At 45.4% G+C, this 57,671-nt stretch carries 41 protein-coding genes (1 of these 41 running past the window's edge); 23 read left to right on the top strand and 18 right to left on the bottom strand.

Annotated elements, in window-relative coordinates:
• Positions 1-254: 254 nt before the first annotated feature.
• Positions 255-596, bottom strand: a complete 342-nt coding sequence (gene erpA / locus MSG35_RS15655; RefSeq protein ID WP_004734539.1) for an iron-sulfur cluster insertion protein ErpA — start codon at positions 594-596, stop codon at positions 255-257.
• Between the two features lie 296 nt (positions 597-892).
• On the opposite strand from erpA, the gene hemL reads away from it, so the two are divergent.
• From hemL to MSG35_RS15725, 14 genes are all read left to right on the top strand, one after another.
• On the top strand, positions 893-2,188 hold the full coding sequence (hemL, locus tag MSG35_RS15660; protein WP_060982636.1) for a glutamate-1-semialdehyde 2,1-aminomutase: 1,296 nt from the start codon (positions 893-895) through the stop codon (positions 2,186-2,188).
• Positions 2,189-2,531: 343 nt separating this feature from the next.
• Positions 2,532-3,617: an AI-2E family transporter gene (locus tag MSG35_RS15665; protein WP_248384497.1), complete on the top strand. Its 1,086-nt coding sequence runs from the start codon at positions 2,532-2,534 to the stop codon at positions 3,615-3,617.
• A gap of 110 nt (positions 3,618-3,727) precedes the next feature.
• Complete coding sequence (gene rsmC / locus MSG35_RS15670; protein ID WP_248384498.1) at positions 3,728-4,750, top strand: 16S rRNA (guanine(1207)-N(2))-methyltransferase RsmC; 1,023 nt, start codon at positions 3,728-3,730, stop codon at positions 4,748-4,750.
• Between the two features lie 216 nt (positions 4,751-4,966).
• Positions 4,967-8,356, top strand: coding sequence for a response regulator (locus MSG35_RS15675; protein WP_248384499.1), 3,390 nt, complete (start codon positions 4,967-4,969; stop codon positions 8,354-8,356).
• A 700-nt stretch (positions 8,357-9,056) separates the two neighbouring features.
• Complete coding sequence (locus tag MSG35_RS15680) at positions 9,057-10,739, top strand: ABC transporter substrate-binding protein (RefSeq protein WP_017056650.1); 1,683 nt, start codon at positions 9,057-9,059, stop codon at positions 10,737-10,739.
• A gap of 169 nt (positions 10,740-10,908) precedes the next feature.
• Positions 10,909-11,895, top strand: coding sequence for an ABC transporter permease (locus MSG35_RS15685; protein ID WP_017633262.1), 987 nt, complete (start codon positions 10,909-10,911; stop codon positions 11,893-11,895).
• Between the two features lie 2 nt (positions 11,896-11,897).
• Entirely contained in the window at positions 11,898-12,923 is a 1,026-nt protein-coding gene (locus MSG35_RS15690; RefSeq protein WP_017056648.1) for an ABC transporter permease, read from the top strand.
• A 2-nt stretch (positions 12,924-12,925) separates the two neighbouring features.
• Positions 12,926-13,909 carry an ABC transporter ATP-binding protein gene (locus MSG35_RS15695; protein WP_048605693.1) on the top strand — a complete coding sequence of 328 codons (984 nt, stop codon included), beginning with the start codon at positions 12,926-12,928 and terminating at the stop codon, positions 13,907-13,909.
• An 87-nt stretch (positions 13,910-13,996) separates the two neighbouring features.
• On the top strand, positions 13,997-14,992 hold the full coding sequence (locus tag MSG35_RS15700) for an ABC transporter ATP-binding protein (protein WP_248384500.1): 996 nt from the start codon (positions 13,997-13,999) through the stop codon (positions 14,990-14,992).
• Between the two features lie 98 nt (positions 14,993-15,090).
• Positions 15,091-16,812, top strand: coding sequence for a glycoside hydrolase family 9 protein (locus MSG35_RS15705; RefSeq protein WP_248384501.1), 1,722 nt, complete (start codon positions 15,091-15,093; stop codon positions 16,810-16,812).
• 2 nt (positions 16,813-16,814) lie between these two features.
• Positions 16,815-17,699, top strand: a complete 885-nt coding sequence (locus MSG35_RS15710) for an N-acetylglucosamine kinase (protein WP_248384502.1) — start codon at positions 16,815-16,817, stop codon at positions 17,697-17,699.
• 12 nt (positions 17,700-17,711) lie between these two features.
• Positions 17,712-19,673, top strand: a complete 1,962-nt coding sequence (locus tag MSG35_RS15715) for a family 20 glycosylhydrolase (RefSeq protein ID WP_248384503.1) — start codon at positions 17,712-17,714, stop codon at positions 19,671-19,673.
• 127 nt (positions 19,674-19,800) lie between these two features.
• Positions 19,801-22,206, top strand: a complete 2,406-nt coding sequence (locus tag MSG35_RS15720) for a N,N'-diacetylchitobiose phosphorylase (RefSeq protein WP_248384504.1) — start codon at positions 19,801-19,803, stop codon at positions 22,204-22,206.
• Positions 22,207-22,280: 74 nt separating this feature from the next.
• Positions 22,281-23,693 (top strand): phosphoglucomutase/phosphomannomutase family protein, encoded by a 1,413-nt coding sequence (locus MSG35_RS15725; RefSeq protein ID WP_061038648.1) that lies wholly within the window; start codon positions 22,281-22,283, stop codon positions 23,691-23,693.
• A 150-nt stretch (positions 23,694-23,843) separates the two neighbouring features.
• Here MSG35_RS15725 and MSG35_RS15730 read toward each other — a convergent pair whose 3' ends face one another.
• The 10 genes from MSG35_RS15730 to hrpB form a co-directional block, all read right to left on the bottom strand.
• The gene (locus MSG35_RS15730) at positions 23,844-24,872 is read right to left on the bottom strand and encodes an ABC transporter ATP-binding protein (protein ID WP_017059417.1); all 1,029 of its coding nucleotides are present in this window, start codon (positions 24,870-24,872) and stop codon (positions 23,844-23,846) included.
• Positions 24,872-26,497, bottom strand: a complete 1,626-nt coding sequence (locus MSG35_RS15735) for an iron ABC transporter permease (protein ID WP_248384505.1) — start codon at positions 26,495-26,497, stop codon at positions 24,872-24,874. Before MSG35_RS15735 ends, MSG35_RS15730 begins: the two co-directional genes overlap by 1 nt.
• Before the next feature lie 244 nt (positions 26,498-26,741).
• Positions 26,742-27,755, bottom strand: a complete 1,014-nt coding sequence (locus tag MSG35_RS15740) for a Fe(3+) ABC transporter substrate-binding protein (protein ID WP_016790767.1) — start codon at positions 27,753-27,755, stop codon at positions 26,742-26,744.
• Positions 27,756-28,050: 295 nt separating this feature from the next.
• Entirely contained in the window at positions 28,051-29,280 is a 1,230-nt protein-coding gene (locus tag MSG35_RS15745) for an ammonium transporter (protein WP_048605711.1), read from the bottom strand.
• A 27-nt stretch (positions 29,281-29,307) separates the two neighbouring features.
• Positions 29,308-29,646, bottom strand: a complete 339-nt coding sequence (glnK, locus tag MSG35_RS15750) for a P-II family nitrogen regulator (RefSeq protein ID WP_004738200.1) — start codon at positions 29,644-29,646, stop codon at positions 29,308-29,310.
• Between the two features lie 505 nt (positions 29,647-30,151).
• The gene (locus tag MSG35_RS15755; RefSeq protein ID WP_248384506.1) at positions 30,152-30,520 is read right to left on the bottom strand and encodes a YacL family protein; all 369 of its coding nucleotides are present in this window, start codon (positions 30,518-30,520) and stop codon (positions 30,152-30,154) included.
• A 175-nt stretch (positions 30,521-30,695) separates the two neighbouring features.
• Entirely contained in the window at positions 30,696-33,284 is a 2,589-nt protein-coding gene (gene acnB / locus MSG35_RS15760; RefSeq protein ID WP_248384507.1) for a bifunctional aconitate hydratase 2/2-methylisocitrate dehydratase, read from the bottom strand.
• A 272-nt stretch (positions 33,285-33,556) separates the two neighbouring features.
• Positions 33,557-35,890: a patatin-like phospholipase family protein gene (locus MSG35_RS15765; protein ID WP_248384508.1), complete on the bottom strand. Its 2,334-nt coding sequence runs from the start codon at positions 35,888-35,890 to the stop codon at positions 33,557-33,559.
• A gap of 38 nt (positions 35,891-35,928) precedes the next feature.
• Positions 35,929-38,328, bottom strand: coding sequence for a penicillin-binding protein 1B (gene mrcB / locus MSG35_RS15770; RefSeq protein WP_248384509.1), 2,400 nt, complete (start codon positions 38,326-38,328; stop codon positions 35,929-35,931).
• Positions 38,325-40,823: an ATP-dependent helicase HrpB gene (gene hrpB / locus MSG35_RS15775; RefSeq protein WP_282449914.1), complete on the bottom strand. Its 2,499-nt coding sequence runs from the start codon at positions 40,821-40,823 to the stop codon at positions 38,325-38,327. The genes mrcB and hrpB overlap by 4 nt, the downstream gene beginning before the upstream one ends.
• Positions 40,824-40,857: 34 nt before the next feature.
• Here hrpB and sfsA point away from each other — a divergent pair, with 34 nt between their 5' ends.
• The 7 genes from sfsA to panC all read left to right on the top strand — a co-directional run bounded on the left by sfsA (position 40,858) and on the right by panC (position 46,997).
• On the top strand, positions 40,858-41,583 hold the full coding sequence (sfsA, locus tag MSG35_RS15780; protein ID WP_248384510.1) for a DNA/RNA nuclease SfsA: 726 nt from the start codon (positions 40,858-40,860) through the stop codon (positions 41,581-41,583).
• A 135-nt stretch (positions 41,584-41,718) separates the two neighbouring features.
• Positions 41,719-42,165 carry an RNA polymerase-binding protein DksA gene (gene dksA, locus MSG35_RS15785; RefSeq protein WP_004738189.1) on the top strand — a complete coding sequence of 149 codons (447 nt, stop codon included), beginning with the start codon at positions 41,719-41,721 and terminating at the stop codon, positions 42,163-42,165.
• A gap of 219 nt (positions 42,166-42,384) precedes the next feature.
• Positions 42,385-43,260 carry a tRNA glutamyl-Q(34) synthetase GluQRS gene (gene gluQRS, locus MSG35_RS15790; RefSeq protein WP_081230829.1) on the top strand — a complete coding sequence of 292 codons (876 nt, stop codon included), beginning with the start codon at positions 42,385-42,387 and terminating at the stop codon, positions 43,258-43,260.
• Positions 43,261-43,443: 183 nt separating this feature from the next.
• Complete coding sequence (gene pcnB, locus MSG35_RS15795; protein WP_017059432.1) at positions 43,444-44,799, top strand: polynucleotide adenylyltransferase PcnB; 1,356 nt, start codon at positions 43,444-43,446, stop codon at positions 44,797-44,799.
• Entirely contained in the window at positions 44,796-45,281 is a 486-nt protein-coding gene (folK, locus tag MSG35_RS15800; RefSeq protein ID WP_004735459.1) for a 2-amino-4-hydroxy-6-hydroxymethyldihydropteridine diphosphokinase, read from the top strand. Before pcnB ends, folK begins: the two co-directional genes overlap by 4 nt.
• 22 nt (positions 45,282-45,303) lie before the next feature.
• Entirely contained in the window at positions 45,304-46,098 is a 795-nt protein-coding gene (gene panB, locus MSG35_RS15805) for a 3-methyl-2-oxobutanoate hydroxymethyltransferase (RefSeq protein WP_017059433.1), read from the top strand.
• An 8-nt stretch (positions 46,099-46,106) separates the two neighbouring features.
• On the top strand, positions 46,107-46,997 hold the full coding sequence (panC, locus tag MSG35_RS15810) for a pantoate--beta-alanine ligase (protein ID WP_248384511.1): 891 nt from the start codon (positions 46,107-46,109) through the stop codon (positions 46,995-46,997).
• Between the two features lie 124 nt (positions 46,998-47,121).
• On the opposite strand, the gene MSG35_RS15815 is transcribed toward panC, so the two are convergent.
• The 3 genes from MSG35_RS15815 to MSG35_RS15825 all read right to left on the bottom strand — a co-directional run bounded on the left by MSG35_RS15815 (position 47,122) and on the right by MSG35_RS15825 (position 50,780).
• Entirely contained in the window at positions 47,122-47,892 is a 771-nt protein-coding gene (locus MSG35_RS15815) for an ABC transporter permease (protein WP_010435987.1), read from the bottom strand.
• Position 47,893: 1 nt separating this feature from the next.
• Positions 47,894-48,811, bottom strand: coding sequence for an ABC transporter ATP-binding protein (locus MSG35_RS15820; RefSeq protein WP_248384512.1), 918 nt, complete (start codon positions 48,809-48,811; stop codon positions 47,894-47,896).
• Between the two features lie 337 nt (positions 48,812-49,148).
• Entirely contained in the window at positions 49,149-50,780 is a 1,632-nt protein-coding gene (locus tag MSG35_RS15825; RefSeq protein WP_170960822.1) for a SulP family inorganic anion transporter, read from the bottom strand.
• Positions 50,781-51,066: 286 nt separating this feature from the next.
• Between MSG35_RS15825 and can the strand changes: the two genes are divergently transcribed.
• Complete coding sequence (gene can / locus MSG35_RS15830) at positions 51,067-51,735, top strand: carbonate dehydratase (RefSeq protein ID WP_017059437.1); 669 nt, start codon at positions 51,067-51,069, stop codon at positions 51,733-51,735.
• Positions 51,736-51,809: 74 nt separating this feature from the next.
• Here can and hpt read toward each other — a convergent pair whose 3' ends face one another.
• On the bottom strand, positions 51,810-52,340 hold the full coding sequence (gene hpt / locus MSG35_RS15835) for a hypoxanthine phosphoribosyltransferase (protein ID WP_017059438.1): 531 nt from the start codon (positions 52,338-52,340) through the stop codon (positions 51,810-51,812).
• Between the two features lie 337 nt (positions 52,341-52,677).
• Between hpt and MSG35_RS15840 the strand changes: the two genes are divergently transcribed.
• The gene (locus MSG35_RS15840) at positions 52,678-53,283 is read left to right on the top strand and encodes a LuxR/HapR/OpaR family quorum-sensing transcriptional regulator (protein WP_019824386.1); all 606 of its coding nucleotides are present in this window, start codon (positions 52,678-52,680) and stop codon (positions 53,281-53,283) included.
• Positions 53,284-53,596: 313 nt separating this feature from the next.
• Here MSG35_RS15840 and lpdA read toward each other — a convergent pair whose 3' ends face one another.
• The 3 genes from lpdA to aceE form a co-directional block, all read right to left on the bottom strand.
• A complete protein-coding gene (gene lpdA / locus MSG35_RS15845; RefSeq protein ID WP_017059440.1) occupies positions 53,597-55,027 on the bottom strand; it encodes a dihydrolipoyl dehydrogenase in 1,431 nt (476 codons plus the stop codon).
• A 242-nt stretch (positions 55,028-55,269) separates the two neighbouring features.
• Positions 55,270-57,165: a pyruvate dehydrogenase complex dihydrolipoyllysine-residue acetyltransferase gene (gene aceF, locus MSG35_RS15850; protein ID WP_050645377.1), complete on the bottom strand. Its 1,896-nt coding sequence runs from the start codon at positions 57,163-57,165 to the stop codon at positions 55,270-55,272.
• 26 nt (positions 57,166-57,191) lie between these two features.
• Positions 57,192-57,671, bottom strand: the 3' end of a protein-coding gene (gene aceE / locus MSG35_RS15855; protein ID WP_248384513.1) for a pyruvate dehydrogenase (acetyl-transferring), homodimeric type. It continues 2,184 nt past the right edge of the window; 480 of the gene's 2,664 nt are visible here — the last part of the coding sequence; its start codon lies beyond the right edge, outside the window — the gene reads right to left on this strand; the stop codon is at positions 57,192-57,194.

A 57,671-nucleotide genomic window follows, 5' to 3' on the forward strand; every position in this document is an offset into this window, starting at 1 on the left:
GATGTAATTCAGGCGCGCTAGTTAGCTTAATACCGTGATGTGCAACTTCCTTATGCACAAAGGTAACCTTAACAGACCAATCCTCAACGAAGTTGGACGCTATCGACAGTTTAAAAAATATGCCGTGTACTAAAAATGAGAGGAATACCTTGAAAAGTAATAAGTTACTAAGTAAAAACAAAAACGCCGAACATAAGTTCGGCGTTTGAAATGTTTCTAATACAGCTTTGAGCTCAAGCTATTTTCAACTCATGCTATACGCTGAATGATGCACCACAACCACATGTTGTTGTCGCGTTCGGGTTGTTCACAAAGAAACGAGCGCCTTCTAGGCCTTCTGTGTAATCAACCATGCCGCCCATTAAGTACTGTAGGCTCATTGGGTCAACAACCAGCGTTACACCGCTGTTTACAATCGTAGTGTCGCCATCATTTACTTTTTCATCAAATGTGAAGCCGTATTGGAAACCGCTACAACCACCACCTGTAATGTATACACGCAGTTTTAGTTCTGGGTTTTCTTCTTCAGCAATTAGCGTTTGTACGCGGGTAGCTGCTGCATCAGAAAAAGACAATGGGATATTTACTTCGCTCACGACAACCTCTCTTACCTGTGTCAAAAACAACATGATACAAATCTAATTCGAGACCAGTGTTGTTGAGTATTTTCTTATATTCCAGTGATTATCTAATACCTGACTGAAACGTTCAAGTATTCACCACAGGATCGGTCCTTTTACTGCTGTAAACTCGCCAATATCTAACAATTAAAACGTGTAACCACACAAAACAACCAGATTCGGGTGATTATCTGGGCGAAAGCATTCCTAGTTGGATTAGGGATAGGTACAATGCGTGCCAATTGGTCCGACAGTCAAAAGAGGATATATCAATGACCAAATCAGCAGAGCTGTACGAAAAAGCACAGCAAACCATTCCTGGTGGCGTAAACTCTCCAGTTCGTGCATTCAATGGCGTAGGTGGTTCTCCAATCTTCGTTGAACGCGCTGATGGCCCACTTATTTTTGATGCTGATGGTAAAGCGTATATCGATTACGTTGGCTCTTGGGGTCCAATGATCCTTGGTCACAACCACGCTGTTATTCGTGATGCTGTGATTGCAGCAGCTCAACGCGGCCTTAGCTTCGGTGCTCCAACCGAAACTGAAATCAAAATGGCTGAACTGGTATCTGAGATGGTTCCATCAATGGAACAGCTACGTATGGTGAGCTCAGGTACAGAAGCAACAATGAGCGCGATTCGTCTAGCTCGTGGCTTCACTGGTCGTGACAAAATTCTTAAGTTTGAAGGCTGCTACCACGGCCACGCAGACAGCCTACTTGTAAAAGCAGGTTCTGGTGCTTTGACTCTAGGTCAACCAAGCTCTCCAGGCGTACCAGCTGATTTTGCTAAGCACACGCTGACAGCAACCTTCAACAACCTAGACTCTGTACGTGAGCTATTCGCAGCGAACAAAGGCGAGATCTCGTGCATCATCGTTGAGCCAGTTGCGGGCAACATGAACTGTATCCCTCCTGTAGAAGGCTTCCACGAAGGTCTACGTGAAATCTGTGACCAAGAAGGTGCATTGCTAATCTTTGATGAAGTAATGACAGGTTTCCGCGTTGCTGAAGGTTGTGCTCAGGCTTACTACAATATCAAGCCTGACCTAACGTGTCTTGGTAAAGTGATCGGCGGCGGCATGCCTGTGGGTGCTTTCGGTGGTCGTAAAGAAGTGATGCAATACATCGCACCAACTGGCCCAGTTTACCAAGCAGGTACGCTTTCAGGTAACCCTGTTGCAATGGCTGCTGGCTACGCATGTTTGAACCTTCTACGTGAAGAAGGCAACGAAAAGCGTCTAGCTTCAAAAACTAAGCAACTGGCAAATGGCTTCAAGCAACTTGCTGACAAGCACGGTATCCCGATGCTAGTACACCAAGTGGGTGGTATGTTTGGTTTCTTCTTCACCGACCAAGAAACTGTGACGTGCTACGAAGATGTAACTAAGTGTGATGTAGAACGCTTCAAGCGCTTCTTCCACCTAATGCTGGATCACGGTGTTTACCTTGCTCCTTCAGCATTCGAAGCAAGCTTTACTTCTCTTGCTCATGGTTCAAAAGAGCTGGATGCGACACTAGAAGCCGCTGACCGTTCTCTTGCTATCATTGCTGCTGAAAGCAAATAATCGAAAGCACTTTATAAGTCGCTAACCGATTGAATTTAGGGCTGCATTAACGCAGCCCTTTTTAATACATCGACTAAATTAAACTCGAGTATTTCCGCTTAGATTACCCGTCAATCTGTTCGAAAATTTGACGAAAAGCGTCTAACGTTCCCAGAAAAGGAAAACCAACAACATCAGCGTACCAAGGAACATTCTGAACCAAGGGATCTCTTTTTTTGTTTGCTGTTGTTCGTCTTGGCATTTCTGATCTTTATCACAGCATCCCATAATCAAAACTCCTCATTGCTAACTCTCTGTTTTGCAGCCATTATAAACTCAGAACGCAAATATAGAGACCATTACCGTGTCAGAAAAAATCAAAATCAATTCCAGCCACTGGGTGATCATCATTGCCCTGCTTGCGGCGGCTTATGCTTGTTACCTGCTTATAGAACCATACGTTAACTCGATTGTGATGGCCTTTATCATTTCACTTTTAATGTTCCCGATCCATGAGTGGCTTGAAAAGAAGATACCGAATAAAGAAAACATCGTCTCCCTGCTTTCTTGTGTCATCTTAACCTTTATTATCGTTATCCCTTTATTAGCGGTGTTTGCAGCTATTGTGCAGCAAGGTTCTTTGTTCTCTCAGAACACCTACCAATGGGTAACACACGGCGGCATTCAAACTCTGTTCGAACACCCTTTGGTCGTGAAAGCCCTATCGTTTGTGAACAACTATCTGCCTTTTGACAATATTGAACCTCAAGCGATCGCACAGAAGGTCGGTGAATTCGCAACAAGCTTTGGTTCTAAACTTGTTGGGATCAGTGCAAAAATCCTTGGTGATGCGACCAACTTCTTGATGGACTTCTTCTTGATGTTGTTTGTTCTATTCTTCTTGTTGAGAGATCACGACAAAATCATCAGTGTAGTACGTCATATTCTTCCGCTATCTCGCAGCCAAGAAGACAAGCTCCTCACTGAGATTGAGCAAGTTTCTAAATCAGCAGTTATGGGCTCGTTCTTAACGGCAATCGCGCAAGGTTTTGCCGGCGGCTTAGGTATGTGGATTGCAGGTTTCCCAGGGTTATTCTGGGGTACCATGATGGGCTTCGCCTCTTTCATCCCTGTTGTCGGTACAGCACTAATCTGGATCCCAGCGGCGACCTACTTATTCCTAACCGGTGATACTACGTGGGCAATTTTCCTAACGGTTTACTGTGTGGCGATCGTTGGCTCAATTGACAACCTTCTGCGTCCGCTACTAATGCAAGGCAGCGCAGGCATGAACACCCTAATGATTTTCTTCTCCCTACTGGGTGGTATTCAACTGTTCGGCTTGATTGGTCTTATCTACGGCCCACTGATTTTTGCGATTACCATTGTTCTATTCAACATCTACGATGAAGAGTTTAAGGACTTTTTAAATCAGCAAGACAAGAGTTAAACCGCTCTTCAATCACATACTTGCCGAACGAGTATTAAACACTTCAAGCTTTGGGCGGATTATGCGAAAATCCGCCCTCATTTTTTGCTAACGATTCAATAGAGTGTCCTATGTCAGCTTATATTGCCCCAAGCCAGATTGCTGAGCGCCAACTTGCCTACTTTGAAGGCAAACATGTTTTAGTTGCCGGTGAGGCTGAAGACTTATTCCCTGTTGAATTAGCCAAGCATTGTGAATCTGTCTCTGTATTCACCTCTAATTACAGCTACTACCGTCAGCTTGAAGGTCATAGCAGCATCCAACGTTTTTACGGTGCTGAGTTTACCGAAGAGACCAAAGCTGACTTAGTGATGCTCTACTGGCCGAAAGCCAAGGCAGAAGCTGAGTATTTATTGGCGATGCTGTTTGCCAAGCTAGGTAAGGACACAGAGATTGTCGTTGTCGGTGAAAACCGCTCTGGCGTGAAAAGTATTGAGAAAATGTTTGCGCCTTACGGCAAGGTCGTAAAATACGATTCAGCGCGTCGCTGTTCTTTTTATTGGGGTCAATGCTTCGAGCAGCCACAAGCTTTCAACTTACAAGACTGGTTTAAAACCTACACGGTGAACATTGGTGAGCAATCACTTACCGTGAAAAGCCTTCCTGGCGTCTTCAGCCACGGTGAATTCGATGTGGGCAGTCAACTGCTGCTGGATACTTTGCCAAAACTGAAAGGCAAAGTTCTGGACTTCGGTTGTGGTGCAGGCATTTTAGGCGCTGTAATGGCATCTCGTAACCCTGATATCGAGCTAGAAATGTGCGACATCAGTGCATTTGCCGTAGCATCAAGCCAAGCAACACTCGAGGCAAATGGTTTAACAGGCAAAGTCTTCGCGTCAGATGTCTATTCTGATACAGCACAAAACTACCAGTTCATCATCAGTAACCCACCATTCCACTCAGGTTTAGACACCAGTTATAGCGCGACTGAGACCTTACTTGCGCAGGCACCTAAACATTTGAAGCGTTCTGGTGAGATGATTATTGTCGCGAACAGTTTCTTAAAATACATCCCAATTATTGAGCAAGCTTTTGGAAAATGCGCGACTCTAAATAAGACCACCAAATTCGCGATCTACCACGCAAGTAAGTAGCCTCTCTAGCACAGCGCAGGGTCATTATCTGCGCTGTCTGTTCATATTTTTATCAAAAGTCTATAAAAGTGAGCTTTTGCACACGCTTTAAATACCACTTACTTGTCAAAGTAAAAAAACTCGTTAATTTCGTTAAATTGGAAACCATTAATTCTATTCTCTGTACTTGTTTTCGCCCCTTTTAGCAGTACATCAAAGGAAAGTAGTACCCAATTTATGTTTAGATTTTATCGTAAGCAGAAGTTTAAGCGCCTTCAAAATACCCTAATGCTGGCATTTCTTGTCCTCAGTATTACTCCAGTGACACTTATCGCGATATTTTTCCTTCAATCGCACAGTCAGGACCTTCAGGAACAAAGCACCTCACACCTTGTTTCAGTCCGTGATACTAAGCAACAGCAAATTGTCGATTACCTGCAAGCTCAAGAATCCCAAGTCATGGGCTTTGTTCGCTCAGAACTAGCTAATGCCAGTGGCGGCCGATTCTATGGATTAATCAATGCCTTCCAGCGACTTGGTCTAGATATTGACGAGGCACGCAGTAATGCGCAGCAACGCTACATTCAAGGATCGGGCGACCAGATCAAAACGTCGATTCTTCCAGAGTCCAGCAGCTTTATTGGAAGCGAACGTTATCGCTTACTGCACAAGCGCTACCATAATGCTTACCTAGAACTCCTTAAACGCTCTGATTTTGACGATATTCTCTTAGTTGATATCAACGGTAACGTCGCTTATTCCGTCTTTAAAAATGACGATTACGGCACCAACTTGCTGACTGGAAAATACAAGAACTCCAACCTAGGTATTACCTTTCAACGACTAGCCAAAGACGTAACCGACCGACGCAAATCTAACGAAGATTACACGCCGGTTATTGTTTCTGACTTTAAAGACGAGAATGGCAAACAGACCGCATGGTTAGGTGCACCTATTGTTCAACAAGGCTACCTACACAGTTACGCGATGTTTAGGCTACCAATCAACGGCATTACTAAGTTGATTGCGGATCTCAACAAGAGTTCGAACATTCAAACGCTGCTTGTGGGTGACGATCACCTGCCGCGTAGCCTTGCCCATTCACAAGAATCAATCAACTTGAGCTTAGATGTTGTCGATAAAGCATTGGCTGGTGAAACGGCGGTTGGCACCTTCGACAACACCCTAGATCAAGCGATCATCGCGGCATATACACCAATTGAGCTGAAATACGCAACATGGGCTCTAGTGGTTGAACTACCAGAGAAAGAGGCGTTTGCCCGTATTCATCAGTTAGAAAAGATCTTCGTGATCGTGATGCTAACGGCGATCATTCTCGTAGTCGTTGCATCGCACTATCTGTCTAACTTCATCACATCGCCACTGCTTAAACTGACGTGGGCAGCTGAAAAAGTATCGGCGGGTGATCTTGATGAGACGATGATCAACACCGAACGTAAAGATGAAATCGGTCGCTTGGCAGTCAGCTTTGAGCGAATGCAGCGCTCTATTCGTGAAAAGATGCAACTCATCAAAAGCCAAAATGATGAGCTTGAAGACAACCTCAAGACCATTCAAAAGCAAAATGAAGAATTACAGCTTGCCAATAAACTGAAAGATGAATTCTTAGCGACTACCTCTCACGAATTGAGAACACCTCTGCATGGCATGGTGGGTATCGCTGAAGCACTGATATCAGGCGCGAATGGTCCTATTCCGGCTAACCAGAAGTACCAGTTAGATATCATCATCAATAGTGGCCAACGATTGGCGACCTTGGTTGATGATCTGCTTGATTATCACAAGATGCGCTATGGCAGCTTAGATATTAAGAAATCAGCCGTTGATTTATCTGCTGCCACCAGCTTGGTCCTAGAGTTGTCTCATCACCTATTGGGCAATAAACCAATCCGTATTATTAACCAAGTCCCAAGTGATTTAGGGCTGGTTTCATCGGATCCTCAACGACTTGAGCAAGTGATGTATAACTTGGTCGGCAATGCCATCAAGTACACCTCAGAAGGTAAGATTGTTATCTCTGCCAGCGTTATCGATGACAACATTCGTGTACAAGTTGTCGATACTGGCCAAGGTATACCAGCCGAGTATCTTGAACACATCTTTGAGCCATTGATTCAAGCAGGCCAAGATGCGAGTAACTACCGCCAAGGTGCAGGCCTTGGATTATCAATCAGTCGCCAGCTAATCGAGCTAATGGGTGGCTCGCTGTACGTAAGTAGCCAACCGATGCTTGGTACCACATTCAGCTTTACTCTGCCTTTGGCTACAGAAAAAGAGCTTAAAAACTACAACGAATCAGGCAGCTACTCGCACTTCCAAGCGCCTGATTTAATTGATAACGCGCAGCAAGAGAACAGTGTAATCAGTGAGAACCCTGATGGCCCACTCTTAGTTATCGCAGATGACGAACCCGTGAACCTGCGAGTATTAGACAGCTTCTTGAAATTAGAAGGTTATCGAGTACGTACTGCATGTGATGGCCCTGAAACCATTGAACTGATTGAAAAAGAGAAGCCAGAGCTGCTTCTACTCGACATCATGATGCCAGGAATGAGCGGCTATCAGGTTTGTGAAGCACTGAGAAAGCAATACGATCATGCTCAATTGCCAATCATCATGCTAACAGCCCTCAACCAAGCAGAAGACCGTGTACGCGGTTTCGAAGCTGGCGCCAATGACTACTTGTCTAAACCGTTCAACAAACAAGAACTTGCCGCTCGAATTACAGCGCATCTTTCAGCTAGTAAAGCTGAACAAAGACGCCTTGAAAACGACCAACTGCAACTCGAGCTCAAACATAGAGCGATGGTTGAAGCTAACTTGTTAGAAACTCAAGGGCGCTTATTAGAGCAACTTGAATCGGCACCTGAAGCCATCATCTGTATTCGTGATGACCAACGTATTCGCTTTGCTAACGAAGCGGCGGCAAAACTATTCAGACGCGGGCAGGAGCAACTTAAACGCTCAATGGCCGACGAGATCATTGCGCCTAAATACCTTAAAGTGGAACAAGCCCACTACTGCGGTGACATTGACATCTATATAGACGACACACGTCAGCGCATACCGAGTGACATCCTTAAGCTACCTGAAGGTTCAGGGCTCGACACCATGTATATCTTTAATGTCGGTGGTGGAGTTAACTCAAACCGAATCAATAACCTTGAAACGGCGGTTGAGGCTCTTTCTAGTTATGCCTTTGAAGGCGACAAAGATAAGTTACAGCAGCTGAAAGAGCTTGGCGGGGAGTTTACTCGTCTTGCTGACAAGGCAACCGGTGAAGGTAAAAACAAACAAGAGTTGATGCGTGAGGTACTGGTCGATGCCATGACTAATGCCATCATCTACTGGGAATCGGTGACTGGTGAAACCAAGTTTGCTTTCGCCGAGAAGAGTGGCTTGTGGCGCGTCTACTTAGACCGCAGTACGCTGCAAACTCGAACGCTAGACAAATACCTACGCGTAGAAACGCTGCCGAAAACGCCTCGCTGGCGAACGGTACTGAGCTCAATCGAATTCATACTGGAACACTGCAAAGAACAGACGCCAGAAAGAACCCACATTGAGATGCTAAGGGATAAACTTCAGAAACTACTGACCAGTTAAACCTTGAACCAACATCACCAAATCAGCCCACCTAGCGTGGGCTTTTTTGTACGTACTTTTCTCACTCAAAGCACAATATCGTCAATCCAAATACACTTTTTTCACTGCTTTAAACAAGCAAAATGACACGTTACTCAAGCTTAAACAATCACCAATCCAATCGCTATTTTGAGCCTTATTCTTGGCTGAATTTCACATTCCTCCGACTCTTTGTTGTAGTTTGAGAAGCGAGTCACAACAGAACGGCAGATTTAATTTTCTAGGGAAATTTAACGTAAAACTGGTAAGTGACCGAGATCTACAATTATACCAACGCATGGTAAAGCATTATAATAAAAAGCCTTTAAAGTTAGTGGCCACTTACAATCAACAATTACCACAAAACCAAATGCGAGTCACATCACCTTAACAATTACGCACAAAAAACCACCAAAGCAACCCATTTTGACGTTAATGACGTGGGATTATCTAATTTTAACGTTTTTGACGGGAAACGAGTTTGATTAATTCATCGATAAGGTGTTTTCTTACTCCTGCCAAAGGCCTACAGGCCACTCTTACCACTTCTCAGAATCAACGATGAATCTGGAGCAACGAAGAAGAGGTAGGCCTTTAACCAGAGTGTGTATCTACTAAACAATTTAGCGACAGATAACATTCAATCCATTAGTGAAATGAAAGCAAATAGTAAGGAACAGCTATGCTTGCCAATATAAAAAAAACAGCAATAGCAACAGCAATTATTGCAACTGCTACAACAGGTTTTGCATCAGTAGCAACCGCTGCAGAACGCAGTGAACTGACCGTTCACCCGAAAGAGTACACTACATTCGTACGTAACTTTAACCCGTACCTTGGTGCTACTAACCTACATACTACAACTGACTTCATGTATGAGCCGCTAGTAGTATTTAACGAAATGCACGGTAACACTCCAGTGTTCCGTCTAGCTGAAAACTTCAAGATGTCAGATGATCTGATGAGCGTTGTTTTCGACATTCGTAAGGGTGTTAAATGGTCAGACGGAGAAACTTTCTCTGCTGATGATGTTGTTTTTTCTTTCAACCTTGTAAAAGAGAAGCCAGAGCTTGACCAATCTGGTATCAACTCTTGGGTAACTTCTGTAGAAAAACTGAACGACAACCAAGTTAAGTTCACACTAACAGAAGCAAACTCAAACGTACCTTACGAGATTGCTAAAGTACCTGTAGTACCTAAGCACATCTGGAAAGACGTTAAAGATCCATCAACGTTTACCAATGAGAACCCGGTAGGTTCTGGTCCATTTACAGAAATCGATACGTTTACAGCGCAACTATACATCCAGTGTGCAAACCCGAACTACTGGGATGCAGACAACCTAGATGTTGACTGTCTACGTGTTCCACAAATTGCGAACAACGACCAATTCCTAGGTAAAGTTGTAAACAGTGAAATGGACTGGACGTCTTCTTTCGTTCCAGATATCGACCGTACATACGCAGCAGCTAGCCCTAAACACCACTACTGGTACCCGCCAGCAGGTACACAAGCATTCATCGTTAACTTCAAGCACCCTGATGCTGCGAAGCATGAAGCATTAAGCAACGTTGACTTCCGTCGTGCTTTCTCTATGGCTCTTGACCGTCAAACTATCATCGACATCGCATTCTACGGCGGCGGTACTGTGAACGATTTCGCATCGGGTCTTGGCTACGCGTTTGAAGCTTGGTCTGATGAAAAAACTCATGACAAGTACAAAGGCTTCAACACTTACAACGCTGAAGGCGCGAAGAAGCTTCTTGCTGACGCTGGCTTCAAAGATGTAAACAAAGATGGTTTTGTTGACACTCCATCAGGCAAGTCTTTCGAACTAATGATTCAATCGCCAAACGGCTGGACTGACTTCAACAACACAGTTCAACTAGCGGTAGAACAGCTGAACGAAATCGGCATTAAAGCGAAAGCTCGTACACCTGACTTCTCTGTTTACAACCAAGCAATGCTTGAAGGTACATACGACGTAGCATACACAAACTACTTCCACGGTGCGGATCCATACACGTACTGGAACAGTGCTTACAACTCATCACTACAATCTGGTGATGGTATGCCTCGTTTCGCTATGCACTTCTACAAAAACGACAAGCTAGATGGTCTTCTAAACAGCTTCTACAAAACAGCTGATAAGAACGAGCAGCTAGACATTGCACACGGTATCCAGCAAATCATCGCTGCAGACCAAGTGACAATCCCTGTGATGTCTGGTGCTTACATGTACCAATACAACACAACTCGCTTCACTGGTTGGTGGAACGAAGAAAATCCAAAAGGCCGTCCAAACATTTGGGCTGGTATTCCAGAGCGTCTACTTCATGTACTGGACCTAAAACCAGTTAAATAAGTAATCGTTCAATCCTTGCGGCGTAACCTCTTACGCCGCTTATAAAAATCCCCCCACTCTCAATTGAAAGTATGGCGCTAGTCGTCAGGGGATTTTTCGTTCCAAATTTCGCTAGGAGCGACCTGAATCCAGAAACAGGGAAACAATCTGGGTGAGTAAGGTGTGAGTTATGGGTTATTTTTTAAGACGTTTGTCATTTTATTTTGTCGCGCTATTAGTTGCTGCGACGTTAAACTTTATTATTCCAAGAGCAATGCCTGGTGACCCCGTTACCATGATGTTTGCGAACGCTTCTGTGCAAGTTACTCCAGAGCGTATTGCTGCAATGAAAGAACTATTAGGCTTCGTTGATGGCGGTCTACTGGTTCAATACGTAGCGTACATGAAGAACATTCTTAGCTGGGAACTTGGTACATCAATTCAATTCTACCCACTTTCTGTAAACACACTGTTGGGTGGAGCATTCGGTTGGTCGCTTTTCTTAGCCGGCACCGCAGTTATTCTTTCTTTCTCGATTGGTTCAATCCTAGGTATTTTCGCAGCGTGGAAACGCGGCAGTAAGTACGATGCCTTCGTAACGCCAGGGATGCTGATTCTACAAGCCGTTCCTCAAGTTGTTATCGCAATGATTGCACTATTTACCTTTGCAATTGGCTTGAAGTGGTTCCCAACAGGGTATGCCTACACCGCAGGTACTATGCCTGACTGGACAAGCTGGGCATTCATTAAAGATGTCGCTTACCACGCCTTCTTACCACTGTTCTGTGCTTCTGTTGTTCAAATTGGTGGCTTCCTAGTAAACATGCGTAACAACATGATCAACCTACTAGCCGAAGACTACATCACCATGGCGAAAGGCAAAGGCCTGAGCGAAAACCGAGTGGTATTCAACTACGCAGCTCGTAACGCGATGCTACCGAGTGTGACAGCCCTTTCAATGTCGCTAGGTATGGCAATCGGTGGTCAGTTAATTATCGAAATCATCTTTAACTACCCAGGTCTTGGCAGCGTACTTTTCAACGCAATTAACGCTCGTGACTACCAAGTACTGCAAGGTCAGCTGCTTATCATGACGCTATTCATGCTGTTCTTTAACCTAGTTGCAGACATGCTTTACGTTGTTCTTGACCCTCGTCTTCGTAAGGGTGGTAAATAATCATGAAAGACTTTCTAAAACTCATTTGGCGTAACCCGATGGCCCTAACAGGCGTCATCATCCTAAGTATCTTTATTCTTGGCGCGATTGCAGCTCCATTGATCACTAAACATGTACCAGACAAACGTACAGGTAACCCACACGAATACCCTGGTTTCGTGGTGAAGTCTGCACAAACTAACCCTGATGGCTGGGTTGCTCAAAACCTAGCAGACGACCGCCGTACATTGATCATGTCTAAAAAGGCAGACCACGTACTGGGGACAACTCGTATGGGTCGTGACGTTTGGTCTCAAGTGGTATACGGCGCACGCGTATCTCTTGCTGTCGGTTTTGGTGCGGGTCTAACCGTATGTTTACTCGCAACGGTTATTGGTGTTTCTGCAGGTTACTTCGGTGGCCGTGTCGATGACGTTCTAACAGCCGCAATGAACATCATGCTGGTAATCCCTCAATACCCATTACTGTTCGTAGTAGCAGCCTTTATCGGTGAGGCAGGGCCACTCACCATAACCTTGGTTATCGGCTTTATGTCCTGGGCTTGGGGAGCCCGTGTTGTTCGCTCCCAAACGTTAGCACTGCGTGAAAAAGAGTTTGTAAAAGCCGCTGAAGTTTTGGGTGAATCTTCATTCCGCATCATCTTCGTAGAGATTCTGCCAAACCTTATCTCTATCGTTGGCGCAAGCTTCATCGGTTCGGTGATGTACGCAATCATGATGGAAGCAACCATCTCGTTCCTAGGTCTTGGTGACCCGAACACAATCAGCTGGGGCATCATGCTTTACAACGTTCAAACCTCTTCATCAATGCTGATTGGCGCTTGGTGGGAACTGTTGGCTCCTTGTATCGCACTGACACTACTTGTAACTGGTCTTGCTCTACTTAACTTCGCGGTCGATGAAATCGCTAACCCGCAACTGCGTTCTCACAAAGGCATGAAGCGTTGGAAGAAACTTGCAGCACAAGACAAAGAAGAACGTGAACCAGAACTACCACCACAAAATGCACTTTGGAGCGGAGATAAATAATCATGTCTGAACCACTAATTTCTATCCGCAACTTATGCGTGGATTACATCACAGAGTCTGGCGATGTTCGTGCGTGTAACAACGTCAGTTTCGACATCGCTCCAGGTGAAGTATTCGGCCTAGCTGGTGAATCTGGCTGTGGTAAATCAACGGTCGCTTTCTCTCTTATGCGTCTTCATAAGCCGCCCGCTTACATCAGTGGTGGTGAGGTTATCTTCAACGGTGAGAACATCCTTGAATACAGTGATGACCGTATGCAGTCGTTCCGTTGGAGCGAGATGTCGATGGTATTCCAGAGTGCGATGAACGCACTCAACCCAGTACTACCGATGGAAGAGCAGTTCTGTGACGTAATCATGCGTCACACCAACATGACTCGCGAGCAAGCTAAACAACGTGCTGAAGGTCTACTTGAAATCGTCGATATTCACCCGAGCCGATTGAGTGATTACCCTCACCAATTCTCTGGCGGCATGCGTCAGCGCTTGGTTATCGCTATCGCGTTAGCACTGAATCCAAAGCTGATCATCATGGATGAGCCGACAACCGCACTTGATGTGGTTGTGCAACGCGAAATCCTACAAAAGATCTATGCACTGAAAGAAGAGTTTGGCTTCTCAATTCTGTTCATCACCCATGACTTGTCATTGATGGTCGAGTTCTCTGACCGCATCGGCATCATGTACTCAGGTGAGCTAATCGAAGTAGCTAACTCTCAAGATATTCTAGAAAACCCTTACCACCCTTACACCAAAGGGCTGGGAAGTTCTTTCCCTCCACTGACAGGGCCAAAGACAAAGCTAGCAGGTATTCCGGGTAACCCTCTGAACCTGTTAGAGATCCCTGAAGGGTGTCGTTTCCAAGCTCGTTGTGACCGTGTACATGAAACGTGTACCAAGGTGCCAACCAAGCTGCGTTCTATCGACCCGGGACATTTGTCTAACTGCCACCTGTACGGTGACCCAATAGTACAAAGGAAGCTATAGCTTGCACGCTGACTCAGCGTGAATAACGAACAAGGCGGCTCGACCGCCTAAAAACAAGCAAAGCGAATAAGGATTCTGGAGACAATTATGAACAAAGATTTCGGTCAATTATTGGTAGAAGGCAAGAATGTCGTAAAAGACTTCCCAATAAGCAGTACCACCATTCAAACCCCAATGATGCGTGCGATTAACGACGTGTCATTCAAGATGTACAAAAGCCGCGGCCTAGCGGTGGTTGGTGAGTCAGGTTCAGGAAAATCAACAACCGCAAAAATGATCGCAAAAATGTACGCGCCTTCGGGCGGTACGATCGAATACAAAGGTCGTGATATCCAAGAGATCTCAAGCAGAAAAGATCTTATGCATTACCGTGAAGGTGTGCAGATGGTATGGCAAGACCCGTTTGGTTCACTGAACCCAACACACAATATTTTCCACCACATTGCTCGACCACTGTTGATCCACAAGAAAGTAACTCCGGGCAACAAGAGAGAACTAGAAGAACGTGTTTACGATCTTTTAGAGCAAGTTGGTCTCATTCCGCCAAAAGAGACGGCGAAGAAATACCCTCACCAACTGTCTGGTGGTCAGCGTCAACGTGTCAACCTAGCGCGCAACATCGCGGTAGGTGCAGAAGTTGTACTAGCCGATGAACCAACCTCAATGCTTGATGTATCGATTCGTGCGGGCGTTTTGAACCTGATGGAAGAGATGAAGTTCGAGAAGCAAATGTCTCTGCTTTACATCACTCACGATATCGCAACCGCTCGTTACATCGCTGAAGATCTTTCGGTGATGTACGTGGGACACATGGTTGAATGGGGCGATACCGATGACGTTATTGCTAACCCTCAACACCCTTACACTCAGCTATTGGTTTCGGCAGTACCAGATCCTAAGAAATCGATCCACGAGCAACTTGCTGGCAACAAAGGTGAGATTCCTCTTTGGACACCAGTATCAGCAGGCTGCCCATTTGCAGGTCGTTGTACTCATGCAATGGATAAGTGTAAAGAACAGCTACCAGGGGTTACACAGCTCGCTGATAACCACTTTGTGCGCTGTTACCTACACGAAAGCTAAGCAATAAAACCCAAGTTAGGGTCTGCGGACCCTAACTATTTATATCCAAAACATTCAAGTACCTAGCCAATAGAAACTAGGACTGTCGGAGAATATTGATGCTGTTATTGACCAACCATATTGGCTATGAGTCCACAGGCCCCAAGCAAGCTATCCTACAAACTAAGAAAGCTCGCCTATCTAGCACAACGGCTCTACTCGTCTGTGCAGACAACCATATGACTGTCGGAAGTTTTGATGTGGTTAAACAAGGCCGCGTAGCAAATTGGCATCAAGGGCAATTCTTCACTATCGATTTCAGTTCAGTCACTGAATCTGGTCGCTACTACCTGCGCTTTGACAACCTGCGCTCTGAAGTATTTGAGATTGGTAGCAACCTATTAATGAACCACACATTTTCTGATGTGCTTCATTACTTTAAGTCACAACGCTGTGGCGGGATTTTCGACAAAAAAGATCGACAAGCACAAATTCTAGGTACCGACCGATACGTCGATGTCCACGGTGGATGGTATGACGCATCAGGTGATGTCAGTAAGTATTTTAGCCACCTGTCTTATGGTAACTACCTAAACCCACAACAAATTCCAATGGTCGTTTGGAACATGCTAAAAAGCGTACGCTTGACTAGCCATAATCCAGACTTCCCGAAATTCTCCATGACTCGTCTAACGGAAGAGGCTCTATTCGGTGCCGATTTCTTAGTACGTATGCAAGACGCTGACGGATACTTCTATATGACGGTATTCGATAAATGGAGCAAAGATATCAACCAGCGCGATATCTGTGCTTATGCGACTCAAGAAGGTCATAAATCAACGGACTTACAAGCGGGCTACCGACAAGGTGCAGGGGTTGCTATCGCAGCATTAGCTGCTGCTTCTGAACTTGAAATCTCTGGCAGCTACTCGAGCCACACTTACCTTGAAACGGCGGTTAAGGGTTACTGGCATCTAAAAGAGTACAACCTCCAGTACCTGAACGATGGTGAAGAGAACATCATCGATGAGTATTGCGCCCTACTCGCAGCCAATGAGCTGTATCGCGTAACACAAGACCAGCAATACCTATCAGAAGCAAGAACTTGGGCGACTCGTTTAATCTCTCGCCAACAGTCAGATAATTCATTTGAGAACTTCTGGTCGGCAAACTCTGATGGCTCTCGTCCATACTTTCACGCAGCTGAAGCCGGTCTTCCTGTGATTGCACTATGTGAATACATCAACAACGAAAGCGATGCTGAATTAAAAGAACAGGCTCGCACAGTTGTTGAACAAGCTTGTCAGTTCGAAATCAACATCACCGACAAAGTCACCAACCCATTTGGCTACCCAAGACAATACGTTAAGTCTGTCGATGGTGATAAGCGTGATGCCTTCTTTGTCGCTCAACAAAACGAAACAGGTTACTGGTGGCAAGGCGAGAACGCACGCCTTGGCTCGATCGCAACCATGGCTTACCTAGTTCAACCGCACATTAAAGATAATAACCTTCAGCAGCGTTTAATCCAGCTTTCACAAAATAGCCTTGATTGGATTTTGGGTCTCAACCCATATCACATGTGCATGCTCGATGGTCATGGCCATAACAACCCAGACTACCTGCCTCAGCTTGGTTTCTTCAATGCGAAAGGCGGTATCTGTAATGGCATCACAGCTGGTTTTGAAGATGAGCAAGACATTGCGTTCAATCCACCAGCACAAAAAGATGACATGCTTCAAAACTGGCGCTGGGGTGAACAATGGATCCCTCATGGTGCGTGGTTCCTGTTAGCAACTGCTGCACAGTTCAGCTTCCTAGCTCAGCGTAAGGAGCAATAATCATGACTCTTTACTACGCCGGTATTGATGGTGGAGGCACTTCTTGTCGAGCTCGTATTCGTGACGATCAAGGCAAACTGATTGGTGAAGCGAAAAGTGGCAGTGCCAACATCCTATTGGGCGTGGATGTTGCGATGAAATCTATTGTTGATGCCATTACAAAAGCGGCACAACAAGGGCAACTTAACTCTAACGATTTTTCTAATATGCATGTTGGCCTAGCGCTGGCTGGCGCTGAGCAAAAATCAGCATGGTTCGACTTCATGGCTCAACCACACCCTTTCGCAAGCATGACACTAAATACCGACGCTTATGGCGCTTGCATTGGTGCTCACAATGGCCAAAACGGCGCAATCATGATTGGTGGTACGGGTTCTTGCGGTATCTACCTAAAAGACGGTGAGCAACATGTGGTTGGTGGTCGTGAATTCCCGATTTCAGATCAAGGCGGCGGCGCAGTGATGGGGCTTCGTTTGATTCAACAAGTCTTGCTTGCAGAAGACGGTATTCGCAGCAAAACCCCGCTGACTCTACATGTGATGAATCACTTTAATAATGATGTGGATGCCATTGTCGAATGGTCAAAAGGCGCGATTCCAAAGGATTACGGTCAATTCTCACCAGTGATTTTTCAACTCGCTAACGAAGGTGACGAACTGGCTATCGATATGCTCAAGCAAACCGCGGCTGATATCGAAATGTTTGTCTTAGCACTGCATCGAAAAGGCGCTGACAAGGTGTGCTTAATGGGAAGTATCGCTGAGCGTATTCTCAACTGGCTATCACCACCAGTACAACAATGGATCGTTAAACCTCAATTCGACGCTATTGAAGGCGCATTGATGTTTGCCGGAAAACCACAACACAACTTGTATCAACAGGCTTAGCAGGGAAGTTATATGAATTATCGCATCGACTTAGCTGTTCTTTCTGAACAAAAAAATAACTGCCGATTTGGCCTTACGGTACATAACTTAAGTGACCTCGACGTAAAAGATTGGTCTCTGCACTTTGCGTTTGATCGATTCATCCTTCCAGAGAGTTTATCGCAAGGTGAACTGACTCAAGTTGGCAGCTTTTGCTCGTTCACACCAAGTTCGTCAGTGTTAAAGGCCAACAACCATTACTACCTTGAATTCAGTATTCAAAGCGCCCCGTTCCGTTTCTATTCTGACGGTCTAAACGATGCCTTTATCCAAACACATCACCAAGGTGAAACCTCAGTACTGCCAGTTGCGATATCACCTATTGTTCTAGCGTCACCATACCGTGAACGCAACCAGATACCTGAAGTGAATGCAGCTGAGATTGCATTGATTCCTCAACCGAATCATATCGAACTTCAACAAGGTAGTTTCGCGCTAAGTAGCTTCGCGCTAAATAACGACTGCAGAATTGAAGTTCAATCTCATCTTGCTGATAAGGCAGTCTCTTGGTTCCAGCAAGAATTGCTATTGGCCTTTGAGTTGTCTCTTTCGACCGCGCTTTCAGCTGAACTTTCAAAAGACGAAAGCGGCGACATTCTATTTCGCAGCAACCCGACGTTAGATGAAGCCGAATACAAGCTGACCATCACTGCACAACAGATTATTGCTGAATCAGGCAGCCAGTCGGGCTTTACACACGCTGTGGCAAGCTTGATTCAACTAGTTCAACAACTGGACGCAGAGAACTTCTCTCTACCATGTTGCAAGATAGCCGACCAACCGCGCTTTAAGTACCGCGGCATGATGTTGGATTGCGCTCGTCACTTCCACTCAGTGGATCAAGTGAAGCGTTTAATCAACCAATTGGCGCACTACAAATTCAACGTTTTTCACTGGCACCTCACCGATGATGAAGGCTGGAGAATTGAGATAAAGAGCCTGCCACAGCTAACAGAAATTGGCGCTTGGCGTGGTCCTGATCATGCATTAGAACCGCAATACACCCACATTGCGGACAACTACGGCGGCTTCTACACACAACAACAGATTCGTGAAGTCATTGAATACGCAGAGCAACGCAGCATCACGGTGATCCCAGAGATCGATATTCCGGGACACTGTCGCGCCGCAATCAAATCACTGCCTGACATGTTGGTAGAGCAAGCGGATACCACTCAATACAAGAGCATTCAGCACTACAACGACAATGTACTAAACCCAGGTTTACCAGGCACTTATCAATTTCTAGATGCGGTTATTGAAGAAGTCGCAGAGCTATTCCCTAGCGAATTAATTCACATGGGTGCAGACGAAGTGCCACCGGGCGTGTGGACCAACAGCCCTGCTGCTCAAGCATTGATGAAAGAACACCATTACCAAGACAGCAAAGACCTACAAGGCCACCTATTCCGCTATGCCGAAAACAAGCTTAAGCAACTCGGCAAACGCATGGTCGGCTGGGAAGAAGCACAACACGGCGACAAGGTGAGCAAAGAGACCATCATCTACTCGTGGCTCAGCGAAGAAGCTGCTGTGAACTGTGCTCGCCAAGGCTTTGATGTAGTACTGCAACCGGCACAGTTTACCTATCTCGACATGACCCAAGATTATGCACCGGAAGAACCGGGCGTAGATTGGGCTGCCGTTATCCCATTAGAACAAGCTTATACCTACGAAGCACTTGCTGAGATATCCGACACCGACCCAATTCGTAAGCGGATCCGCGGAATTCAGTGTGCTCTATGGTGTGAGATCGTCACCAACCAAAAGCGTATGGATTACATGGTATTCCCAAGAATTAGCGCTTTAGCTGAAGGATGTTGGACACATAAAAACAACCGAAACTGGCTAGATTACCTATCTCGCCTAAAGGGGCATCTGCCATTACTCGACAGACTCAATGTTGATTATCGCAACCCTTGGAAAGCTCAATAAAACAAACCAAAGCGACACTCACATCGAGTGGTTGCTGACTCAAATTAAGGTGCTCAGTTAGATACGACTCAGCATCACTATTTAAAAATTAGCTGCATAGATGCAGTTTGTTAAAAAGGAAATGACAATGAAATACGGCTATTTCGATAACGACAATCGCGAATACGTCATCACTCGCCCTGATGTACCAGCACCTTGGACAAACTACCTAGGTACTGAAAAGTTTTGTACCGTGATTTCGCACAATGCGGGCGGTTACTCGTTCTACAATTCTCCGGAATACAACCGTGTTACTAAGTTCCGTCCAAACGGCACATTCGACCGCCCAGGACACTATGTTTACCTACGTGATGATGAAACGGGTGATTACTGGTCTATCTCTTGGCAGCCAGTGGCAAAGAGCCTAGATGAAGCGAACTACGAAGTTCGTCACGGCCTGTCATACTCAAAATTCAAATGTGAATACAGCGGCATTACCGCAACAAAGACGCTATTCGTACCTAAGGGTGAAGATGCAGAAGTTTGGGACGTTGTATTAAAGAACAACACTGACAAGCCACGTACTATCAGCACTTTCTCGTTTGTTGAATTCTCTTTCAGCCATATTCAATCAGATAATCAAAACCATCAGATGTCTTTGTACTCTGCGGGCACGTCTTACCAAGAAGGAGTTCTGGAATACGACCTGTACTACAACACTAACGACTTTGAAGGCTTCTACTACCTAGCTTCAACTTTCTCACCAGACAGCTACGATGGCCAACGTGACAACTTCCTTGGTATGTACCGTGATGAAGCAAATCCAATTGCGGTTGAAAACGGTAAGTGTTCTAACAGCGCTCAAACCTGTTACAACCACTGTGGTTCTCTGCACAAGCAATTTACGATTCAACCCGGTGAAGAAGTTCGCTTTGCGTATGTACTCGGTATCGGTAAAGGCAACGGTGAACGCCTACGTGAGAAGTACCAAGACACAGCAAACGTAGACGCCGCTTTCCAAGGCATCAAAGATCACTGGGACGAGCGTTGCAACAAATTCCAAGTTAAGTCGCCAAACGAAGGCTTAGACACAATGATCAACACGTGGACGCTATACCAAGCGGAAACCTGTGTGGTTTGGTCACGCTTTGCATCATTCATCGAAGTTGGCGGCCGTACAGGTCTTGGTTACCGTGATACGGCGCAAGATGCTATTTCAGTACCTCATGCCAACCCACAAATGACCAAGAAGCGTATTATCGACCTGCTTCGCGGCCAAGTGAAAGCGGGCTACGGTCTACACTTGTTCGATCCTGACTGGTTCGATCCAGAGAAAGCAGACGTTGAGCCATCAAAATCACCAACGGTTGTTCCAACACCGTCAGATGACGACAAGATCCACGGCATTGAAGACACATGTTCTGATGATCACCTATGGATCGTTCCGACCATCATCAAATACGTAATGGAAACCGGTGAGCACGACTTCTTTGATGAAGTGATTCCATACGCAGACGGTGGCGACGCGACAGTTTACGAACACATGAAAGCGGCACTGAACTTCTCTGCAGAATACGTGGGTCAAACGGGTATCTGTAAAGGCCTTCGTGCTGACTGGAATGACTGTTTGAACCTAGGTGGCGGTGAATCATCAATGGTTTCATTCCTACACTTCTGGGCGCTACAAGAATTCCTAGATCTTGCTAAGTTTCGTAATAACGATGCTGACGTTGCGAAATACACTGAAATGGCTGCTAACGTTCGAGAAGCATGTGAAACGCATCTTTGGGATGACGAGGGTGGTTGGTACATCCGTGGTCTGACTAAAAATGGCGACAAGATCGGTACCGCTCAACAAGCTGAAGGTCGTGTACACCTTGAGTCAAACACGCTAGCAGTTCTATCTGGCGCGGTATCTCAAGAACGCGGTGAGAAAGCGATGGACGCTGTTGATGAGAACCTTTTCTCTGAATACGGCCTACACCTAAACTCTCCATCATTCGCAACACCAAACGATGACATCGGCTTCGTAACTCGCGTTTACCAAGGCGTAAAAGAGAACGGCGCAATCTTCTCTCACCCTAACCCATGGGCTTGGGTAGCAGAAGCGAAACTAGGTCGTGGTGACCGTGCTATGAAGTTCTACGACGCACTGAACCCGTACAACCAAAACGACATGATTGAAACACGTTACGCAGAACCATACTCGTACGTGCAGTTCATCATGGGTAAAGATCACCAAGACCACGGCCGTGCAAACCACCCTTGGTTAACGGGTACGTCGGGTTGGGCTTACTTCGCGGTAACCAACTTCATTCTTGGTGTTCGTACAGGCTTTGAAGGCTTAACGGTTGATCCTTGTATCCCGACTGATTGGCCAGAGTTCGAGGTTACTCGTCAATGGCGTGGCGCAACTTACAACATCACAGTGCAAAACCCGAATGCAGTAAGCAAAGGCGTTGCCTATATCACTATCAATGGTGAGTCAGTTGAAGGCGCAATCCCAGTACAAGCAGAAGGCAGCGTGAACGATGTTGTCGTTGTTCTAGGCTAGTCACGCAATTTAACGAACAGCTCTTGTCTCAAGTCTTTACGGGCTTGAGACAATGAGACTAAAAGGATTTTCTAATGATTAAATTTGGTACAGGTGGCTGGCGCGCTTTCATTGGTGAAGAGTTCACTAGAGAAAACGTCCGTTTGGTGGCACAAGCGCTCGCTAACATCATTAACAACGAAGATGCAGCCAAGAATGGGTTTGTGATCGGCTATGACCGCCGCTTCCTTTCAGATAAAGCCGCATGTTGGTTTGCAGAAGTACTTGCGGCGAACAACATCAAAGTAAGCTTCATCGATAAGTTTGTTCCAACACCTATCGTGATGTTCCAAGCAAAAGAGATGGGATGCACCTACTCGGCGTGTATTACCGCTTCTCACAACCCCGCTGATTACAATGGTATTAAGGTGTTTATTGAAGGCGGCCGTGATGCCGATGAGATCATCACAGAGAAGATCGAACAGCAAATCGCAACACTAACCAACGAAGACGTTATCCGAGTCGATTTCGAACAGGCGTTAAACGACAAAGAAATCGAGATCATCAACCCAATGAACGACTTTGTTGATTCGATCATCAACTTCATCGATATCGATTCGATCAAGAAAGCTAACCTACGTGTACTGATTGACCCAATGTTTGGCGTGGCAAAAAATGCTCTGCAAACCGTGCTGATTAACGGTCGCTGTGATGTCGACGTCATCAACGATGGCAAAAACCCAGATTTTGGTGGCTTGATGCCATCACCAAATGCTGCAACGCTCTATCGCTTGAAGCACTTAGTTGCAGCAGAAGGCTATGACATTGGCATTGGTACTGATGGTGATGCCGATCGTCTGGGTATTATTGATGAGAAAGGTCACTTTATTCACCCTAACGAAGTACTGCTCCTGCTTTACTACTACTTGCTGGAATACAAAGGCTGGAAGGGCTCTGTCGTTCGTAACATCGCAACCACACATCTACTGGATAAAGTGGCGGCAGATCATGGTGAGAAAAGCTTTGAGGTTCCCGTAGGCTTTAAGCATATCAGCTCGCAAATGGAAGCTGATGATTCTCTGATTGGCGGCGAAAGTTCGGGTGGTTTAACCATTCGTGGTCACATCAAAGGTAAGGATGGCGTATTTGCTTCAAGCTTACTGGTTGAGATGATCAGTGTGACAGGCAAGAAGCTGTCTGAATTACTTGATGAGATTTACTCTAAATATGGCTATGCCTACACCGCAGAAGGCGATTGTAAGTTTAAACCTTCAGAGAAAGAAGCGATCTACACTAAGATCTACGTCGAGAAGCAACTGCCTGAATTTGAATACGAAATTGAAAAAGTCAGCTATGAAGATGGTGCCAAGGTGTACTTCAAGAATGGCGGCTGGGTAATTGCTCGCTTCTCAGGAACAGAGCCGTTACTACGAATCTTCGCAGAAATGGAAGATAAAGACACTGCAGAACGTGTTCTTCAAAAAGTGAAAGACTTCCTCTCTCTATAGGCTTATAGAGTGCAGCAGTTTTGTATGGGACTTAACAAATCACTGCCTTGTTAAAGCCTATAAGTGAAGAACTCTTGCCCAGTACTTTGTTTAAAGTGCTGGGCTTTTTTATCGCGATTCTTGTAACGATTAGTATCGCGTTATATCTCTTTAAAAAGCCAATACGCCTTTGGTATCCACTTTTACGTTGACCGGCATACCCACTTCAAGTGCTTCTGACGAGGTTGCTAATAACTTCTGACCATGTGCTTCGATTACATAACGACAGTGATCGCCCATAAATTGCTGCTCGAGCACTGAAATAGCACTATCTTGCTCGTAACTTGCTTGTATATGCTGGGGTCTTAGCAGAAGCTCACATGTATTGCCGAACTCAATCTCCGTTTGCGGTTTGGCTTCAACCATACCCAAACTGGTTTCAAATTCATGCTCTGAAATACGCTGTGCATTAAGGTAGCTACCGCCGCCCAAAAAGTCTGCAACGAACTTACTCGAAGGATGGAAATACAACTCAGATGCCGAACCATATTGCTCAATCACACCATGGTTCATTACTGCCATTTTATCTGCAAATGCGAACGCTTCTTCACGGCTGTGAGTTACGAAGATAGCTGTAACCCCCTGCTTCTTAAAGATCTTACGAATCTGAGAAATCAGCTCATGACGAACCTGAGTATCGATGTTTGAGAATGGTTCATCTAACAGTAGTAAGTCTGGCTTGTACGCCAAAGAGCGAGCAATAGCGACACGCTGTTGTTGGCCACCTGAAAGTTGGTGTGGGTAGCGGTCACCGTACTCATCTAAGTGAACCAGCTCCAGCATCTCTTGAACCTTGTCTTTCTTTTGCTGCTCAGAAAGGTCTTTCAAGCCAAAGCCGACATTCTGGTTTACCGTCAGGTGCGGAAACAGGGCGTAATCTTGGAAAATCATACCAATGTTACGCTGCTCTGGTGGCAGCCAATTCTCGCCATCATCAATGGTTTGACAGTTCAAACTCATCACACCGCTACTTAATGGAAGTAAGCCCGCAATCGCCTTCAGTAAGGTCGTTTTACCGCAGCCACTCGCACCAAGAAGACAAACAATTTCACCATGCTCAACTTCTAACGAGAGCGCTTCCAAAATGGTTTGCGACTCATACTTACAAGTCAGATCTTTAATTGATAATGCACAACTCATTAGTTTTTCTGCTCCAAGGAACGGTTTACGATGATCAGAGGAATTAAACCCACCAACACCAATAATACAGCAGGCATCGCCGCCAACTCTAGGTGCTCATCTGAGGCATAGTTATAAACATAAGTCGCCAATGTTTCGAAGTTGAAAGGACGCAGCAGCAATGCCGCATTCAACTCTTTCATTGATTCGATAAACACAAGTAAACCAGCGATCAATGCGCCACGTTTAATCAAAGGTAAATGAACACGGCGTAACATCTGATTGGTATTGCAACCCATGGTTTTCGAGGCCATATCCAATGAAGGGGATACTTTACTCAAGCTGCTTTCAATACTGCCAATTGCCACTGCAGAGAAACGTACGACCATGGCAAAAATTAGCGCGAACATGGAGCCAGAGAAGATCAAACCGGGTCGCCCCCACTCCATCACTTTCGCAATGTCATTGACCAAGTGATCCATGAACAAAACAGGTACCATCACACCAATCGCTAACACGGTGCCTGGGACGGCATAGCCCATCGAAGCGAGGCGCATATAAGCCTGATTTTTCTTGCTCGGGCTAACGCGTTGGTTAAAGTTAACAATCATCGCGATAATCACACCAATAATCGCAGCAGCTACCGAAACGTAAAGGCTGTTGATGGCATATTCTCTGAATTCAGGGGTCCAGCTTTGAGCAAAATATTTGTAGGCGTAAATAATGAGCTGGCCAAGAGGGAATAAGAACGCAACGCAAACTAATCCCCAGCACCAAAATAGTGCCAGCCATTTTTTCCAACCAGAAAGGTCGTAACGAAAATCTTCGCGGCTGCTGAACTGATTCTGGAATAGCTTCTGCTTACGGCGACTGTACCGCTCTGAGCTCAACAGTAGGATCACGATAACCAGCATGATTGCCGATATTTTCGCTGCTGCCGTTAAGCTTGAGTAGCCTAGCCAAGTATCATAAACCGCAGTCGTTAGAGTATTTACCGCAAAGTAACTCACGGTACCAAAATCACCGATGGTTTCCATAGCAACAAGCGATAAACCGACCGCCATTGATGGACGAACAAGTGGTAAGGAGATACGACGGAAGCTTTCCCAAGGTGAGCATTTTAGCAAACGAGCGGATTGCAATAAGGAGACGTTTTGCTCCATAAATGCCGCGCGGCACAGCAAATACACATAAGGATAGAGAACGAGAGACAGAACAATAATAGCGCCGGATAAGGTTCTAATATCCGGAAACCAATACTCACCGGGTCCCCACCCAGTAAAATCTCGCAGTAAAACCTGAACAGGACCAGCAAAGTCGAACCAATCGGTAAAGATATAGCCAACAATATAGCCTGGCATTGCTAATGGCAGGACGAGTGCCCACTGCAAAACACGCTCTCCCGGAACACGGCACATTGCCATAACCCAAGCCGACGGAATACCAAAAACTAAAGACAGGAACATGGTTCCTATGACTAAAACCACCGTATTGTAGGCATAGGTAGGCATCACTGTGGACATCAGATGAGAAAATAGCTCATCCGTTTCTCCAACAGCCGTCGTAAAAATCGCTAAGATCGGTAAAACCAGTAATACAGCAATAATGCTGCTACTGGTGTTCCATAAATAATTCTTTTCTTTCATCGCCTAACTACAACGAGGCTTAATGAAACACAAATGCATTTGCAAATACATCTCATATCCTTTTAATGGTGGGGTTATTTATACCCATATACTCTAATGACTTCAAGGTGAGATGCTAATAACTCAAGGGATCAACGGGGTGCTTTGTATCAAAAAGTGATTTTCCAATAACAAACAACCCCAAGTAGCCAAAATGGCGACTTGAGGTTGTCATTTTACTTAGGCCGAAGCCTACCGTAATAAATTATAGATCGAACTTAACTTCGTCTAATAGCTTGATTGCAGCCGCGTGGTGGTTTGCAATTTCATCTAGAGAAATAGTATCCGCTTTGAACTCACCCCATGAAGCAACAAGCTCAGAAGGTTTAACGTCTGCTTTCACTGGGTATTCGTAGTTCACTTCTGCGTACATGCTTTGTGCTGTGTTACCAGATAGGAATTCCATCAGCTTAACTGCATTCTCTTCATTTGGAGAGTATTTAGCCATTGCCATACCAGAGATGTTTACGTGAGTACCCGTTGTTTCTTGGTTAGGGAAGTTAATGTAAACAGAGTCAGCCCAAGCTTTTTGCTCTTTATCATTAACCATCTTACCTAGGTAGTAGCTGTTACCAAGAGCAACATCACATAGACCTTCTTTAATCGCTTTAACTTGCGCGCGGTCGTTACCTTGAGGCTTACGTGCTAGGTTTGCTTTTACGCCTTCTAGCCATTCTTTCGTTTCAGCTTCACCTTTGTGAGCAATCATCGAAGATACTAGAGAAACATTGTATGGGTGCTTACCGCTACGAGTACAGATTTTGCCTTTAAATTCAGGCTTAGTTAGATCTTCGTAAGTGAACTCTTCACCTAGACGACCAACACGGTCACGTGAAGAATAAACGCTACGTGTACGAGTTGTTAGAGCGAACCATTCGTTATCTGTATCTTGGTATTGAGCAGGGATGTTCTTTTCAAGTACATCGCTCTCTACAGATTGAACTAGACCTTGTTTAGTTAGTTCAGATAGACGGCTGATATCTACAGTTAAGACAACGTCAGCTGGGCTGTATTCACCCTCTTGAGCTAACTTCTCTGCTAAACCTTTTTTAGCAAACTTAACGTTTACTTTAATGCCAGTCTCTTTTGTGAACTCTTTGAACATTGGCTCAACAAGGAAAGGTTGACGGTAAGAGTATACGTTTACTTCTTCCGCAGCCATTGCTGTCGGGGCAATTACACCACACGCTAGAGCTGAAAGTGTTAGCAGTTTCTTCATTGTAAAATCCTTTATATCGAAATGATAATGTCTATCAGTTGCGTTATTATATTCATCATTAACATAATTACAATGACGACCAACAAAAAATCCGTCTACTCAGACCATTTAAACTCTCACTTTTGTAACAAACCATTTCAACTTTGTGTCTTGTCATCCCCCTTAAACAATGAGCCTAACTTCAACGCTCGTGTTTATATATTGTTCAACCGTAAATACAACAAAGCCCCGCAACAAGAGTTACGGGGCTTTCTTTGTCCAACCTAACCCATTCAGATTAGGCGACGACTGTTGATTATTTTACTGATACAAACTCAGGGTAAGCGCCGACACCACAATCGTGCATGTCCATACCTTCAAGTTCTTCATCTTCCGTTACTCGGATACCGATTGTTGCTTTAAGCACTGCCCATACTGCTAAGCTAGCACCGAATACCCATGCAAAGATTACTGCTGCACCTAATAGTTGAGCACCAAACGTTGCATCAGCGTTGCTTAGTGGCACAGCCATTAGACCGAAGAAACCACATACACCGTGTACAGAGATTGCACCTACTGGATCATCAATCTTAGCTTTGTCTAGAGCGATGATGCTGAATACAACCAATGCACCAGATACCGAACCAATCGCTACAGCAAATAGAGGTGATGGTGATAGAGGGTCTGCAGTGATTGCTACTAGGCCAGCTAACGCGCCGTTAAGAATCATTGTTAGGTCTGCTTTACCCCAAGTTGTTTTACATACTAGTAGTGCTGCAATTGCGCCTGCTGCTGCTGCTGCGTTAGTGTTAAGGAAGATTTGACCTACTGCTGTTGCGTTCTCAAAATCCGAAACCATCAGTTGAGAACCGCCGTTGAAACCGAACCAACCAAACCAAAGGATAAATGTACCTAGCGTTGCAAGTGGCATGTTTGAACCAGGAATCGGGTAGATTTCACCGTTCTTACCGTATTTACCTTTACGAGCACCGAGTAGTAGAACACCAGCTAACGCTGCTGCTGCACCAGCCATGTGTACGATACCTGAACCTGCGAAGTCACTGAAACCCGCTTCTGATAGGAAACCGCCGCCCCAAGTCCAGTAACCTTCAACTGGGTAAATGAACGCTGTTAGTACTACAGAGAAGATTAGGAATGACCAAAGCTTCATACGCTCAGCAACCGCACCAGATACTACAGACATTGCTGTTGCAACGAATACTACCTGGAAGAAGAAGTCTGATTCTAGAGAGTGGTCTGCGCCTTCACCTTGTGTACCAATTAGAGTACCAAATGATGGCAACCAACCGCCTTCACCGTTGTCGACATACATGATGTTGTAACCAACCACTAAGAAAGCTGTACAAGCAATTGCGTACAAACAGATGTTCTTAGTTAAAATTTCTGTGGTGTTCTTTGAACGAACTAGGCCAGCTTCTAACATCGCGAAGCCTGCTGCCATCCACATTACCAACGCACCTGAAATGAGGAAGAAAAAAGTGTCTAGTGCGTAACGTAGTTCCGTTACTGTTGTTGTAAGTTCCATATTAAAGTCTCCAGTCCTTGTAATTCTTTAAAGTGCTTCAGCATCCATTTCACCAGTACGAATTCGTACGGCTTGGCTTAGGTCATACACAAAAATTTTGCCGTCGCCGATTTTTCCGGTGTGTGCCGCTTGGCTAATCGCTTCAACAACTCGGTCAACATTTTCAGCTTGGGTAGCAATCTCTAGCTTCACCTTTGGTAGGAAATCCACTTGGTACTCTGCACCACGATACAATTCAGTGTGTCCCTTCTGACGACCAAAGCCTTTCACTTCAGAAACAGTCATACCTTCAATACCCACATCAGAGAGCGCTTCGCGTACATCGTCTAATTTGAATGGCTTAACAATGGCATTTATTAATTTCATATTCGTTCCTTAAATTCTTACTTAATCCGTTAATTCTCTTATTACAATCCAAGTAGCGTGCCAAAAAGTTAAGTGGTTGATTTTAAATAAGATGAAGATAATAAGGTCGTAATAACGAAAAAGGCCGCACCAATATGGTGCGGCCTTTTCACTATCTTAATGCGTGATGCTCTTATTGCTCCAGTTTTGGGCAACGGAGCCTTCAAAGCTCTGAGTGACTAACAAATAGGTATTAGAGACTAGGGCGTGTTGACCTTTCGCGGTTAAATTTTGTTCGAGACAAAAGCGTTTTAATCGCGGCGAGGGAGAAGTAGCCTAGTCATTCTAAGCAAATCTCCCTCAACAAAGAGTAAAACGCTTTTAGCCGAACCCTTCGGGCAGCGTTTGCTGGTCATTTCTACTACGTTATCGGCTTCTCATGTAGGCTAGCTACACATCGATGCCTCTGCCTTGCATAAATACCCAGCAACTCGCTGCAAAAATCAGCTCGAAAGATCAACACGCCCTAGTAACCTAAAAAATCCATCCAGCGTTCGATGAGCAGTTCGAAATCGTCGATTCCGCAGCTTGCTTGGCTTTCACAATTATAGAAGTCGAATTCACTGCCCTCTTCCATCTCTTGCTCATGCGCTAACACGTTTTCTTGAATCGTTACTTCATCTTCATTGATCGCAAGGCTAATCTCTTTGCCAAGCAACGTCACTTCATTATTCAGATCCTGTCGAGATTGCTCAATCAACGCCATCACATGATCTAATTTCTGCTTATCTTTACCGATCTCTTCTTGAAGCCAACGGCCAACAATCTCATGGCCCATACTGCATTTCACATAGTATTCACCCATTAGAGTGTTTCTAGTAAATTCGAATTCCATAAGGCTCCAAAGCTCTAATAAAAAGAGACTCAATAAAAGGTTGTGGCAAAAATGAGGCGAGAGTATATAGCGAAGTCATCAAGAGATCGAGTCGCTCGTCGTCCAGTATTCAGACATAAAAAAACGCCTTCTACGAATAGAAGGCGTTCAATCAGTTACTTAGTCAGTCAAGCGATTACGCTGGTTCTTGGAAGATAACAGTGTCTGCTTTTTCCGTGTACTGACCCATTTTATGGAAGTTCAGGTAACGGTATGTATCAGCAGCCGTTGCATTAATCTTCTCAGCGTACTCTAAGTACTCTTCTTTCGTTGGGATGCGACCTAGAATCGCACCAACAGCAGAAAGCTCAGCAGAAGCCAGATACACGTTCGCGCCATTACCTAAGCGGTTCGGGAAGTTACGCGTTGACGTAGACATAACCGTCGAAGCATCAGCAACACGAGCTTGGTTACCCATACATAGTGAACAACCAGGAGTTTCGATACGTACCCCAGCACGACCGAAGATGCCGTAATAGCCTTCTTCTGTCAGTTGGTCTTTATCCATCTTCGTTGGCGGAGCCACCCATAGGCGAGTATTTAGCGAGCCGTTAAACTCTTCTAGCATCTTACCTGCAGCACGGAAGTGACCGATGTTGGTCATACAAGAACCGATAAACACTTCTTGAATCTCAGTGCCTTGAACGTCAGAAAGAAGACGAGCATCATCTGGATCGTTTGGTGCACATAGGATTGGTTGATCGATGTCAGCAAGATCAATCTCGATAACGTGCGCGTATTCCGCATCTGAATCAGCAGATAGCAACTCAGGGTTCGCTACCCACTCTTCCATTGCCGTGATACGACGCTCAATCGTACGAACATCACCGTAACCTTCAGCAATCATCCACTTAAGCATCACGATATTCGAGTTCAGGTACTCATCGATAGACTCTTGAGATAGCTTAACCGTACAACCTGCAGCAGAACGCTCAGCAGATGCATCAGAAAGTTCAAATGCTTGCTCAACAGATAGGTGCTCAACGCCTTCAATTTCTAGTACACGACCAGAGAATTCATTGATCTTACCTGCTTTCTCTACCGTTAGTAGACCTTGCTTGATACCGTAAAGAGGAATGGCATGTACTAGGTCACGTAGCGTGATACCCGGTTGCATTTCACCTTTAAAGCGAACCAAAATAGATTCAGGCATATCAAGAGGCATAACGCCTGTTGCTGCAGCAAATGCTACTAAGCCAGACCCCGCAGGGAATGAAATACCTAGAGGGAAACGAGTATGCGAGTCACCACCTGTACCTACAGTATCAGGAAGAAGCATACGGTTTAGCCATGAGTGGATAACGCCATCACCCGGACGAAGTGAAACACCCGCACGGTTCATGATGAAATCAGGTAGCGTATGGTGAGTGTTTACATCGACTGGTTTAGGGTATGCCGATGTGTGACAGAAAGACTGCATTACAAGGTCTGCAGAGAAACCAAGACACGCCAGATCTTTAAGCTCATCACGAGTCATAGGACCGGTCGTATCTTGAGAACCGACTGTCGTCATTTTAGGTTCACAGTACTGACCAGCACGCACACCTTCAACGCCGCATGCTTTACCAACCATCTTCTGAGCTAGCGTGTAGCCTTTATCGGATGCAGATGGATCGATTGGTTTAGCAAACAGATCCGTTTCAGCTAGACCTAGAGCGTCACGAGCACGACCCGTTAGACCACGACCGATGATCAGTGGAATACGACCACCAGCACGCACTTCATCAAGAAGTACTTTGCTTAGCTCAAAGTTTGAAATCACAGAACCGTTCTTGTGAACAACACCTTCGTACGGGTAGATATCAATGATATCGCCCATGTTCATGTCTTGTACGTTCAGTTCAATGGGTAGTGCGCCTGAATCTTCCATTGTGTTGTAGAAGATTGGTGCAATTTTACCACCAAGACAAACACCGCCAGTACGCTTGTTTGGTACGAATGGGATATCTTCACCCATGAACCAAAGTACTGAGTTTGTTGCCGATTTACGTGAAGAACCTGTACCAACAACATCACCAACGTAAGCCAGTGGAATGCCATCTTTTTGCATTTCTTCAATTTGATTGATTGGGCCAACGCTACCCTGTTCATCAGGAGTAATGCCATCACGTTCCATCTTCAGCATCGCTTTCGCGTGTACTGGGATATCAGGACGTGACCATGCATCAGGCGCTGGAGATAGGTCATCGGTGTTCGTTTCACCAGTGACTTTAAATACTTTTACTGTAATTTTTTCTGCTACTTTATCTTTCGCTGTAAACCATTCAGCATCAGCCCAAGATTGAAGTACTTGTTGTGCAGCAGCATTGCCAGCTTTCGCTTTCTCTTCTACGTCATAGAACGCATCGAACATCAGTAGAGTATGAGATAGAGCTTTAACAGCGATTGGAGCAAGCTCAGCATCGTCTAGTAGAGATACTAGAGATTCGATGTTGTAGCCGCCTTGCATTGTACCAAGCAGTTCTGCAGCTTTTGCTTTGCTTACTAGTGGAGAAGCTACTTCACCTTTAGTGATAGCCGTAAGAAAGCCAGCTTTTACGTAAGCAGCTTCATCTACACCCGGTGGAATGCGATTTTCTAGTAGGTCAAGAATGATTTCTTCTTCACCTTGAGGTGGATTCTTCAGAAGTTCAACTAGGCCAGCTACCTGCTCAGCATCTAGTGGTTTTGGAACAACTCCTTCGGCAGCACGTTCTTCGACGTGTTTACGGTAGGCTTCAAGCACGACTTTTTTCCTCTCATTGCGGTTCACTTCTTCCCTTCATAATTGTTAGTAAAATAAAGAAGTGAACATCCTTGGAAACTTGGCTCTCCATTGCCATTTTTGTCATTCAATTTGTATTGATGAGCGGCGTCATAGAGGCCAAACTGTGGGCGGTAGAATAGCAAATTTAACGTTAAATTAAAATCTTATCATTTTGACCAACATAGCAAGTTAAGACGAAAGTCCCACTATTTTTGCCTAATTACGCACTTAAATGGCGACTCTGCGCATGATTATTTGTAGGACGTACCTACAATCAGATACACCGAATCGAAATTATCTTCGGTTCGGCCATAAGCTAAAATGATCGGCCCGATTGGTGAATCGACACCTGCGAAAACAGAACCCGCGGTGTACATTGGCGCTTCATCAATACTCAAATCATTGTTCGACCAAACACCACCATGCTCAATGGATGCACCCACGTAGAATGGTGATTCAAAGAGGCCGAAGTCATTTTCAAACCACTTATAACGATAAATAAGGCTGGTGTAGGCCAAGTTCTGACCAATCATACTATTCCTTGGAATACCTGACAGGTTTAAGAAGCCACCAAGCTCTTTGGGATCGATTGGAAAAACAGAGTTTTTACTTTCTACAATGCCGTAATCAAGCTTTGCGACTAAAGTATGCTTCTCAATACTCTTTGCTGCCATGAAATTGGCCGAAAACTCATAAACCGTATCACTCTCAGACGTTAAATCCGATTCACCAAGAGAGCTGTCATTATCAAAATCATCATGAGAAACGAGGTACTCTAAATCGACAAAGTAACCCTTGGTCGGTAAGCTGAAATTATCCAAAGTATCCAATCGGTAACCCATGAAGCCACCAATACGCTTGTAGCCACCACTGCCCAATGAAGGTAACGAAGAAACCTCAACATCCCCATCTGTATAACGAACACCAAATTTCAGCTCCTGCCACAAGGTTGGTTGATAGCCTAATGCCAATTCACCGACATATTCACTATACGTCATAGGGAGATAATCTTTCGTTACGTCCAGTGTCGGTTCTTCAATATCATCAATATCTGCGGGTAGGTTTCTGTTCTCTTTGCTGTAAACAACCGATGCCGAAGTAAACAGCTTTTGACTCGAAAAGAATGGCGAGTAAAGTTCAGCTTCAATTCGTTTGTCCGTTCCCATCTCGATATTGGTTCTTAGCTCTGCACCATGCTTATTAATATCAGTAAAGTTGGCTGAGACACCGAGCGAGTATTGGCTTGTAGTAGAGAAATCATCCTCAAGAAAGAAACGAAAGTTGAGGTAGTTTGGCCCCCAAGACTTTTCGTTCACATCAACCTGCAGTTGTTCCTCGCCATCTACAGTGTCAAATTCATAAGTCACCAACTCGAATCTATCTAGCGCATAGAGGTCTTGTACTTTAGATTCAATTTCACTGGTCTTCAGAACCTCTCCTGAATCAAGGTTTAAACGGTTTTCGATCAGCTTATCGGAATAGTGGGTATTGTTATTGATAACAACTCGGTCAACGACGGTCTGATCGCCGTGTTTTAGCTGTCTGCGTGCTTTTTGCTTGTCCTCGATATAATGCTGATAATCGGCATTTGAGAGCGATAGCTTAGAAAGTTCATCAGTATGCTGCTTAGCGGCTTCATAGCCCGCGAGGAAAGCCGATGGCATTTTATCAAATTCTGTCGTCTCCATTTCCCCAACATCTGGGCGCAGGAAGACATCATCGTCTGTTAGAGTTTCAGCTTGCTCTTGGGTGCTGCGTTGAACAAGATAATTAGAGAGTTGGTCAGCTGCAGCTAGAAAATTCGTGAAATCATCTTTGCCTTTGTAGTTGGTACTGATATCCACCGCAATGACAATGTCTGCACCCATCGCTCTGGCAACGTCGACTGGCATGTTATTGGTGACACCACCATCAACCAGCATTCGACCATCTAGGGAATAAGGGGGAAGCGCGCCGGGTACTGACATACTCGCCATCATGGCATCAACAAGGTGGCCATGATCGATGACCACCTCTTCAAGTTCGATAATGTCAGTTGCGACTGAACGGTAGGGAATAGCAAGATGGTCAAAAGAGTCGAGTGGAGAGAGGTTACCTGTGGTCTCACGTAGAATACGCAACATATTCTGGCCTTGCACTACCCCTTTCCTAGCTTTGATTTCGCCCCAACCTAAACCGAGATCGGTGTTCAGTTGATAACGGTCTTCATATTCTTTATCACGTACACGGCGATCACTACGGTTAACGCGATCACGATAACCGCGATTCCAATCGACCGTATAGATAAAGCTCTCGATCTCGTCTGCGCTCATCCCTGTCGCATAAAGACCACCAACGTATGAGCCCATACTGGTACCGGTAATGTAATCAACCGGGATTTGCATCTCTTCTAGAGCTTTAAGCACACCAATGTGAGCTGCACCTTTTGCCCCACCACCAGCAAGAACGACAGCAACGGTTGGCCTTTTATGAGCTTGTTCAGCCTGCTGAGATTGATCAATCTGTGTCGCGGTGGATGCAAACAGCTGAAAACTGATCACAGTACCGACAACACCTAAGCCACTCACTAACCAACGAGAAATCATTATTTCAACTGTCCTTGTCATTCTTTCTTGTTACGACTTTACCACTGAAAAAGCTTCTTTAGCCACTGTTTTGGTTGACTTTCACAACCCTTTTTAATGTTTCCATCCTCATCCCAAACTGGCAGTTTGACTGCGCCATCACAATCAAACTCTAAAGCCCCTTGAGAAGTTCGAGTAAAGTTAGCGGTGACAATTCCTGTCGGCCAAGGCAGCAATAACTGCTCGGGTGTTCTCTGTTTGAGATAATCGGCATAAACACGTAACGCACCACTTGAGCCCGTTAATTTAGTCGGCTTATTATCATCACGCCCTAGCCAGATGGTCGTCACTTCACGGCCATCAACGCCCACAAACCAACTGTCTCGGCTGTCATTACTGGTACCGGTCTTGCCGGCTAATCCAGCCCATGCAAACTGACCTTGTAGGAAACGCCCCGTACCTTCCGATACGCCACGTTTCATTGCATAGGTTGTTAGCCAAGCGGCTTGCTGGTCAACGCTTTGTGATACACGAGGGATCGACTGATACAGAACCTCGCCATCGTTATCAACCACAGAGCGAAGTGCAGACAAAGGTGCGATACGGCCAGAGTTGGTGATAGTTTGATACATCTGCGCGACTTGGAATGGAGTCAGTGAGAACGACCCCAAAAACATCGACGGTACTGGGCGAATTTCATTTTTATTGACCCCCAGTTTTCCAATCGTATCCGAGACACTATCAATGCCTAATTGCATGCCTAAACGAACAGTAGGTACGTTGTAAGACTTAGAAAGCGCCACATACAAAGGCACATCGCCACGGAACTTACGATCGAAGTTTCTCGGGCTCCACACGCTACCTTTACTGCCTTTCAAGCTCAGTGGCGTGTCTTTCAATGTTGTCGCCAACGTGTACTTCTGAGGCTGCTCTAGTGCGGTTAAGTAAATTGCAGGCTTGACCAAAGAACCAATTGGGCGACTCGCGTTCAAGGCACGGTTAAAGCCATCGTAGCCAGTACGCTTACCACCGACCATCGCCCGGATTTCACCGGTATTTCTATCCACGGCAATAGCTGCTGCTTCCAGCTTGTTACCTGCGGTTTTCGATAAATCAGGCACCTTACGAGCAATCGACTTCTCTAACTTGTCTTGAGATACCGGATCCAGAGAGGTAAAGACTCGAATCCCTTTTTTCGCCTCAAATCGATCGCCGACATACTTCTTAAGCTCAATGTTTACTTGTTGGAAATAAGCGGGCTGACGGCTAGCAATGCGTGGGTTGTCTTGAATATCCAAATCACGACTCGCCGCCTCTTCGTATTGTCGCGGAGTTAAGATGTCTTGTTGCATCAATAAGCGAAGAACCAAATCGCGTCGAGTCTTAGCACGCTCAGGATAACGAACCGGATTGTAATACGACGGTCCTTTCACCATACCCACCAGCAGTGCTAGCTGATCGATACGGAGCTCTTGAATTGGCTGACCGAAGTACAAGCGAGACGCTAAGCCGAAGCCATGAATCGCTTGTCCACCATTTTGCCCAAGGTAAACCTCGTTTAAGTAAGCCTCTAGGATTCGGTCTTTGCTGTAACGATGGTCCAAAATAAGTGCAATGTAGGCTTCACGAACCTTACGCCACAATGTACGTTCACTGGACAAGAACAGGTTTTTTGCCAACTGTTGTGTCAGCGTACTACCACCTTGTACCGTTCGCCCAGCTTTGACGTTAACGACCATTGCACGAGCGATGGCCAGTGGCGACACTCCATCGTGTTGATAGAAATTTCGGTCTTCGGTTGCTAATAAGGCATCAACCATCACTTCTGGGAATTGATTACGTTTTAAGAACAGGCGCTGCTCATCGTTACTTTTCTCAAGCATGCCAAGCATTTTCGGTTCAACACGCAGATAACCCATGTCGCCTTTCTTCTCTAGCGACTGAATACGAGTTAACTCGTTACCGTTGAAATGCAGCATCACATGACGATCCGCTTCCGGTCCATCGACAAACTCGAACGGACGACGAATCATTTCAATCTTGGTTGAAGAAGAGGAGTATTCGCCCGGGTGACGAGGCGCGTTCACCTTACGATAATTAAGTACATCGAGCTCATTCTTAACCTGAACTAAACTCACCGGAGTTCCCGGAGACAGGTCTAGCACTCGCGCATAAACCACGGTTGGCAAATCAAACAGCTGACCTTCAAAGCGTTGCTTAACCACAGAATCGAGATAAATACCGACGAACAACAGTAATGCCGCAAGCGCTAAGCCTGCTTTCCAAGAAATGCCCCATAGGATCTTCAACCAACCTCTTTTGCCAGATTTCTTAGCCTTAGATTTGGTCTTTTTCGCAGCCGCTCTTGGTTTTCTTGGCTTGGCTTTGGTCGCTAGTGACTTCTTTGCTGGCGCTTTTTTAGGTGGTGCCTTTTTGGGCGTTAACATTTTGGTCATCATCGATTCAACTGTCGTTTGGTTTTAGTGGTTGCTACATGGTTAGCAGGGTCATCCGGCCAAGGATGTTTTGGGTAACGGCCTTTCATCTCTTTTTGTACTTCTTTGTACGCGCCAGCCCAAAAGCCGGCTAAATCTTGAGTAATTTGTAGTGGTCGCTGTGCTGGAGAAAGGAGCTCAAGCACTACTTTTTTACGCCCTTGTGCGATCAATGGCGAGTCTTGTTCACCAAAGACTTCCTGCATCCGCACTGAGATCACTGGTTCAGATTGATATTGATAACGAATGGCCTTCTTGCTGCCTGTTGGCATCAGATAGTGCGTTGGCAGCGATTGGTCGATTTCCTGATTCAAAGGCCAGCCAAGATAAGCCGACAATGCTTGCTCAATCGAAACACTAGCCAGCCCTTTTGCCGACTTAATGCCATTCAGATAGGGTGGTAACCACTCATCAAGGTGTTCAACCAAACTCGCATCGTCCATCGCAGGCCAATCATGCTCAGGCATCCAAAGCTCTGCACAGCGTACACGCTCAACCAACTGCTTAGCCGAAGCTGTCCAATTTAAGCGATCCAGCCCGCATCGAGCGACATAATTGAGCAGCGCTTGGCTCGCCTGATTCGCATCGGGATCAGGTAAAGCTTTGGTGCTGATAATCAACTTGCCCAGAGACACTCGCTGCTCGGCAACTAAACGGCCACGTTTCTCATCCCAATCGGCGTAATCGGAACGCACAAACAGCTTTGGAAATTCAGCTTCTAGCTGCGCAATATCAACCGCGGTGGCTAAGAAAATTTGACTGGCTCGCCCTGTGCTGCGCATCAAATCAATCACTACGATATAGTTATTGTTCGCCAGTGGATCATCGTCACGAACCTCAGCACCGTGACCATTCGCCAAAAGGAAAGCGCTGGTGGTTGCACTTCTCACTTGTGCAATCCGGTCCGGGAATGCAAAACAAAGCACTAATGGTAGCAATGATTCGTCAGCTTGTGACAAATCTAAGTGATGATTGAGTTTGCTCGCGAGACTTTTCGCTCGCTGTATCACAACGCTATTTTTGGAATGTTTTCTTTGCTTAAGTCGATGCAAAGAGTGTTGAATATCCGTCACATTGCGTTCCGGCTCTTCCAGCAAAGCAGCGGCAACAATCGCGACATTCAACAGAGCAGGACTACCTTGCTGCGCTTTAACCAACATGCTGGCAATACGAGGCTCTAAACCTAAACGTTGGGCCTGTTTTCCTAATGCCGTAAATTGACCATTCTCGTCTAACAATTCAAGAGTCTGTAAGAGTTGCTTGGCTTGCCCAATAGAAGCTTTTGGTGGAACGTCTAACCATTGCAGTTCATCGGCACTCGCAGCGCCCCATTGCGTCAATTCAGACACCAACGAAGACAAATCAGAATGAAGAATTTCAGGTTCTGGTACAGCCGGTTGCTGAATAAGTTGCGTTTCGCTGTACAAACGGACGCACAAGCCCTCTGCAATTCGTCCCGCACGACCTGCTCGTTGTTCAGCAGAAGATTGCGAGATTTTCACTTGCTCAAGCTTAGTAATACCGGTTTTCAGATCGAACTTCGCCACACGTTCAAGCCCGGAATCAACCACCAATCGAATGCCTTCAATCGTCAAAGAAGTCTCAGCAATATTGGTCGCTAACACCACCTTTCGACGCCCTTTCTCTGATGGCGCGATTGCTTTCTGCTGTTGAGGAAAGCTGAGTTGCCCATACAGAGGGCAAACATCGATATCACTGGCGAGTTGTTCTAGTTGAGACTCCACCTGCTTAATCGCAGAAACGCCCGGCAAAAAGGCCAGAAGTGAGCCTGACTCTTTATCCATCAGAGAGCGAATCACGTTGGCCATTTTAGGGGCTAGATATTCATTTGCGTTAAGAGGCTGATAACGGAAATCGACCGGAAAGGTGCGACCTTGTGATTCAACGTATTTGGCATTCGGCAGCAAAGTTTGCAGCGCTTGTTGATCTAAGGTTGCCGACATCACAACCACTTTTAGATCATCACGCAACGCATCTTGGATCTCCAAGCTAAACGCCAATGCGGTATCGGCGTGAATGCTGCGCTCGTGAAATTCATCAAAAATCACCATATCAACCCCAGTTAATTCAGGGTCGGTTTGGATCATTCTCGTCATGATCCCTTCGGTGACGATTTCCAAGCGAGTTGCACTGCTGGTTTTAGATTCACCACGAACTCTAAAGCCAATGCTCTCTCCCACCTTTTCTCCCAATTGGCTCGCTAAGTAAGTGGCAATATTCCTTGCAGCCAAACGCCTCGGTTCAAGCATGATGATTTTGCCTTGAACGGCGTTAGTCTTAACTAACTGTAAAGGGAAGAATGTTGACTTACCCGCACCGGGAGCGGCCTTTAGAATAAGTTGAGTGTGTGTTTCTACGCCAGCGAGCAGATCTGGCATCACAGCTTCTATGGGCAGTTGTGGCAATGGGAGAACCTTGTGGTGTAATGTTGGCAACATTGTACATAAAAACCTACCTGTCTAAATAAGTAATATGCACTTCAATCCGCCATTAGAGCCAGCGACTCTTATTAAACGCTATAAACGTTTCCTCACTGACATCCAACTTCCAGACGGTAGCGAGCGTACTATTCACTGCGCTAACACTGGAGCGATGACAGGATGTGCGACTCCTGGCAATACGGTGTGGTACTCAACCTCCGAGAATGCAAAAAGAAAGTACCCAAACAGCTGGGAGATCTCAGAAACAGACAAAGGTCATCGTATTTGTGTAAATACTGCGCGGGCAAACCAGCTAGCAGTGGAAGCAATTGAAAATGGGACTATAGTTGAACTCTTAGGTTATAACGCGTTACGAACCGAAGTGAAATATGGCAGTGAGAATAGTCGCATTGATATTCTGCTTGAAGATAACGAAAAGCCACCTTGCTATATCGAAGTGAAAAGCGTCACTTTGCTCGACGAGCTAGAAACGTCAACTAAAGGGCAAGGTTTTTTCCCTGATGCGGTCACAACCAGAGGCCAAAAACATCTGCGTGAACTCACAGAAATGGTCGAATCTGGAAATAGAGCCGTACTTTTATTCACTGTTTTACATTCAGGTATTGAAAAAGTGTCTGCGGCACACCATATAGACGCCAAATATTCGTTATTACTAAAACAAGCACAAGACGCTGGAGTTGAAGTGCTTTGCTATAAAGCAGAGCTCAGCAGTACTCAAATACAACTAAAACAAGCTGTTGAATTTATCAATAGCTAAGCAAAGATGCTGAACTAATCACATTGATTGCAAGTTTGAATAAGAGTATTTGCCACCATTCGTTCTTTCTGCTATAGATACCCGCCTTAAAATTAGCTGCTTTGCAGTTGACTAGGTGTAAATAGGAGATGCTGTATGCCAGAATCTAAGAAAAAAGCGCTAGGCATCCTAGCCATCGCAGGTGTTGAACCGTACCAAGAGAAGCCAGGTGAAGAGTACATGTCACCTGAGCAAACGGAACATTTTACAAAAATTTTAGCAGCTTGGCGCAACCAGCTCAGGGAAGAAGTTGATCGTACTGTGCACCACATGCAGGACGAAGCAGCGAATTTCCCAGACCCAGTTGACCGTGCTTCTCAAGAAGAAGAATTCAGCCTAGAGTTACGTAACCGTGACCGTGAGCGTCGTCTTATCAAAAAAATTGAGAAGACATTAGACAAGATCGAAGAAGACGATTTCGGCTTCTGTGATTCTTGCGGTATCGAGATTGGCATTCGTCGCCTTGAAGCTCGTCCAACTGCTGATCTTTGTATTGACTGTAAAACACTTGCAGAGATCAAAGAGAAACAGATGCAAGGTTAATTCTTGCAGATGTAAAGAAAGGGAGCCTTGGCTCCCTTTTTTGTTTGTTATCCAAGCGAAGTATTTCACACGCTTGATAGTAAATAGCAGCTTTAAGCCTTAGTTCTATGCATCAAACCTTTTTTCTATAGATTGAAGCTTAGTTCTAGGCATTAAAGCTCTTGTTAAACGTCTTAAGAATCGGCTACTGCGGTACCATTTAGATTAGGTTGTTCACTCATGAATTATATCGGGCGCTTTGCACCATCACCGTCAGGTCCTCTTCATTTTGGCTCACTTGTTGCTGCTCTTGGTAGCTACTTTCAAGCGAAATCTAACCAAGGAAAATGGTTAGTTCGTATGGAAGACCTAGATCCGCCAAGAGAAATGGCCGGCGCTGCAGACCTCATTCTTAAGACGCTTGAGGCTTACCACCTATTTTGGGATGGTGAAGTCGTTTATCAAAGCCAGCGTCATGGCTTCTATCAAGCTCAAATCGATCAATGGGTCGCTGACAATCAAGCCTACTACTGCCAATGCACCCGTAAGCAGATAAAGGCTTTGGGTGGCTTTTACAATGGTCACTGTCGAGATGCAGGCTTAATCGATTCAGGCGAACAGGCGGTGCGCTTGTGCATGGACTTTCCAGTGGAGTCCTTTGATGATGTTCGCCACGGCACCATTCAAATCCCTAAAGCATTAGCTGCAGAAGATTTTATTATTAAACGCAGAGATGGATTGTTTGCCTATAACTTGGCCGTTGTTCTTGATGACATCGACCAAGGAGTGACAGAAGTCGTAAGAGGCGCAGATCTGATAGAACCAACTGGTCGACAAATCAGTTTGTATAAGACGCTCAAGCAAAAAACAGTGAGCTACTTGCACTTACCATTGGCAACCGATGGCTTGGGGAATAAACTGTCAAAACAGAACCATGCCACCGCGATAGATCTCGATAACCCAAAACCAACGTTACTCAACGCGATGCGATTCTTAGGTTTTGATATCCCGACGGCTCTTTGTGAGGCTTCAATGGATGAGATTTTATTGTGGGGCTGCCAACAATGGAACGTCAGTCAGTTACCTGATAGTTTACAAAAAGAGCACTGTAATTAGCTCGAAACTCACGGCAAATAGCAAAAACGACACATAAAAATGCCATAACCAACCACTGTGGTTAAGCAGACGATGTTCTCAAATGGCTCGCGCTAAGCTATTATTAGCCGCAATTAAACTCTGCACTACCACTTTGGACTAAGAGAAAAACAAAGTTGGCGATACCTACTTTGTTCTAAACTAATGAATACAAACGACAATACCCCAAGCGAACAACGCGGATTCCACGAATTAGCTCTGAATATTTATACTCGTCAAGAGCACAATATTTCACGCAAGCAGATCAGCGACAACGCACTAAAAGTGCTATATCGCCTGAATGGTGCGGGTTTTGACGCATTTCTAGTCGGTGGTGGTGTACGCGATATCTTATTAGGCTCTCAGCCAAAAGATTTTGATATTGCGACCAACGCAACGCCAGAGCAGATCAAGCACCTCTTCAGAAACTGTCGCCTTATCGGTCGCCGTTTCCGCTTGGCACATATCATGTTTGGTCGCGACATCATTGAAGTGGCAACTTTCCGTGGTCACCACCAAGAACCATCGAAGAACGTTTCTGCACAATCGAAAGAAGGCATGCTACTGCGCGATAACGTGTACGGCAGTGTTGATGAAGATGCAGAGCGTCGTGATTTCACAATCAACGCGATGTACTACAACATTGCAGACTACAGCATCCACGATTACGCGGGTGGTGTAGAAGATTTAGAAGATAAACTGATCCGCCTGATTGGCGATCCAGAAACGCGTTACCGCGAAGACCCAGTGCGTATGCTACGTGCAATGCGCTTCGCCGCTAAACTGGATTTCGACATCGAAGAAGACACGGCTGACCCGATTGAAGAGTTAGCGCACCTTCTAAGAGACATCCCAGCAGCGCGCCTTTACGAAGAGTCTCTAAAATTACTGCAATCAGGTCACGGTTTAGAAACCTACCACCTGATGCGCGAGTACAACCTGTTCCAACAGATGTTCCCAGCCGTGGCTGAGCACTTCACAGAAGATTATGACTCTCACACAGAGCAGATGCTTGATTTGGTTCTCGATTCAACCGACCTTCGCATCGAAGACGGTAAGCGAGTAAACCCAGCATTCATGTTCGCAGCGATGCTTTGGTACCCAATGAACAAGCTGGCAGACAAACTTGTCGCTGAACAGGGTATGGCACACTACGATGCGATCATGGAAGCGAGTAACATCATTCTTGATCAGCAAGTAAAGTCTATTGCTATTCCTCGCCGTCACACCGCCACCATTCGCGAAGTTTGGCAACTGCAACTTAGACTGCCTCGCCGTAACGGTAAACGTGCTGTTCGTCTAATGGAATTAAACAAATTCCGTGCAGGCTACGATTTCCTAGAAATGCGTGGTGAGATTGAAGGTGGCGAAACCAAAGAGTTAGCAAAATGGTGGGAGCGTTATCAGACTGCAGGTCGCAACATGCGTCAAGCAATGGCTAACGACGTTGCAGCACCATCAAAGTCAGGCCATCGTCGCCGTAAGACTTACCGAAACAAAAAGAGTAAGCAATCAGAATGATAACTGCTTACATTGCGGTCGGCAGCAACCTTGCCGACCCAGTTAGCCAAGCAAATTTGGCTATCGAAACGCTAAAAAGCCTACCGCGATCAACGTTTATTGCGACCTCTCAGCTATATAGTAGCACTCCAATGGGGCCGCAAAATCAACCCGACTACATCAACGCGGTAGTCGCTATCCAAACCGAATTAACGCCAATTGAACTGCTTGATTGCACTCAAAAGATCGAACTAGAACAAGGGCGCGTCCGTAAAGACGAACGTTGGGGACCAAGAACCTTGGATCTCGACATTGTGCTATACGGCAATGAGGTGATCGATTCAGAGCGCTTAATCGTTCCTCATTATGGAATGAAAGAACGAGAGTTTGTACTCTACCCGCTTGCTGAAATCGCACCAAGTTTACAACTCCCTGATGGGACTGAGCTGACAGAACTGCTGAAAATAGTAGATAAGAACGGGCTCAATGTTTGGCAACAATAGCCAAGCGCATTAAGGAAAACCAATGAAAAAAGTAACCATTAACGACCTGATCAAATGCAAACGTGAAGGCCGTAAATTCGCGACTTCGACAGCTTATGATGCGAGCTTTGCTCAATTATTCGAAAGCCAAGAAATGCCAGTTCTGCTTGTCGGTGATTCACTGGGTATGGTTCTACAAGGCCATAACGATACATTACCAGTAACCGTTGAAGACATTGCTTACCATACTCGCTCAGTGCGTGCAGGTAGTCCAAACTGTCTTCTTATGGCTGACATGCCTTTCATGAGCTACGCAACGCCAGAACAAGCTTGTGAGAGCGCAGCTACCTTGATGCGTGCTGGTGCGAACATGGTAAAAATCGAAGGCGGAAGCTGGTTGGTTGATACTGTGAAGATGCTAACAGAACGTGCAGTACCAGTATGTGCACACTTAGGCTTAACGCCTCAATCTGTGAACATTTTTGGTGGTTACAAGATTCAAGGCCGTGACGACGAGCAAGCCGACAAAATGGTTGCTGACGCGTTAGCACTGCAAAACGCAGGCGCTCAAATCGTTCTACTTGAATGTGTGCCAGCTTCATTGGCAAAACGAATTACAGAAGCTTGTGACGTACCGGTTATCGGTATCGGCGCAGGTAATGTTACCGATGGTCAGATCTTGGTTATGCATGACATGTTCGGTATTTCTGCGAACTACATGCCGAAATTCTCTAAGAATTTCCTAGCAGAAACAGGTGATATGCGTAAGGCTGTAGCTCTATACAAAGAAGAAGTAGAGAGCGCGCGCTTCCCTGATGAAGCTCATACAATCGCTTAGGAGTAAGTATGCAAACTTTTGCTGAAATAGCGGCTCTTCGTGAGCAGATTAAACAGTTTAAGCGTGATGGACGTACGGTTGCTTTTGTTCCGACAATGGGAAACCTGCATGAAGGCCACCTGACTCTGGTAAAGAAAGCTCGTGAACTGGCCGACATCGTTGTGGTAAGCATCTTTGTAAACCCAATGCAGTTTGACCGTGCCGACGACCTAAACAACTACCCTCGCACGTTAGAAGCAGATTTAAGCAAACTAACAGGCGAAGGTGTTGAGCTAGTATTTACACCAACGCCAGAGGTAATGTACCCAGATGGATTAGACAAGCAGACGTTTGTTGAGGTCCCTGGCATATCTCACATGCTTGAAGGTGCCTCTCGTCCAGGTCACTTCCGCGGTGTATCAACCATTGTCACTAAACTGTTTAATATCGTTCAGCCAGACTTTGCATGCTTCGGCGAGAAAGACTTCCAGCAACTTGCTGTTATTCGCCAGATGACCACTGACTTAGCGTTAGACATTGAAGTTATCGGCGTTGCGACCGTTCGTGAAATGGATGGTTTGGCAATGAGCTCTCGCAATAGCAACCTAACGATTGACGAGCGCCAACGAGCGCCCGTTCTAGCGCGTACTATGCGTTGGATCAGCAGCGCAATTCGTGGTGGCCGCGATGATTACGCCTCAGTGATTGAAGATGCAACTGACCAGCTACGCGCTGCAGATCTTCAGCCTGATGAGATCTTCATCTGCGATGCGAAAACACTGCAAGCAATCACTTCAGAATCAACTCAAGCAGTGATTCTAATGTCGGCTTTCCTAGGTAAGACCCGTCTTATCGATAACCAAGTTCTCGACTTGGTAACGGAAACCAAAGAAGAAGTGAAAGAAGAAGCGACTGAATAGTCGGCTTCTGCTCTTAGCGCAAAACAAAAACACCAAACGCAAAACATAAAAAAGGTCGATGTAATATCGACCTTTTTCTTTGCCTGCAATTCAGGATAACTAATAGATCCTGGATAACTAAAAGTTAGCTACGTAAGCCGATACCTTTTGTCACTAGGTAGTGTGCAATGCCATACAACAGCACGATAAACACGCCTAGTACGCCAAATGACGTCACGATACCCACATCAGACACACCCAAGAAGCCATATCTGAACGCGTTTACCATGTACACGATAGGGTTCAACTTCGATACGCCTTGCCAGAATTCAGGCAATAGACTGATCGAGTAGAACACACCACCAAGGTACGTCAGCGGTGTTAAGATAAAGGTTGGGATAATAGAGATATCATCAAAAGTGCGTGCGAATACCGCGTTAATCAAGCCACCCAGAGCAAATACTACCGACGTTAAAAATACCGTCGCAATGATCACGCCCCAATGGTCAACTTGCAGGTCGACAAAGAACAACGACACGAAGGTTACTATAGTGCCCACTAACAAGCCACGAACCACACCACCCATTACGAAGCCGGCGATAATCACGTAGTTAGGAACAGGTGCTACAAGCAGCTCTTCAATGTTCTTCTGGAATTTGGCACTAAAGAACGATGAAGCAACGTTGGAGTATGAATTGGTGATCACCGACATCATGATCAGACCGGGAACAATGTATTCCATGTAGCTAAAGCCGTTCATTTCACCAATACGCGCACCAATCAGGTTACCGAATATGATGAAGTAAAGCGTCATGGTAATCGCTGGCGGCACCAGAGTTTGCACCCAGATACGAGTAAAGCGATTGATCTCTTTGGTCAACAAACTGCAGAAAGCGGTCCAATATAGGCTGTACATATTATTTACTCCCCTCACGGACGATACTCACAAATAGCTCTTCTAGACGGTTTGCTTTATTACGCATAGAGAGGACTTTAACCTGTTGCTCGCTCAATTGAGCAAAGATGGTATTCAAACCTAGGTTCTTGTCGATTTCAATTTCTAGCGAGCCATTGACCATCATTTGGCTATTCACGCCTTCAAGCTTAGGTTCAGTCGTACCCTCTTCCAGATCCAGAATAAAGGTCTCAGCACTCAATTTACCCAACAGCGCTTTCATTGTTGTGTTCTCAATCAGCTCACCGCGATTGATGATACCAATGTTGCGACACAGCATTTCTGCTTCTTCGAGGTAGTGCGTGGTCAAGATAATGGTAATGCCCTGCTTCTCATTGATCTCTTTTAGGAATTCCCACATTGAACGACGCAGTTCAATATCGACGCCTGCTGTTGGCTCATCAAGGATCAACAAATGAGGTTCATGCATCAATGCACGCGCGATCATCAAACGACGCTTCATACCACCAGACAAGTTACGCGCACGTTCGCCACGCTTTTCCCACAAATCGAGTTGAGATAGGTACTTTTTCGCTCGCTCTTTCGCTAATGCTTTTGGCACGCCATAATAACCCGCTTGTTGCAGCACGATCTGTTCAACGGTTTCGAACGGGTTAAAGTTAAACTCTTGAGGCACAAGGCCTAAGTTCTGCTTCGCCAACTCCAGATCGGTATCAATGTCGTAGCCGAACACTTTAACCTTGCCTGACGTTTTATTTACCAGTGAAGAGATAACACCAATGGTGGTTGATTTACCCGCACCATTGGGACCAAGTAGTGCGTAAAAGTCGCCTTTTTCTACTTGTAAACTAACGCCCTTAAGAGCCTCGAAGCCCCCAGCATAAGTTTTTCTTAATTGCTCAATTTCTAATGCATACATAGAGGTAGACTGCCATTTGCTATAGATAAGATGTAGACGACCGAGCTTGAGGAAGAGAGTAATGCTTAAAACGAGCTAGCAGAAAACTAACCCAAACTTGTTTACTCGGCCATTTTGCAAACAAGTTTATCGTTGATTGACGATTAATACAAATATCGTGTGAGAGTTTCTTTCGAAAACAAATAAGCATCTTGGTTACCTGAAGACTAAATCAACGTTCAATAAATATAAAAATGCCGCTAAGTGATTCACTTAACGGCATTAATGATCATTCTTGAAGTGAGCGTCTATGGCTTATTCATATCAGGTAATTCATATCAGCTTATTACTGAAAAAATTAAACTGACTCAAATTGATGCTCATCTCTGTCGACATAGCTTGTTGCTGCCGTCAGGGCTTCATATCTGAATCGATAAGTGTTGGATTCAGGTACTAGGTCAATCACGTGGAACTTCTCTAGCTGCTGACGAGTATTCTCATTAGGACACAGTAGGTACACCTCACACTGCGCATCCAATGCATCTTTAATCGCATTCTCTAGCGCAAGGCCAACAGTGACATCAATCATAGGGACATCTGTCAGGTCTAGAATCATCGCTTCATAGTCAGAGATACTTGAGTGCTGACGTGAAATCGCCTTTGAAACGCTGAATATCATCGGCCCTGAAAGATAGAAGAACAACACCTTACCATTGGCACTATCGAGTAACTGACGTTCGCTATCAGTCAATGGGATATCGTCTTCATCATCACCATCACTGATCGCCTTAACTTGTCTGGCTTGCTCTCGGCTCAATCTTTCAATAATCAGAATATTCGAGATAAACACGCCCAGTCCAACAGCAATAATCAAGTCGACAAACACAGTCAGTAGCATCACGCCGTACATCACGCCCATGCCGGCATAGCTCACTTTGTGCGCGCGCTGGATAAAGCTCCAATCTAGGATATTGAAACCAACATACATCGCGATACCAGCCAGCACTGCCATAGGAATCGGTTCTGTTAAGCCACCCGCAACCAAGACCACTAACGCAAGCACTAAAGCTCGAATAACTCCCGAAAGCGGAGAACGCGCTCCCACCTGAATATTGGTTACGGTACCCATAGTGGCGCCCGCGCCAGGTAGCGCACCAAACAGGCCAGAGATCATATTAGCAATGCCTTGGCCACGAAGCTCTTTGTCTGAGTCATGCTCTTTACGAGTCAGTGAATCTCCGATAACCGCGGTCAAAAGCGTATCAATACAACCTAATGTACCAAGCACCAAGGCATCGATAACCATGGTCGTGAACTGTTCAGCGCTGATCGTAGGGATAACGAGAGAAGGTAAACCAGCTGGAATTTCACCAATACGGCGAATAGAGTCGGTATCAAAAATAATGACGGACAAGAGAGTCACAGCAACCAAAGCGACCAGTTGAGCAGGCACATACTTACGATATTTGGCTGGAAAACCGAAAAGAATACCGAGCGTCAATGCTCCTAAAAACAGCTCGCTGATTTTAAGATTAGCCAATGTGTCTGGAAGTGCAGAGAGCGTACCCATTACCCCACCAGAAGGTGCGGCGTGTCCTAATAAAGGAGACAGCTGCAAAATAATTAGAATAACGCCGATACCCGACATAAATCCGGAGATCACGCTATATGGCATCAAAGTAACGTACTTTCCGAGCTTTAACGTGCCAAGCAATATCTGAAATGCACCTGCCATCATTACCACGGTAAAGGTCATTGCCATGCCAGTTTCAGGATATTTCGCGACCATGCTGGTCATTACGGCTGTCATGATCACCGTCATCGGGCCGGTCGGTTCAGAGATCAGGCTGCTCGATCCACCAAACAATGCCGCAAATAGGCCAACCATGATGGCGCCCCAGAGGCCAGCTTCCGCGCCCGCACCAGAAGCAACACCAAATGCCAATGCTAAAGGCAATGAGATGATGGCTGTAGTAACACCACCAAACATATCCCCTTTGAGATTGATATCCGTAAAACGACTTCCAAACAAAACACACCTTCCTGATGATGAAATGACAAACCTTATCACTTTAACAAATGTATCAAGTGTTCAGAAAGTGTTAATTCAATCACATTATTCATGTCTTATAACCGGATCATAGCTTCTACGCTAAGTTAATGATTTTAACGACGAGTACACGTCAGATGAGTACTATTTGACACAGTTTTTACGAGATTGAATTTGTAACATTGTGTATAGTTGAGATTCTTAATTAAGGGATGTAAGACGCAAAATGCCAGAGATTAAACAGCTTTTTGAAAACAACTCTAAATGGTCAGAAGAAATTAGATCTCAACGACCTGAGTATTTTACAACGCTTGAAGAGGGTCAAAGCCCTGGTTTTCTATGGATTGGCTGCTCAGATAGCCGTGTTCCGGCCGAGCGTCTCACTGGTTTGTACTCTGGCGAACTGTTTGTTCACCGAAATGTGGCAAACCAAGTGGTTCATACCGACCTAAACTGCCTCTCAGTGGTACAGTACGCCGTCGATGTACTCAAAGTTAAACACATCATTGTCTGCGGTCACTATGGCTGTGGCGGTGTTAACGCGGCGATTGATAACCCTAAACTTGGTCTTATCAACAACTGGTTACTGCACATCCGTGACAATTACCTAAAATACCGTAAGCAAATCGAGGGGCTTCCTCGTGAGCAATGGGGTGACAAGTTGTGCGAAATTAACGTCGCAGAACAGGTTTATAACCTAGGCAATTCAACCATTATGCAAAATGCGTGGGAGCGTGGCCAAGACGTTGAAATCCACGGTGTGGTTTATGGTATTGGCGATGGCAAGCTGCAGGACCTTGGCGTACGTTGCTCAAGTAACGATACCCTAGAGAACAGTCACTTAGATGCATTGAATAAGATCTTAACGACGCCTCTTCTTAGTCAACAAAGCTAACCCATTCCGTCATATATACAAAAAGCCCGCTTGATGCGGGCTTTTTAATGACTTCTAAACCACAAGCGTAATGATTACTCTTGAGGTACTACCTTACCGATGTACGGTAGGTGACGATATTTTTGTGCGTAGTCGATACCAACACCAACAACAAACTCGTCTGGGATTTCAAAACCAATCCATTTTGTATCTACAGTCACTTCACGGCGAGAAGGCTTGTCTAGTAACGTACAAATTTCGATAGACTTAGGACCACGTAGGCTCAGAATCTCTTTTACTTTAGTCAGCGTGTTACCTGTATCGATAATATCTTCTACAAGTAGAACGTCTTTACCTTGGATATCATCATCAAGGTCTTTCAAAATACGAACATCACGTGAGCTTTCCATGCCGTTGCCGTAGCTAGACGCGGTCATGAAATCAACTTGGTGAGTTAAATCGATAGCACGAGCAAGATCTGCCATAAAGACAAAAGATCCACGCAATAAGCCAACTAAAACTAGATCTTCACTACCGTTGTAGTGTTCCGTGATCTGTTTGCCTAGTTCGTTCACTCGATCCTGAACTTCTTGCTCAGAGATCATGACTTCAACTGTATGCTTCATACTGCTCTCATTCTATTTGGTGATTGCGACGAATGTTGACAGTTTCGTCAGTTGTGTCGCTCAATTTTGTGCATAAGTCTAGCACTGCTCAAATACCCACACCACCTTATGGTTCGAATTTACTGTCAGATTCTCCACGAAATGTGCGCTGGTGCCTTATCCAATACTCGTCTCCTTTCACATCAATGCTGATCACGCTTTATGTATCAAGTTTGATGTTACTGTCTATAAAACAAGCTGAAAGGATTGACCATTCGCATATGCACCATTACACTCATCTTGGCTTAAATAATAATAAAATCATTAATATAAAAATTTCGTTGGCAAGGAAAATAAAATGGACTCAATATCTAAGAGACCTAGAACTAGGCTTTCACCTTTAAAAAGAAAACTTCAATTGATGGAAATCGCTCTTGAGGTATTCTCTCGCCGCGGTATCGGTCGTGGTGGACACGCTGATATTGCAGACATCGCTCAGGTGTCTGTCGCAACTGTATTTAACTACTTCCCAACCCGTGAAGATCTGGTTGATGAAGTACTAAATCACGTTGTACGCCAATTCTCTAACTTCCTTTCAGACAATATCGATCTGGATATTCACGCAAAACAAAACCTACATAATATTGCGACTGAAATGGTGACGTTAGTGGCTCAAGATAGCCATTGGTTAAACGTGTGGTTCGAATGGAGCGCTTCGACTCGTGATGAAGTATGGCCGCTGTTCGTAACAACGAACCGTACTAACCAAATGTTAGTACAAAACATGTTTAGCAAAGCGATTGAACGTGGCGAAGTCTGTGATGATCACGACCCTAAACATCTAGCGAATCTATTCCACGGCATTTGCTACTCGCTATTCATCCAAGCGAAACGTGTAGAAACGCCAGAAGAGCTTTCAAGCTTAACGGATAGCTACTTGAACATGCTGTGCATTTATAAGTAGATTGGGGCTTCGAACAAAACTAAAGGGTTGGCTTTTACGCTAGCCCTTTTTTATTTCCTCTCACCTAATCAGATTCCCTATTCCCTCCTTCGTCAGTCTAGGGAATGACGGGAATATAGAGTTAAAGTTCTCACCTTCACACTAAAAAATCACCACAGCATAAACTTCAACACCTCACTTCGTCATCCTCAAGAGCGAGGGACGAGCGAGTTGGGGATCTCTACAAGTATGACGACCAACTTTTCTTCAGACATAAAAAAGCCGCTGACGAATCAGCGGCTTTTAAAAACATTAGCGAGTGACTAAAGAAGAATTACTTCTTCTTTTTCACTGCTTTCTTGTTTGGAAGGTCAGTGATTGAACCTTCGAATACTTCCGCAGCTAGACCAACAGACTCATGTAGAGTTGGGTGAGCATGGATAGTAAGAGCGATATCTTCTGCATCACAACCCATTTCGATTGCTAGGCCGATTTCGCCAAGAAGTTCACCACCGTTAGTACCAACAACAGCACCACCGATTACGCGATGAGTATCTTTATCGAAGATCATCTTAGTCACGCCGTCTGCACAGTCAGAAGCGATTGCACGACCAGAAGCTGCCCAAGGGAAAGTAGCAACTTCGTAGTTGATGCCTTCAGCTTTCGCTTCTTTCTCAGTCTTACCTACCCAAGCAACTTCTGGCTCAGTGTACGCAATTGATGGGATTACTTTAGGGTCGAAGTAGTGCTTCTTACCAGAGATAACTTCAGCAGCTACGTGACCTTCATGCACACCTTTATGAGCAAGCATTGGTTGACCAACAACGTCACCGATCGCGTGGATGTGAGGAACGTTAGTACGCATTTGCTTATCAACATTGATGAAGCCACGCTCATCAACTTCGATACCCGCTTTTTCAGCGTCGATAAGTGCACCGTTTGGAACACGACCGATAGCAACAAGAACAGCATCGTAGCGCTCAGCTTCAGCTGGTGCTTTTTTGCCTTCCATTGAAACGTAGATACCGTCTTCTTTCGCTTCAACAGCAGTCACTTTAGTTTCAAGCATTAGCTTGAACTTGTTCTTAATGCGCTTAGTGAAAACTTTAACGATGTCTTTATCCGCAGCAGGGATAACTTGATCGAACATCTCAACAACTTCAACTTTAGAACCTAGAGAGTGGTAAACCGTACCCATCTCAAGACCGATGATACCGCCGCCCATGATAAGCAGTTTTTCAGGTACTTCGTTTAGTTCTAGTGCATCCGTAGAATCCCAAATACGTGGGTCTTCATGTGGGATGAAAGGAAGTTTGATTGGGCGAGAACCCGCAGCAATGATTGCGTTGTCGAAGTTAACAGTTGTTGCTTCGCCTTCACCTTCAACAAGAATGCTGTTAGGACCAGTGAACTTACCGAAACCGTTAACAACAGTAACGTTACGCATCTTAGCCATACCGCCAAGACCGCCAGTTAGTTGATCAACTACTTTTTCTTTCCAGATACGGATCTTGTTGATGTCCGTTTGTGGCTCGCCGAATACAACGCCGTGCTCTGCCATCGCTTTAGCTTCTTCAATTACTTTAGAAACGTGAAGAAGTGCTTTTGATGGAATACAACCAACGTTTAGACATACACCACCAAGAGTGCTGTAACGTTCAACTAGTACTGTTTCTAGACCTAAATCCGCACAACGGAATGCCGCTGAGTAACCAGCAGGACCTGAACCAAGTACAACAACTTGGGCTTTAATTTCTTTGCTCATTGTGACCTCTTGTAGTCATTATCCCTAACAGGCTGAGTAGATGTTCTTAAAATTATTGGGCTTTCAAACAGGAAACATTTTACAGAGATGTTAACAGTGTGAAAGTAGCTTTAAGTTAGCCTGTGAGCTAGACAACAATTCCCTATCAGATTATGAGAAATGCAGGAAACTGTTCTCTAAAAATAGTCTTTATATAAAGAATTAAGGTGACCCGAAAGTCACCTTAATAATTACTTTCTCAATTACAGTACTAGACGACGAATGTCAGATAGTGCGCTGTTTAGGAAAGTAATGAAGCGTGCACCTTCAGCACCATCGATCACACGGTGGTCGTATGATAGAGACAGTGGAAGCTGTAGACGTGGTTGGAACTCTTTACCATTCCAAACTGGCTTAATTTCAGACTTAGATACACCTAGGATACCTACTTCTGGAGCATTTACGATTGGAGTAAATGCAGTACCGCCAATACCACCAAGGCTAGAGATTGTGAAACAACCGCCTTGCATGTCTGCCGCTGTTAGCTTACCAGAACGTGCTTTCTTAGAAACAGCCATTAGCTCTTCAGATAGCTCGTAAATGCCTTTCTTGTTCACGTCTTTGAAGACAGGAACAACTAGACCGTTTGGTGTATCAACAGCGATACCCACGTTTACGTACTTCTTAAGAATGATGCTTTCGCCATCTTCAGAAAGAGAAGAGTTAAACGCTGGGAATGCTTCTAGCGCTTTAGCAACAGCTTTCATGATGAACACAAGTGGAGTGATCTTCATGCCAGTGTCTTTCTTCGCTTCGATTGCGTTCTGTTCTTTACGGAATGCTTCTAGCTCAGTGATGTCTGCATTGTCCCACTGTGTAACGTGAGGGATCATTACCCAGTTACGGTGTAGGTTAGCGCCAGAGATCTTCTTGATTTTAGAAAGCTTCTGAACTTCAGTTTCGCCGAACTTGCTGAAGTCAACTTTTGGCCATGGTAGTAGACCAAGAGCAGAACCGTCGCCGCCTTTACCAGATGCAGCTGCACCAGACTCAAGACGCTTAAGTGCATCTTTAACGTAAGACTGTACGTCTTCTTTAAGGATACGGCTCTTACGACCAGTACCTTTAACCTTAGAAAGGTTAACGCCAAATTCACGAGCTAGACGACGAACTACTGGAGAAGCGTGCGCGTAGTCACCGTTCTCTTGGAAGTCGCCAGCTGCTGCTGGAGCCGCTGCAGGTGCTTCTGCTTTAGGAGCAGGTGCCGCCGCTGGAGCTGCTGCTTGTGCAGGTGCTGCAACAGGAGCAGGCGCTGCGCCTTCAACAACGAAAGTCATGATCAGAGAGCCAGTTGACACTTTGTCGCCAGCTGCAATCTTGATCTCTTTTACTGTACCAGCGAATGGTGCAGGAACTTCCATTGAAGCTTTGTCGCCTTCAACAGTAATTAGAGATTGCTCTTCTTCTACTGTATCGCCAACCGCTACCATGATTTCAGTAACTTCTACTTCGTCACCACCGATATCAGGAACGTTTACTTCTTTTTCAGCTGATGCTGCTGGAGCCGCTGCAACCGGTGCCGCCGCTGGAGCAGGAGCTGCTGCAACTGGAGCGCCAGAGCCCGCTACTTCAAATACCATTACTAGAGAACCAGTCGATACTGAATCACCAGAAGCGATCTTGATTTCTTTAACGATACCAGCGAATGGTGCAGGAACTTCCATTGAAGCCTTGTCACCTTCAACAGTAAGAAGAGATTGCTCTTCTTCTACTGCGTCACCGATAGCAACCATGATTTCAGTTACTTCAACTTCATCACCGCCGATGTCAGGAACGTGAACTTCTTTAAGCTCAGCTGCCGCTGCAGGAGCAGCTGCAACTGGTGCCGCCGCTTCAACTGCTGGAGCAGCCGGTGCTGCTGCAGCACCTTCCGCTTCGAAGATCATGATAAGAGAACCAGTAGAAACAGAATCGCCTTCCGCTACTTTGATTTCTTTAACGATACCCGCCTGAGACGCAGGAACTTCCATTGAAGCTTTGTCGCCTTCAACAGTGATCAGTGACTGCTCTTCTTCAACCTTGTCGCCAACGTTTACAAGAATCTCAGTTACTTCAACCTCGTCAGCACCGATGTCTGGTACATTAATTTCGATTGTCATTGTATTTACCTACCTTAATGCCAGTCTTATGCGTATTGCGGGTTAGTTTTTTCAGTGTCGATATCGAATTTAGCAATTGCTTCAACAACTACAGATTTCTCGATGTCACCACGTTTAGCCAGTTCAGTTAGAGCTGCAACTACGATGTAGCCAGCGTTAACTTCGAAGTGACGACGTAGGTTTGCACGGCTGTCAGAACGGCCGAAACCATCTGTACCAAGTACTTTGTAAGACTCAGTTGGCATGTACGCACGTACTTGCTCAGCGTAGTTCTTCATGTAGTCAGTCACTGCGATTGCAGGTTCTTTACCAAGAATAGTCGTGATGTACGGTACTTTCTCTTCAGCTTCTGGGTGAAGCATGTTGTCACGCTCTACCGCTTGGCCGTCACGAGTTAGTTCGTTGAACGACGTTACAGAGAATACGTCAGATGCTACGCCGTACTCTTCGCTTAGAATTTCAGCTGCTTTACGCGCTTCGTTCATGATAGTACCAGAGCTCATTAG

Source organism: Vibrio sp. 1CM23M, assembly GCF_023161755.1.
Taxonomy (GTDB): domain Bacteria; phylum Pseudomonadota; class Gammaproteobacteria; order Enterobacterales; family Vibrionaceae; genus Vibrio; species Vibrio coralliirubri.

Excerpts from the sequence above, each read along its gene's own strand:
- MSG35_RS15680 (WP_017056650.1), top strand. The coding sequence starts at position 9,057 with ATGCTTGCCAATATAAAAAAAACAGCAATAGCAACAGCAATTATTGCA.
- panC (WP_248384511.1), top strand. The coding sequence starts at position 46,107 with ATGCAAACTTTTGCTGAAATAGCGGCTCTTCGTGAGCAGATTAAACAG.
- sfsA (WP_248384510.1), top strand. The coding sequence starts at position 40,858 with ATGCACTTCAATCCGCCATTAGAGCCAGCGACTCTTATTAAACGCTAT.
- MSG35_RS15745 (WP_048605711.1), bottom strand. The coding sequence starts at position 29,280 with ATGGAACTTACAACAACAGTAACGGAACTACGTTACGCACTAGACACT.
- folK (WP_004735459.1), top strand. The coding sequence starts at position 44,796 with ATGATAACTGCTTACATTGCGGTCGGCAGCAACCTTGCCGACCCAGTT.
- MSG35_RS15735 (WP_248384505.1), bottom strand. The coding sequence starts at position 26,497 with ATGAAAGAAAAGAATTATTTATGGAACACCAGTAGCAGCATTATTGCT.
- rsmC (WP_248384498.1), top strand. The coding sequence starts at position 3,728 with ATGTCAGCTTATATTGCCCCAAGCCAGATTGCTGAGCGCCAACTTGCC.
- dksA (WP_004738189.1), top strand. The coding sequence starts at position 41,719 with ATGCCAGAATCTAAGAAAAAAGCGCTAGGCATCCTAGCCATCGCAGGT.
- MSG35_RS15825 (WP_170960822.1), bottom strand. The coding sequence starts at position 50,780 with ATGTTTGGTGGTGTTACTACAGCCATCATCTCATTGCCTTTAGCATTG.
- hemL (WP_060982636.1), top strand. The coding sequence starts at position 893 with ATGACCAAATCAGCAGAGCTGTACGAAAAAGCACAGCAAACCATTCCT.
- glnK (WP_004738200.1), bottom strand. The coding sequence starts at position 29,646 with ATGAAATTAATAAATGCCATTGTTAAGCCATTCAAATTAGACGATGTA.
- hrpB (WP_282449914.1), bottom strand. The coding sequence starts at position 40,823 with ATGTTGCCAACATTACACCACAAGGTTCTCCCATTGCCACAACTGCCC.
- MSG35_RS15690 (WP_017056648.1), top strand. The coding sequence starts at position 11,898 with ATGAAAGACTTTCTAAAACTCATTTGGCGTAACCCGATGGCCCTAACA.
- hpt (WP_017059438.1), bottom strand. The coding sequence starts at position 52,340 with ATGAAGCATACAGTTGAAGTCATGATCTCTGAGCAAGAAGTTCAGGAT.
- MSG35_RS15675 (WP_248384499.1), top strand. The coding sequence starts at position 4,967 with ATGTTTAGATTTTATCGTAAGCAGAAGTTTAAGCGCCTTCAAAATACC.
- MSG35_RS15820 (WP_248384512.1), bottom strand. The coding sequence starts at position 48,811 with ATGTATGCATTAGAAATTGAGCAATTAAGAAAAACTTATGCTGGGGGC.
- MSG35_RS15685 (WP_017633262.1), top strand. The coding sequence starts at position 10,909 with ATGGGTTATTTTTTAAGACGTTTGTCATTTTATTTTGTCGCGCTATTA.
- MSG35_RS15755 (WP_248384506.1), bottom strand. The coding sequence starts at position 30,520 with ATGGAATTCGAATTTACTAGAAACACTCTAATGGGTGAATACTATGTG.
- MSG35_RS15730 (WP_017059417.1), bottom strand. The coding sequence starts at position 24,872 with ATGAGTTGTGCATTATCAATTAAAGATCTGACTTGTAAGTATGAGTCG.
- MSG35_RS15725 (WP_061038648.1), top strand. The coding sequence starts at position 22,281 with ATGATTAAATTTGGTACAGGTGGCTGGCGCGCTTTCATTGGTGAAGAG.
- MSG35_RS15720 (WP_248384504.1), top strand. The coding sequence starts at position 19,801 with ATGAAATACGGCTATTTCGATAACGACAATCGCGAATACGTCATCACT.
- pcnB (WP_017059432.1), top strand. The coding sequence starts at position 43,444 with ATGAATACAAACGACAATACCCCAAGCGAACAACGCGGATTCCACGAA.
- MSG35_RS15695 (WP_048605693.1), top strand. The coding sequence starts at position 12,926 with ATGTCTGAACCACTAATTTCTATCCGCAACTTATGCGTGGATTACATC.
- aceF (WP_050645377.1), bottom strand. The coding sequence starts at position 57,165 with ATGACAATCGAAATTAATGTACCAGACATCGGTGCTGACGAGGTTGAA.
- can (WP_017059437.1), top strand. The coding sequence starts at position 51,067 with ATGCCAGAGATTAAACAGCTTTTTGAAAACAACTCTAAATGGTCAGAA.
- lpdA (WP_017059440.1), bottom strand. The coding sequence starts at position 55,027 with ATGAGCAAAGAAATTAAAGCCCAAGTTGTTGTACTTGGTTCAGGTCCT.
- MSG35_RS15815 (WP_010435987.1), bottom strand. The coding sequence starts at position 47,892 with ATGTACAGCCTATATTGGACCGCTTTCTGCAGTTTGTTGACCAAAGAG.
- MSG35_RS15700 (WP_248384500.1), top strand. The coding sequence starts at position 13,997 with ATGAACAAAGATTTCGGTCAATTATTGGTAGAAGGCAAGAATGTCGTA.
- mrcB (WP_248384509.1), bottom strand. The coding sequence starts at position 38,328 with ATGATGACCAAAATGTTAACGCCCAAAAAGGCACCACCTAAAAAAGCG.
- MSG35_RS15840 (WP_019824386.1), top strand. The coding sequence starts at position 52,678 with ATGGACTCAATATCTAAGAGACCTAGAACTAGGCTTTCACCTTTAAAA.
- MSG35_RS15705 (WP_248384501.1), top strand. The coding sequence starts at position 15,091 with ATGCTGTTATTGACCAACCATATTGGCTATGAGTCCACAGGCCCCAAG.
- MSG35_RS15715 (WP_248384503.1), top strand. The coding sequence starts at position 17,712 with ATGAATTATCGCATCGACTTAGCTGTTCTTTCTGAACAAAAAAATAAC.
- MSG35_RS15710 (WP_248384502.1), top strand. The coding sequence starts at position 16,815 with ATGACTCTTTACTACGCCGGTATTGATGGTGGAGGCACTTCTTGTCGA.
- MSG35_RS15765 (WP_248384508.1), bottom strand. The coding sequence starts at position 35,890 with ATGATTTCTCGTTGGTTAGTGAGTGGCTTAGGTGTTGTCGGTACTGTG.
- gluQRS (WP_081230829.1), top strand. The coding sequence starts at position 42,385 with ATGAATTATATCGGGCGCTTTGCACCATCACCGTCAGGTCCTCTTCAT.
- panB (WP_017059433.1), top strand. The coding sequence starts at position 45,304 with ATGAAAAAAGTAACCATTAACGACCTGATCAAATGCAAACGTGAAGGC.
- MSG35_RS15740 (WP_016790767.1), bottom strand. The coding sequence starts at position 27,755 with ATGAAGAAACTGCTAACACTTTCAGCTCTAGCGTGTGGTGTAATTGCC.